This window comes from Pseudoalteromonas shioyasakiensis, assembly GCF_001550135.1.
In the GTDB taxonomy this organism is placed as follows: domain Bacteria; phylum Pseudomonadota; class Gammaproteobacteria; order Enterobacterales; family Alteromonadaceae; genus Pseudoalteromonas; species Pseudoalteromonas shioyasakiensis.
The window spans coordinates 115,343-173,013 of record NZ_LRUE01000024.1 but is presented as its reverse complement, the minus strand read 5'-3'; the positions used below and the strand labels follow the sequence as shown (position 1 = coordinate 173,013).

The window sequence follows — 57,671 nt, the reverse complement described above, 5'->3', positions numbered from 1 at the left end:
GTTTCTGTGAATATTACTGAAGATCAAAACGCGACAAAGAGTGCGTTAAAACCGCTGTTTAAATGGAAAGCTTAAGGAAGGTTTTATAGGTTAAGCTTATTAAATAAGCTTAACCTACATAAATTATAAGTAATCAAATAATGAGAGGTTAGCCAAACGGCCAAATGTTGCCTGTGCAGCTTGCAGTGATGTTTCTTGTTTGGTGAGTTCAGTAATCGCTTCAGCCATATCAAGCTCAACAAGCTCAGCTTTAGCAGCTTTATTGCTAGTATCTAAGTCACTATTAGATTGTTCGATTTTTTTGGCCGTATTTAACCGACCACCCAAACCGGCCTGAACAAGTGAAACCTGATTTTTGGCATTATCGAGTTGTACGATGGCATCAGCTAAAACTTGATCAAACTCTTCTTGGGTTAAATCAGGATTGGTTAGTCCTGCTATCAGATCGTCCAAGGTATTTAACGCATTTTCTTTTTGTGGCGCTTCAAGGTCTACGTCGATTTGGCCGTTTGCAACAGGCGAAACAGAAATTTCCATACCTTGATATTCGATTTTACCGTTTTCAAAGCTGCCGCTGTCAATTGTTACACCTGCTTGCTGCACAACAAATGTATTAGGTGTGCCTGTGGTGGTAATAAAGCTTAGTGTATTGGCATTTGCCGCTGCAGCAGGATCAGCGTTGTAATTTGCCTGATGGAATTTATCGAAATCAGCTTGCTCAGTAACATAAATTTTTGAGCTTGTAATACCGCCCGAAACTGTGCCATCGTTTGAAGCTACATTTAGGCGTGCATTTACTTTTTCGAATGTATCAAAACCATTGTCACTTGATTTGATTTCTACACCTTCAGCTACTTTGATCTTGTGTTGCCCCTGATCGCCACCATATTCATAGCGTCCAGAAGTACTATTGTAACTATAAGATGGGGTATTATCTTGGTAACCCGAAAAGATAAATTTACCGTCTTCGGTCTTTGCATTCATCAAATCAAGTACCGTACTTTGCAATGCTTTAACTTCTTCAGCAATACCTTCACGGTCGATATCACTATAGGCACCGTTACCAGCTTGAATCGATAACGTATACGCGGACTCAAGTGCGCCTTTAATATTTTGCAGCACACTTTCTTCTGTTGTTAGGCGGCTATTCAGCATAGTAATGTTTTTTGTGAACTGCTCATTACCCTGAATGCGATCTGTATAAAGTAACGCGCGAGCCGTTGCGGAAGGATCGTCAGCAGCAGTCAATACACGCTTTTGAGTATTAACCTGCTCTTGCGCTTTGTTTACATTTTGTTGTGAGTTAAGAATAGAGTTAAGGTTATTCTTATACATCATGTTATTTGAAATACGCATAATTACCTCGCCGCACTTAATAAGGTGTCAAAAATAGTACGTGCTGTTGAAAGTACCTGTGCCGATGCAGCATATGATTGTTGAAAGCGCAGTAAGTTTGCCGCTTCTTCATCAAGGTTTACACCTGATAGTGATTCATACCAAGCTTCTGACTGATCAGCTAGTGCTGTAAAGGCCGCACCATTCGTTTGGGCTTGACTAGTCACTACACCAATATCAGTGACAATGCCTGAATAGGCCTGATTAAACGTTTTATGATTATCGGCTGTACTACTTGCTTCAACATTTTGACGTACTAGCTCACCATTTTGTAAATCGGCCAATAGCAAACCATTACGGTTATCATCAAAACCACCAGTGTTAAACTCTACTGTGAAGGTGTCACCTGTTGCAGGTGATCCTTCAATATTAAAGTCAAAACCGTAGGTATCGTAAGGCGCCCCTGCTTGAGCAAGAATATTCTCAGCAGGCGGTGTTATGGTAAACGTCGATGTACCGTTACCATCTGTAATTTGATACTCGTTAGCATTCGCCGTTTTCACGAGTGTGATATCGCCATTCGCCAAACTCGGTGGAGGACCCACGGTAATACCCGTTGAGTTGTCAATATCGGACACTGTGCCAGCAGAAATACTTGCATCACTGGTATTATTGATATCGTTCGCAGTTCGAATAGGTGATGCTAACGCTAAATCTTCAGGACGTTCAGTTGCAAGCTCTAAGCTAGTTGCAGCCTGAGAGTTCAACTTAACCATAAATTGGTCACCAGTATTTGCAGCACCTGATACGTTGAGTTGTAAACCAAACGCTTCACCACCTGTAATAGTTGATGAGTCAATCACACCGGCAGTCACATTTGCTGTAGATGCGGTGCCAATGGGTTCACCTTTATTATCGATTGCCTGAATCTCAACAGTGGTGGCACTGGTATAAGTAACGATAAAGTCACTTGCTGGCAATTCGCTGCCTTTACCAGGTTCAAGGGTTGCCGTCATTGTTGATGTGCCCGTATTGGCTTGATAACCAAACGCATCTACCGTTGGAATAGCAAAAATATCGCCGCCAATTTCACCATTAGCGTCCATACCTAAGCTATTTTGTTGGTTAAAGGCATCGGCTAATGCTAAGCCCATTTGACCAAGTTGGTTTTGCGCTGGCACTAAAATATCGTCACGAAATGCCAGTAAGCCACCAATTTTGCCTTTCAATTTACTCACATCAACTTCAAGCGGCACGGCTTTGCCACCGTTTACATCAAGTTTTAATTCTTTAAAGTTCGGATCTGGATCGCCACTGAATGAAAACAGGTTAAATGTGCCACTTTGCATTACAAGTGCTTGACCAGAGCCTAAATACACTTGTTTCTCGCCGTTATTACCATCGAGTGTTTCAATATCAATCAGCTCAGATAGATCACGAATTGCTTTATCACGTTCATTATATAAACCACTTGATACTGACTCACGATCAGTACCATGAACCGAAGCAATCTTGGTATTTAAATCACTGATATTTTGGATCAGGTTATTTGCTTCATCTGAAAAGATTTCTAGCTGCTCATTTACTACTGCTTTTTGGTCAACCACAATGCTCGATAATCTGTCCATTTGATCAATCAAATTTTGTGCATCCGTCATGACCAGTGAACGAGCTACTGTTGATGACGGTTGGTTTAAGCTTTCTTGTACATTGTTAAAAAACGAATTTACGCTCGTTGATAAGCTGTTTGACTCTTCTGAAAACAAGCTATCTACACGGCTTGCTTCAGTTACAAACTGATCAAAGAACGCTTTATTAGAGGTATCTCTATTTAATTGCTTTTGTGCAAATTCATTTAGTAAGCGATACGTTTCACCACGGCCGACTTGGTTATCGATCATGGTTGTGAACTCAGTACGCTCACGTACATAGCCCTCGGTATTAACGTTGGCGATGTTTTTACTGGTGGTTTGTAAAAGCTCAGAGTTAGCTCTTACACCGGCATTTGCTATGTCATATAAGCTAAATGACATGAGGGTCTACTCCTTAACGTACCAATGAAGCAGCGACGCTTTGAAGCTCAACGCGCTTCAATACCTGCTTAATTTTATCGGCATAATTTGGATCTGTTGCATAGCCTGCTTTTTGTAACGAATCTAAAAAGGCTGCAGGTTCTGCGGTATTATTAAGTGCTTCTTGATAACGTGGGTTTTCATTTAAAAAATCCACAAAGTCGTTCACACTATCTTTAATCGATTGATAAGAGCGAAAACTTGCTTGCTTTTTAACTGGCACACCTTGTTCAAACTCAAGCGTGACTTTGCTTGCTTTATCACCTTGCCAGCTCCTATCCGATTTAATATTGAATAAGTTGTTACTACTTGTGCCATCAGCTTTACTGATGATGTGTTTACCCCACCCCGTCTCAAGTGCTGCTTGAGCAACCATCACAGCTGGGTTTAAGCCAATTTTCTCAGCCGCATTTTTAGCGTGCTCCCAAACAGAGCTAATGAAAGACTCAGCATCTTCAAAGCGGTTTTCTGATTGCTCGTTCGCTGATGTATCCTCGACAGCTTGTGGTTTAGCCTTAGCCTCAGTAGTGCTATCAACAACACCGCTTGCGCGTTTATCACTATCAAAGTCAGCCGTCGTTCTTAGTACAGAACCTGGTGTAAACTCTTTACCGTCTGGCGAGAGTTGCTGAACAATCAAGTCAGCTAGACCCAACGAGCCATTTGATGAAAGCTCAATCGACATTTGTTGGTCATGCATCTCTTCAAAAAATTTAACGCCGCTTGAATTAAATGGGCTGTCTTTGTCTTCAAACGCTTCATTTGCTTTACGCATACTTTTAAGCAGCATCTGAGTGAAGATAGATTCAAATTGTGCCGCCGCTTTTTTCAGCGCCTCTTTTGACGCATCGCTAGAGGCATCACTTTTTAAGGCATTTTGACGTAATGAGTCTAAGTTGCCTAAATCAAAAAAGTTTTGCTTGTCGAGATGATTAGTATCCATCAGCTTTTTGACACAATAGTTAATAATGAAAATTAAAATGCAAAAATTGCGCCAATAAAAAACTTTATAAATGAATGGCTAATAACTTATACAGGAATGGAGTAACTTCAGAGCCAAGATTTTGGCTGATGTTTATACACTGAACGATTTAAGAATTACTAAAACAAAAAACGCGCTCGAAAGCGCGTTTTAATTTAAATGATAACCAGTTGCCCGTTTATCGCCCCCGCTTCTTTTAAAGCTTCAAGGATTGCCATTAAATCACCCGGTGCGGCCCCAACTTCATTGATTGCACGCACGAGATCATCAAGATTAACACCTGGATTAAATACAAAAGCACGTGAATCATCTTCGTTCACATCAATAATACTTTGATTGGTAACCGTGGTTTCACCATCACTTAAAGCATTTGGCTGTGACACATTTTGCTGCTCAGCAATGGTGACCGTTAAACCACCATGTGTAATCGCCGCTGGCTGTAGCTTCACGTTTTTGCCAATCACTATTGTGCCTGTGCGAGAGTTCACAATAATTTTTGCTGCTGTGTCTGCTGGCTTAAACTCTAAGTTTTCAAGTGTCGACAAATAAGCAACACGTTGAGAAGCATCACGCGGTGCTAACACTCGTACTGAAGCTGCATCGATTGCCTGAGCGCTATCAGGGCCCACTAAATCATTAATCGTTTGCTCTAAGCGTTTAGCCGTTGTGAAATCAGGACGATTTAAATTAAAGGTAATGTAGTCACCTTGCATAAACGGGCTCTTAATAGCACGCTCTACAATGGCACCGTTTGGAATACGGCCCACTGTGGGTGTGTTAATAATTACACGGCTACCGTCTGCTCCTTCGGCACCTAGGCCACCAACGACTAAGCTGCCTTGTGCAATCGCATAGGTATTACCATCAACCCCTTTTAGGAAGGTTTGTAATAAAGTACCGCCACGTAAACTACCGGCACTACCGATAGACGAAACCGTAATATCAATGGTTTGACCGGGTTTTCTAAATGCCGGTAACTCTGCATGCACAGCCACAGCTGCAACATTTTTAATCTTAGGTTTTAAGCTATCAGGTAAGGTAATACCAAAACCATTCAGCATGGCTTTAAAGCTTTGTTGAGTAAATCGGCTTTGTTCACCTGTGCCAGGCAAACCGACAACCAAACCATAACCCACTAATTGATTTGCGCGCACGCCCTCAACCATAGATACATCTTTGACTCGCTCAGCCTGTGCAGAAAACTGCAGGCTAATTAAGCAAAGAGCGATGATGTATTTAAACCCATTCATGACTTTATTCCTCTAAAATGGGAAAAGCGAACTACTAAAGAAACGAGACAGCCAACCTGCACTTTGCGTTTCTTGAATTTGCCCTTTACCTGAGTATTGAATTCGCGCATTAGCAATACGGTTTGATGTGACCGTGTTATCTGCTTGCACATCTTCAGGACGAACTAAGCCTTCAAGGCGAATAAATTCTTCACCGGTATTCAAAGTAAGCCATTTTTCACCACGAATAACCAAGTTTCCATTAGGTAAAACACGCATCACATTGACAGAAATATCACCAAATAAGCTATTTGATTGGTTAGACTTTGAATCACCTTTAAACGATGCCCCAGAACCAATACCAAACTGAATGCTATCACCACCAATATTCACAGGATTGCCACCAAGCCCAATAACAGGGTCTAAACTAGCGTCCGTTTCTTTATCGGTTTCGGTTTTAGCGGCTTTGGTGGCTTGCGTTGATTCTTGCAATTTAACCGTGATGATATCACCAGCGCGCAATGCCTTTTTATCTGAGTACAAGTCATCTGCTGAATAACTATCAAACAACGAACCCGTTGGTACCATTGGCTCTGTTGTTGGCTCCGGATACATAGGCGCATAGTAAGGGTCATCCTGAACCACATGATGATTTTGCGTTGTCATACAACCACCCAGCATTAATGCTGCCGATGTGACTAAGATAATATTACGCATGCTGCCTCCTACCCATTAAAGCTGTTGATTGATGTAACTAAGCATTTCATCAACCGCTGAAATCACTTTTGAATTCATTTCATAAATTCGTTGCGTTTCGATCAAGTTAACGAGTTCTTCTGTTACATTCACATTAGACGTTTCTAGAGAACCTTGAACCACAGTACCTAAACCATCGATACCTGGGTTCCCTTGCACAGGTGCACCACTCACAGCGGTTTCGGTGTACAAGTTTTGCCCCATTGGCTCAAGACCTGATGGATTAATAAAGTCACTAATTGTTAGCTGACCAATTACCACGTTCTCTGCTTGTCCTGAAATACGTACCGACACTTCACCGTCTTGCGAAACAGTAATTGATTGTGCATCGTCTGGTACGTTCATTTCTGGCTGTAATGGAAAACCCGCACCAGAAGTTACAATGCGACCATCTTCGTCAGTGGTGAATTGACCATTACGTGAGTATGCAATGTTGCCATCTGGTAATTGCACTTCAAAGAAACCCGGGCCTGAAATCATCCAGTCCAATGAATTTTCTGTGGTAAGCATGTTACCTTGTGAAAAGTTCTTTTGGTTAGCAACCACTTTGGCACCGGCACCAAGCATTAAACCCGATGGCATTTCAGTGTCTTGAGATGAACGACCACCTGGTTGATTGATGTTTTGATATAGTAAATCTTCAAATACGGCGCGGCTTTTTTTATAGCCGACCGTGCTGGCATTCGCGAGATTATTTGAGATCACCGAAATATCGGTTTGTTGGGCGTCAAGCCCGGTTTTACTGATCCATAATGCAGGATTCATAACTCTACCCTCTCAGTCATCTTAAACAATGCGTAACAGCTGATCTTGACGCTCGTCGAGCTCTTCGGCTGTTTTCATTAATTTAACTTGTAATTCAAATTGGCGTTGATTGCTGATCATGTCGACCATTTCATGCACTGGGTTTACGTTCGACATTTCAAGCGTACCCGACAGTACTTTTACGTTTGGTGAAATATCACAAAAACCACAAAGGTCATTGACCAACATGTCTTCTTTTGGTCGAAATAAACCGTCATTACCTTTTTCAAGCTGAGTGTTATCAGCCTCAATCACTTTTAAGCGATCAACCACTTCCAAAAAGTTTGCTGGCGCTCCTTGTGGGCGAACCTGAATAGCACCGTCTTCACTAAACTCAACTTTCTCGATAGGTAATGGCAAAATGATTGGACCACCTTCGCCAATTACTTGACGGCCATGGCTAGTGATCAACGCGCCATCTGGAGTAATGTTTAATGTGCCAGTTTTGGTGTACGCCTCATTGCCTGATGCATCTTGTACACTCAACCAACCACGGTCACTCATCGCGATATCAAGCTCGCGGCCAGTTTCAACAAAACCACCCGATTCCATATTAGATCCAGGGCGTTCTTGCATTGCAAACACCCTAGATGGCAGACCTTCACCGAAGGCTTGCATAGAGCGAGCTTGTGCAAAATCAGCTTTAAAGCCAGTGGTGTTAGCATTAGCAAGGTTGTTGGCCTTGAGTTCAAGACCTCGCAAACTTTGCTTAGCACCCGACATGGCAATGTAGACCATTTTGTCCATAACATTGACTCACTAAAAATACGATAACTAAGAAATGCAATAAAAGTGCCAAAGTAAAATTGACACTAAAATAGAAGAGAAAAATGAATAATTAGAATGAAAAAAGGCTGCCAATAGAGGGAGCAGCCTTCGTGTCGGATTAAGCTTAGAGCCGTTAAAATTAACGGATCTGTAGGATGTTTTGCTGTAGTGTTGAGTTAACCTCAAGCGCACGTGAATTTGCTTGGAAGTTACGCTGCGCACTAATCAAGTCAACAAGTTCGTTAGTTAGGTTTACGTTTGATTGTTCAAGCGCAGATGAGTTAATTGAACCCAAGGTACCTGAACCTGGTTCGCCAGCAATAGGCTCACCTGACGTTAAACTCTTCTTCCAAGAAGTATCACCCACTTGTTGTAAACCCTGTGAGTTCGAAAAGCGTACCATGGCAACTTGACCTAAGAATGAAGTGTCACCATTACTGTATGAAGCAACAATTTTACCGTCAGAACCGATATCGATACCCGATAGACGACCTACAGTCGCACCATCTTGTTCCAGTGCTTTTACTTCAAAGTTACTAGCATATTGAGTAGGTACTTTATTCGCTGTTGCCGCTTCATCACGCCAGTTCATCGTTACATCATCAGGGAAACTAGCACCATTAGATAGTAAGTCAGATAAACCTGTCGCAGCGCCTGCGCCATTTGGTAAAGTTAATGGGTTAAATGATGCATCAGTATTAGCAACACCATCCGTGTTAAGTGGTAAACCACTTGAATCAAATTGGAATGTAGTTAGTGGTGTATAAGGCGTTGTTGTTTGCTCTACACCACTTGCATCAAATGGTTTTTCATCCAGTGTGGCGTATACTTGCCACTCATTGTCATTACCTGTCACAGCTGCATCAGTTTTAACGAAGAAGAACTGTAAAATATGTGGCTCACCTAATGAATCATACACAGTTGTTGATGTTGAACTATTATATGTAGCACTTGATTCAGGATCAAACGGTGTCACTGTTGGCGCAGAGGCACGTGAATCAAGGTTAAATGATGAATAAACATTCGTGGTTGCACGAGGTGAACCTGATGCATCAGGAATTTGTAACGCTGAAGATGTACTTAAGCTAACAGAAGTGGTATCACCAGTTGCTTCATCAACAGGGAAACCTTGTAAGTAGTTACCGCTTGCATCAACAATAAAGTTATCCTGATTTAATTTAAACGCACCTGCACGAGTATATGTGAAGTCTTGCGCACCTAGGTCATTCGCCATTGCGAAATAACCTTCACCAGTGATCGCTAAGTCAAGAGAGTTATTTGTGAAAGATAACGAACCTTGGTGGAATTGCTGTGCCACCATTGTCGTTCTTACACCGTCACCATTTTTTGTTTTACCAGAACTAAATACTGATGATGCGTATACATCAGCGAACTCTGCACGAGACTCTTTAAAGCCTGTAGTGTTCACGTTAGCAATATTATTTGCTGTAACGTCTAAATCTTTTTGCGCGGCTGCTAAGCCTGTTAATGCAATATTGAAGCTCATAACTCACCTCTAACCTATCTCTTAGCCTAAGCTAACCCAAACCTTTTTTACTTATGCGATTTCAGCTATATCAGTTAGCCTAACCGCACCCTCTTTTGTATTTACGATAATGCCGCTTGCGCCATTAATATTGACACTTTCAATATTCTTAAAGGTCGCCATTGGCATACTGCTGTAGTCTCCATTTACAAAGCCTTCAGCACTGATGTCATATTCACCTTCAGGTAGCACATTGCCATCATTGTCTTTACCATCCCATTCAAAACGAAGTGCACCCGCTGACTGAGAACCTAATTCAATGGTACGCACTAACTGGCCTGATGAATCCGTTATTCTTAGCGTTAAAGATTCAACAGCGGTTTCTGCAACCACAGAACCTTTAGCGAGATTTTCGCCATCAAAATCAATGGTGTCAGACTCAAGTAACGCTTGCTTACCAACAAGCGTTGAAGCCTGTAAGGCAGAGTTAGATGTCATTGATGCAGTGAGTGATTCAAACTTCTCATTTAAGTTTGAAATACCCTCAGCCATAGTGAAATTCGTCATCTGCGCAATCATTTGATCGTTGTCAGCTGGCTTGCTTGGGTCTTGAAACGACAACTGTTGTGTTAAAAGTGAGAAGAAGTCTTCTTGCGTTAAAGTATCATCTTTCTCTTCTGTTTTATTTTGATTGTCTTGCCAACGTAAATTATCTAAATACGTTGATGACGCACTGCTGATGTCGTTACTCATAACTTATCCTCGGTTACCGCTGCCCAAGCAACAGTGTTTTACTTAACATTTGCTTAGCTGCATCAGCAACTTGCACATTTGTTTGGTAAGAGCGAGAGGCTGAAATCATATTTGCCATTTCTTCTACAACATTAACGTTAGGTTTGTAGATATAACCATTTTCATCCGCACTTGGGTGGTTCGGGTTATATTCAATTTGCAGAGGTTTATCGCTCTCTACAACACCTAATACTTTAACGCCAACAGAAGAGCCCTGAGGATTGCTTTGTGATGATGACGCTTTAGTCAGCTCTGCAGCAAAAACAGGATGGCGCGCTCGGTATGTCTGATCTTGGCTGGAACTAATCGTATTCGCATTCGAGATATTACTGGCTGTGGTATTTAAGCGAACATTTTGTGCACTCATACCGGTTGCTGAAATATCAAAAACATTATACAAACTCATGATTAAGCTCCTTGACTACCGAGGGCTTTTTTAAGGCCTTTAATTTTACTACTCATAAATTGCAGGCTTGCCTGATACTCTAATGAGTTCTGTACATACAAGTTTCGTTCCACTTGTATATCGACTGAGTTACCATCACCTGTATCTGCTTGATTTGGCGTACGAAACATTTCTGCACTGCCAACAAAACGACTGCCCCCGGCAATATGTTTAGCATCGGTTCTTACCATGCTATTGCCGCCTTGCTGGTTGCTTTTTGCCGCTTTTAATGCCGAGGCAAAATCGATATCTTTCGCTTTATAGCCCGGCGTATCAGCATTAGCGATATTTGTCGCTAATAACTCAGCGCGTTGTGAACGGATCAACATCGCATGAGGATGAACACCAAATGCTTTATCAAAACTGATAGCCATAACCATCTCCAAAAAATTGACTCTGTAGTGGTTAATGCAAAAGCTAAGCCAAAAATTTAGGAGTGATTTAATTTATATAAGAGACTGAAAAATAGGTAAATTTAGCAACCTAAGGGCTAGGTTGCTAAGGAGAGTTTACTTTTTCTGATAGATGATACCGGGGTTACAACGAACCATATCAAAGCTATCACTTAAGCCCGCCATTGATTCTGACGCACCTAAAAACAGGTAACCTTTCGGGTTTAAAGCTTGAGCAAATTGCGAAATGATTTTAGCTTTTACTTCTGGTGAAAAGTAAATTAACACATTACGGCAAAATATGATGTCAAACTTGCCCATTAGGGCATATGAATCGAGTAAGTTTAAATGTCTAAAGCTGACCATTTTACGTATAGGGTCAACTACCTGAGCCATTCCATTACCGCTGTCCTTGAAGAACTTTTGACGACGCTCCATCGACAAGCCACGAGCAAGGGCTAGCGAGTCATACTCAGCATTCTTGCACATATCAAGCATGGTATTAGAGATATCAGTGCCAATAATTTGCGCACCCATCTTTAATACGCCTGGGTTTTTAGATTGGAACTCGGCAACCGACATGGCAATTGAGTACGGCTCTTGTCCTGATGAACTTGCCGCTGACCATATCTTTAGTGGCCTACGCACATCTTTAAGCTCAGGAAATAGTTTTGTTTTCAATAACTCAAACGGATATTGGTCACGAAACCAAAGCGTTTCATTGGTTGTCATCGCATCAACGACAGCGGCACGAAGCTGCCTCTCATGAGGGCTTAGTGTTTTACTTACCAACTGTGATAAAGACTCAACATTAAAACGCGCCATAAGCGGCGCAAGGCGGCTTTTAACTAAATAAAGTTTATTATCGCCAAGCACAATGCCACATTGTTGCTCTAAAAAAGAGCGGAATTGATCGTATTCGCTTTGTTGTAAATGCTTATTTTCCAAAGTAATACCACCTATAAATAATTAATCACAATGAACCCACTTCTTCACAGCTGTCGCTAATTCATCTGGGTTAAATTTTGCAATAAAATCATCAGCACCCACTTTTTCGATCATTGCTTGGTTAAACACCCCACTTAAAGAGGTATGCAAGATCACATGCAAAGGTGATAATTTTGGATCAGCCTTAATTTCAGCGGTTAAGGTATAACCGTCCATTTCTGGCATTTCTACATCAGATATTAATAGACCAACACGTTCAGTAATATCATTTTGACAATCGAGCTGAGCAATCTCTCTTAAACGTAAAAGCGCTTCTTTTCCGTTTTTAGCTAGTTCAGTTTGTACACCTAGAGGTTCAAGCGCACGCTTAACTTGGTTTCGAGCTACTGCAGAGTCATCAGCAATAAAGACAATACGCTCACCTAAGTCACGCTGAATCTCACCTTCACCAACTACTTCAGCACTCACTTCAGTGTTAACTGGGCAAATTTCGTTTAATATCTTTTCTACATCGAGAATTTCAACTAATTCGTTTTCAATCTCAGTGACCGCAGTTAGGTAAGAATAACGTCCGGCTCCCGAAGGCGGCGGCATTATTTTTTCCCAGTTCATATTCACGATGCGTTCAACACCACCAACTAAAAACCCTTGCACTGAACGGTTGTACTCAGCAATGATGATAAAACTGTCTTTGATATTTTCAATTGCAGGGCCACCTACAGCCATCGATAAATCAATAACAGAGATAGTTTGACCACGGATATGCGCAACACCGCGAATGTACGCATTTGATTTAGGCATGTTAGTAAGTGGTGGACATTGCAGAACCTCTCTTACTTTAAACACGTTTATACCAAAGCGTTGTCGCCCTCTGAGTTTGAATAATAGTAATTCAAGGCGGTTTTGCCCAACCAACTGAGTACGCTGGTTAACTGAGTCTAAAATGCCTGCCATTTCAATCTCCTAAAGATAAACAATCAGAGCTGGAACAATAATTGCATTCTTTGTGTTAAAGCTACATAAGGTTACAAAGCGTCTGTTTTTTGACGCAAAATATTTATACCTTGTTTTCAACCATAAGCATAGTCGAAACAATATGAGTTTGTTAAAAAAAAGCCGAAGATACAGTGTTTTTTATTTTCTTACTAGCCTGTTGTTTACAACACAACTACAGGCAGAAGTTTATAATACCGAGCAACTTCAACAAATCGCCATCGATTTTGTTAGCGAGCAGCTCCCTGATCTGGACACCACACCTCAAATTAGTGCTTTACCATTAGATAGTCGCATTCCTGAGAGGTTATGTGAGTCACCAATTAACAAAGAGTTACCAACAGAGCCTCCTTTTAATCGGCAGGTAACTGTACAACTTAAGTGCCAAGATTTAAATAGTTGGACCCAATACGTTCACGTGCGCATTATTGAGCTAGAACCTGTGGTTGTTGTTACCACTAATTTAGCCCGTGGAGAGGTCATTCGCCCTGAACATTTACGCCTCGAAATGAAGCCAAAGCAATTTGTTAGAACGCAATATGTTCAAGATGAGGCTATACTTATTGGCAGTCGCAGTAAGCGTAACTTGCGTGATGGTAGTCCGATTGTAATGAGCCAGGTTTGTATGGTTTGTAAAGGCGATAATGTAACTATCTATGCTTCATTACGCGGCTTAAGAATTAAAACCACCGGAATTGCTCTAGAAGATGGCACGTTAGACGAATTAGTACGTGTAAAAAACAAAAAATCAGGTAAAGTATTAAATGCACGTGTGGATGGGGTCGAGTCTGTACAAGTAAATATTTAATTTTTTATATTTATGCTAAAGTATCCGCTGTGCCCGCCGATATATAGGCATATGTTGGGTAATGTATAGGTCAAAATTATGGTAAGCAATGTCAATAATGGTCAACAACAGCCTTCTGTGTTGACAAATACCAAGCAAAAAAAGCTTGATTTACAAAAAGATAATGCTAATGCAGCCGCTGCAAAATCGGCCGCACCAAAAGCAAGTGCAGATTCTGTGAGCTTAACTCCTCAAGCTAAGCAGCTAAAATCTTTGCAAGAAAAAGCAGAGCAATCATCTGGCTTTGATAGCAATAAAGTGGCTGAGCTGAAAAAGGCAATCAGTGAAGGTAAATACCAAATTGATGCTGAAAAGCTAGCAAAGAACATCGCTGCATTCGAGTTTGATGTCTATGGCTGATCATAATCATTTAATAGCTAGCAAATTAACACAACAAGTTTCTTGCTTGGAGTCTATTGCTGCGCTGTTAGATGATGAGTTGACAGCCATTGCTGCAAAGCGTGGTGACGGATTAAAGAGTATTGCCCAACAAAAAATCTCTTTGCTCCAACAAATTCAAACCATTGATAAAGAAGTGCAAAAGCTTGTTGCGCACAACGAATCGCAAGATGACGAAGTAAGTGCACTCATTAAGCAAGTAAATACTCTCCTAGCAAGCTGCAAGAAGAAAAATGATGTAAACGCTCACGCGGCCCATCAAGCACAGTTGAGTGTTAAGCAACTTAAAGATATTTTAATCGGTGCACCATCATCGATGACCTACGACCAAGGCGGCAGCGTGATTCAAGGCGATAAGAAAATCGTTCACAACTTGAAAGCCTAAATACTATTTCATTAAAAAAGCGCGATAACTAAGTTATCGCGCTTTTTTAATGCTTGCAGAATTTGCTGGACTTATGCGGCAAGCCAATAGGTTACAACTAGACTAAGTTGCACCTAATAATATGTTACTTTTTTCACTTGGCGCGGTTTTACTTCGCCGATGTATAAATCGTGCACTCGCTTCATATCAAGCTGTAATTCAGTTGCGTAGGTATCCCCTACCGCATAGGTTTTAATAACCTGTGCGCCTTTAATCACACCTTGTACTTGGCTTTGTAATTGATCGTTATGAGCAATACTATTTTGCACTGTGGTGCCTGCGGAAATTCTTTGCCCGTAAACTTGCTCAGCAAGCTCGCGGTAAGCTTCAAGCTTTGAGGCTTTAATCGCAAGTAGAGTACGCTGCGATTCATTGTTACCTGGTTGAGCACTAATTGGCGCATAACCCACGGCTTTTAGCACTGGGTAGCTATCTGGCTCAATGTAAGTGTATTCTACATGTTTATCAAAAATACTACTGCAGCCGGTTAATGCTGCGCAGGCAACCAGCCCACCGAATAGAAGTGCTCGCATAATTTGCTTCCGCTTAAAACTCTTTGGCTACAAATATGCACGTTTAATGCCACTGTGGTACAGTCCTTGCTCATTTAGGTTATTCATTGGTTTTAATGCTAGGTGTCAGCATGAAAAATAAAACAATAGCCAGCTTAAAAGGCCTTGGCTTAGCCTTTACAATTTTGTTTTCTAACAATAGCTTAGCTCAGTGGTTTGAATCTACAGGCCATGCAGTTGTAAAAAATGGCGATACGAGCCAAGCCAAATCTGCCGCCATTAAAGACGCCATAACTCAGGCTTTAGTGTTTTCTGGCGCTCGAGTAACCTCTGTACAGACCTTAGTTGACGGGGTTTTGACGCAAGATCAGCTGAAAATAAGCAGCCATGGTGAAATCCAGAAAATAGAATTGATCAGCGAAGACCGCCATAACGACACCTATGCCATCACGCTTCGCCTCGATATTTTTGCTCAAGCAGAAGAATGCCCTGCAAACCAATACACAAAATTTATTGCTGTGACACAAAGCCAACTCGCCAATCGCGAGCAAGCGCGTATGGGCCAAATTTTTGACGTAAACAAAGCCATTAGTGAACACTTATATGCCAGCTTAAGTAATACGCAAATGGCAGCTAAACCGACAGCCTATTACAATATGCCTTTGCGAGTAGATCATTTTTTCACTCAGCAATACGATTACAGTAATGCGCTACTTGAAGAGATCACTAGCCGCAGTAACTCGCAATATGTATTACTGAGCCGTATTCGTGATTTATCAGTTAACCATAAGATCAACAACGATTATGCATTTTGGCAAGATGATAGTTTCAAGCGTGCATACAAAGTAGATTACGTCTTATTTGATGGCACCACTTACGAAAAGCTCTGGCAAAAAAGCTACCAAACAGAAGGTATTTGGCCGTATAAAAAGACTGAGATCATCGATGTATATAGCGACCGATTTTGGGCAACTGACTATGGCCAAGCTATTAGCGATATAAACCAAACCCTAACCTATGACTTACAAGCAGCTATGGCCTGCTTACCCACGCAAGGTAAAATACTGCATATAGAAAACGGCAGGCTAATCATCAACTTGGGTAAGGCGCATGGGCTTGAGCAAGGGCAAATTTTAAATATTGCCCATCATAATTACCTAACGGATGCACAGGGTAATAAGCTCCCGCACAAAATCACTACACTTAATCAGGTAAAAGTGACTCAGCTTTATCAGCAATCAGCGGTTGCCATGAGTATAGATAAGCAACCACTGCCTAACATTCAAATTAACGATATTGTTGAATTAGCTGCTAGTGAGTAAATGAGCTTGTAGGCCTTCATGAGCATTTAGCCAACTAGCTAATTGCTCAACGCCTGCTATATGTGGGTAGTGTTTACGAGTTGCAATGACAACTTGGCGTTGCTGATTTGGTGTTATAGCTAAATACTTCACTCCTTCACGTGGTGTACATGCAAGCTTAGGAACAAAGGTTACCCCATCATCCATTGCCACCAACGCGAGTAAGGTTTCAATACTGTTACCTTTATATTGGTTCGAGACTTCAACCCCAGCTGAAAAACAAAATTGCTCTGCTTGCTCTTTAAAGCAATGCCCTTCGTTTAACATTAATAAGTCACATTCATGTAATTGAGCCAACGCAACTTCAGTATGTTTTGCTAAAGCGTGTTGCTCAGAAACTGCAACTAAGAAGTCTTCTTTATAAAGCGGTGACACATGATAAGGCGCTAAATCAGCCACATCAGCAACAATTGCAATATCAATCTCACCATTATCAAGAGCCACCAGCGTTTGCGCTGTTTGCATTTCTATAAATGAAAACTGGGTTTCACTAAAGGCCTGCTTCATAGAAGTTAAGAGTGTTGGCAGTAAATAAGGTGCAATGGTAGGAATAATACCTACATTGATTTTACCCTTTAGTGGGTCATGTGAGCTGGCGGCTATTTCTTTAAGCACTTGGGTTTGATCTAGGATCAGTGTGATCTGCTTAAGAAGTTGTTCACCTTGCACAGTCAACGTGACCTGCTTTGTTGAACGGTCAAAAATAACAACCCCCAGCTCTTGTTCAAGCTTTTTAACTTGCCCGCTTAATGTCGGTTGGCTGACATAGCAAGCATCAGCTGCTTTTCTGAAGTGCTTGTATTGTGCAACCGCTTTTACGTATTCAAAGTCTTTTAAATTCATATCACACCCCCAATAGCTTTTACCTATCATACTAATACAAACAAACGATTGGAGCTATCGAAAATTTAATCGCATAATGGCACTCAACAAATCAAGAGGAATCAAAACAATGTTAAACAATATTGAAGGCCAAAAAGTACCAAACGTTACATTCGCAACACGTGTAGACGAGCAGTGGAAATCAATGACCACTGACGAAATTTTTAAAGGTAAAACAGTTGTGCTATTTGCATTACCAGGTGCATTTACACCAACATGTTCATCAACTCACTTGCCACGTTATAACGAGCTTGCGGCTGTATTTAAACAAAACGGTGTTGATGACATTGTCTGTATTTCTGTAAACGATACCTTCGTAATGAATGCATGGGCACAAAACCAAGAAGCGCAAAATATCACTTTATTGCCAGACGGCAACGGCGAATTTACCGACGGCATGGGTATGCTAGTCGATAAAAACGACTTAGGTTTTGGTAAGCGTAGCTGGCGTTATTCTATGCTAGTTAAAGACGGCGTTATCGAAAAAATGTTCATCGAGCCACAAAAGCCTGGCGACCCGTTTGAAGTGTCTGATGCAGATACCATGCTCGAATACATTAACCCAGCACAGGTAAAACCAGAATCTGTGAGCATTATTACTAAGCCTAATTGTCCGTTCTGTACAAAAGCTAAAGCGTTACTAGAGGCCAAAGGTTATGTGTACGAAGAAATTGTATTAGGTCAACACGCTTCACTAACTAGTTTAAAAGCGATTTCTGGTCGTGAAACAGTTCCGCAAGTATTCATAGGCGGTGAGCACATTGGTGGCTCTGACGATTTAGAAAAACACTTTGCATAATTTTCAAGTTAGGGCTGCTAATTGCAGCCCTTTATTATTTTAAAACCACAACACATTGATTAAATAATAAATTATATAACTGGTCTGCTCTCGCCATCACCCGTATTTATATTCAAAATACCAACATCTTAGTTACCAATTTGTTACATAAAGCAAAGAATGAATCTAAAATGTCTGCAGCTACATTTACTTAAACCGTAACGAAATTAAGATGATTTAATTGGAATATACAATGAAAAAACTAACACAAGGATTGCTCCTTTCCTTGCTATGTTTCGGTGGCCAAGCTCATGCTGCGTCAACTGGTACTATCGATTTACTTACCCACCCTGTTGGCATTATCTGCCTTGTTATTTTTATCTTTGCTTATGTGCTCGTCATACTCGAAGAAAAAATTCACTTACGCAAATCAAAACCCGTATTGGTTGCAGCCGGGATTATTTGGACCCTTATTGCTTGGCAGTACAGTGCACAAAACTTATCTGATCTTAGCACCGACGCATTTCGTCACGCCTTGTTAGAATTTTCGGAGTTAATGCTATTTTTGCTCGTTGCGATGACCTACATCAACGCACTAGAAGAGCGTCGTTTATTTGATGGTCTAAGAAGTTGGTTGGTTGCGAGGGGCTTTAGCTACAAACAATTATTTTGGATAAGCGGTGTACTGGCATTTTGTATTTCACCTGTAGCCGATAACTTAACTACTGCCCTACTTTTATGCGCAGTGGTAATGAAGGTAGCAGCAAATGATAACCGCTTCATTGCTATGTCGTGCGTCAATATTGTAATAGCCGCAAATGCCGGTGGCGCATTCAGCCCATTTGGTGACATCACGACACTGATGGTTTGGCAAGCCGATGTTGTTGCCTTTACCGAGTTCTTTGTTTTATTCCTACCAGCTTTAGTCAGCTATATTATTCCTGCATTTGTTATGTCTTTATTTATCAATAACCGTCACCCGGATACGGCCGATGAAGATATTGAACTTAAACGGGGTGCGCTTCGCATATTGTGCTTATTCTTACTGACAATACTCACCGCGGTGGTGCTAAAAACCGCCTTTGGTTTACCACCGGTTGTGGGCATGATGATGGGCCTTGGCTATTTACAATTTTTTGGTTACTTCTTACGCGTGACACTCCCCGGCTCTCTTGCTAGAAAGCGTGCGATGGCAGAGCGCGAAGGTGATAAAGAACGCTTATCTCGCTTAGGTAACGTTGTTCCTTTTGATGTATTTAGCCGTGTATCGAGAGCCGAGTGGGACACGCTCTTGTTCTTCTATGGCATCGTTATTTGTGTTGGAGGCTTAGGGTTTATCGGCTACTTAGCGCTGCTTTCTGACTTACTTTATAACAACTGGTCTGCTACCGGTGCGAACATTATTCTTGGTTTAATGTCAGCGGTAGTCGATAACATTCCAGTGATGTTTGCAGTGTTACAAATGATGCCTGATATGTCGCACGGTCAATGGCTGCTTATTACGCTAACAGCAGGAATTGGTGGCAGCCTGTTATCAATTGGCTCTGCGGCAGGAGTTGCACTAATGGGTCAAGCGCGAGGGATATACACCTTTAATAGCCACTTAAAATGGTCGCCGGTCATTTTACTAGGTTACTTTGCTGGAGTATTAACTCATTTATACCTCAATACAGCCTACTTCGGCTAAACCTTAATAAAGTAAAAACCCTTATCACTTTGAGGGTTTTTACTTTAAATATTCCACAATGAGCAGTTTATAAACAGCAGTGTCGTAATAAGCTGTGTTTTTGTCGCAAAAAGTCAAGATTAAGACAGGCGCTTTACTTTAGTCTAATAATTCACAAATAAGGTGAATTGAGGACACACATATGAGCCAAATGAATTCTGTTGCCATGCAAAATGGCAAGCTGCATGTAAAACAAATTGATATCCCTACACCTGGACCCGGCCAAGTACTGGTAAAAAGCCTAGCTTGCGGCATTTGCGGTTCTGATATTCATATAACCCGCCACACCAGCGATGTATTCGATATCTATAAAAACCTTGGCATCATGGCTAAAGATGCAGGCGATGACCAAGAAGTATTATTAGGCCATGAATATGCGGCTGAAATCGTTAGCTACGGCCCAAATACTAAAGGCGAATTAGCGAAAGGCACCCGTGTCACCTCAGTACCAATTTTACTTTCTGCGGGCGGCGCTGGCGTAGGTGTAACCCCAGGGCTATATGGTGCCTATTCTGAATACTTTATTGTTGATGAAGCCTTAATATTACCTATTCCTGATGCTGTTCCATCAGAAGCGGCAGCCATTACAGAACCACTTGCTGTTGGCCTGCACGCAGTGAACCGCGCACAAATGAATAATGATGATGTTGCCATTGTGGTTGGTTGTGGCCCAATTGGCCTTGCCGCGATTGCCGCGTTAAAGCTTCAAGGCGTAAAACACATCATTGCCTCTGATCCACAAGAGAGCAAAAAACAAATTGCCCTTGAATTTGGCGCCACAGAATATGTTAACCCTATGGAAGGTGATGAAGTTGCTAAAGCCGCAGAACTTGCGGGTAACAATAAGGTGGTTATTTTTGAATGTGCCGGTGTAAGCCGCTTATTGAACGACTACATTTTACGTGCACCAGCAAAAGCAAAAATCATTGTAACGGGTGTACATACCGCGCCACTCAACGTTAACTTTGCCTATGCCACAGTGAAAGAGTTAGACCTTATTTTCTCTTATTACTACCAGCCAGAAGAGTTTGCACAATCACTTGAGAACATCGCGTCAGGCAAAATTGCATGGCAAAAAATGCGTACTGGTAAAGTCGGCATAGACGGCGTACAAGGTGCGTTTGATACCTTATTTAAACCAAACGACCATATCAAAATCATCATTGAACCATGGCGCACAGGCGAGCTTGAAAAAGTAACGGGTTAATTTAATTGGGGCTGCTGAAGAAACTTGGTAGCCCCTACAGGAATCGAACCTGTAACTGCCCCTTAGGAGGGGGCCGTTATATCCATTTAACTAAGAGGCCACTCAAAAGCTGAGGTAAAGCTTACAGCTTACAGCTTACAGCTTACAGCTTACAGCTTACAGCTTACAGCTTACGGAAAATTATAACGGTCTAAGGCTTTGGTAATCAAGAGAATAAACCAATCGACTTGTGAGTAAGTCGATTGGCAAAATAATGAGGCTAGTTAACGCTAGCCGTTGCTGATTTGATTGACTCATTTTTTAACACAAAATATGGGATCACTTTTTGTGCGCTGGCAATAACCAGCTTTGAGTTTAAATTAATTACTCGAGCATTCACTTCAACACCATTTGGGCGGTATATCAGCGTGCCTGTAAGTACATGGCTCGCGATGCGACGCTCGGCTAACTCTTCTACATCTCGCGACATCACAAAATCACCACGTGATGTCACACTAATGATATCCATCGCTTTAAAATCAACAACGCCAAAGCCAAATTTTTGCAGCTGATGCATCATTGTTTCAGAGAGTTGATTACCAAGTTGAGAGCTATTTTTTAGGCTCGCATCTAAATCAACAAAGCTAGTTATGGCTATTCCTAACTCGCTTTCTTGTTGCATGGTATCCACTAACTCAAGGGCCATTTGCTCGACATAATTAACAACGGTTTTATGATGTTGATAAGGCACAAATAAACGATGGTTAGCGTTATCCTGCTGCATATCATTTTGTTCAAGCGCTTGTAGCATAGCAACGTAATCGACTTGAGTATTTGCTGATGCAGGTACATTTTGAGCTGTATTTTGCGGCTCTGCTGATTGCTCCGGCAGCAATTGGCAGCCAGATAGTGCGAGCGTTAACGATGCTAAGATAAAACCTTTCATAGCTTACTCACTTGCTTGTTTTAGTGTAATACCATCACTGCGGTTGGTACTATCAAGGGCATCAACCACTGATTGCGGGATAAAACCTTGCGCTGACCCTACAACTGCTTTGCTTGCTAAACCAACAATACGTGCATTCACGAGCACACCACTTTGATGATTAACCAAAGTACCTGCCAATACATAATTGAAGTTTTGGTCTTGGCTAAGCTCTAAATAATCACGACTGAAAACATAATCACCACTTGGCGTAACACGCATATAATCCGTGGTTTTAAAATCAATGACAGGCACACCAAACGCATGAAGTTCATGAATGAAGCTTTCGGCAATTTGATTACCTAGCAGATTCGTTGAGTTGTAATCTGCATCAAGGTATATGAAGCTTGAAACAGCAACCGGCGTGCTATCACTAACATATTGCAAGTTTTCAACAAGATCCTGCATGATGCCACGCACATAGTGATTAATATTTTTACGCGTTGGTGCTGCTGTAAAGGTGCTATTATTCATCACCGCCTGATTGGTTTGAAACACACTGTCGTTACTATGTGGCGCGGCGACTTCTCTTTGCGCAGCTAACTGAGGATCATTTTCGTGTTGTGTTGCATCACCAGTTAACATTGACGAGCAACCAAAGCCAAACGGCAAACATAAAGTTAAAATTAAACGTTTCATTAAATGAGTTCCTCTTAATATTCGCTTCGATACAACTGGCCATCACGTTGCTGAACTTTTTCAGCGCCCCACATTACATTGATAGGGATCTCAGTGCTTGCTGCTGATACTATTCGCAGATCTTTGGTATTTACCAATCGGGCGTTAACTATGTAGGCATGTTGTTGCCGCGTCAGTGTGCCGGTAATAACAAAGTCAATATTCTGACGTTGACGTAAGGTATTTACATCACGACTAAGTACACTATCGGCCGATTGCTGCAAATTTAAAGTATTTTCTAATCGATACTCAATGGTATGAAAACCAAGCTGAGTAAATTGCGTTAATAAACTTTCTTGAATTTGCTGACTCAAGCCACTGCCCTGATCTTCAGCTAAATCAGTACCTAAGCCATCAGCCATATAAAAACTGGTCACAGCAATACGTGCATTGCCTTTGTAAGGGCCTTGAATACGGCTCAGCTGACTACTTAAATCAGCAACGTATTGATGCACCGTATAAGGTGCCATCGGCGATTTTGGGGTTTCTCTAGGGGGCGTTTTTTGTGGCTCTTCAGTTAAGCTACAACCCACCAACACTAAAAAAACTGAATAAAATAACAGGCGCATAATTGCCATCCTCACTAAACTTAGTAAGTACAAAGCAATAATTATGCCTAAGTATTATTGTTGATGGGATAAATCAAGCGGATTCTGTACATAATGTGATACCAAGCATGCCACCCCGAATGATGCTAACTTTTTACAATCATTAGCTGCTTGCTGCTTTTGTTGATATGCACCAATTTTCAAACGATGAAAAGTGCTGCCATTCACTGTTACTGACTCTACATTAGCAATAAACTGGCCATTAAATAGCGCCGGCGCTTGTTTTTTAATTTCAGCAAGGCGAGCTGTTAGTCGAGGTAATTCTGTTACGGAAGCAAGTTGTAGTGCAAATTTGGCTGTAGGCTCAGCTATAAACTGAGGTGCGGTTACGGATGACTTTTTAGTCTTTTCAGGCTCAGTTTGCTGCGCATTTAGCAAAGTAAGTTGTTCAGTGAGTAAGGTTAATTCACTTTCTATTGTCAGCAAGCGCTCAAGCTCTGGCTTCATCGCTTGGAATTGTTGATGCGACTGCCTCAGCTCTATAAGCTCTTGCTGGCTAATTTTTACTAAGTTTTCTTCACTCACTTGTGGCTCTGACATGCTTTGGCAACCAATGATAGGAGTAACCAGTAAGACTAACCATACTTTCTTCAGATTTTGAAAAGTAGTAAAAACCATAATTTGCTCCTTGCTAGTGTTGAACATGCTGTTCTGTTACATGGCATTTAATTGCTTGTGATATTAGCCGCACACATTGATGCTCAAGCTCGTTTGCAGACTGTGGGTCAAAGCCTATCGCAAGCGTGTAGTGTGCATTTGCTTTATCGTGTATATAAAAAGCGTTATGTAACCCTTGCTGTAACAAACGCTGTTTCACCAATGAGTAATACACCTTTAAAATTTTCAGTGAATTAAACTTGCCAATACTCGCTATATATCCTTGGCGCTTTTCGAGTGGTCGCAAAGTAATATCAACCCCCACCAGCACATCACCTTTAGGCGATAATTGTATTTTGTGTGTTTGAGCACTGGTCAGTGATTTTTGCTCTTGGTATTGCTTATCAACAACCGCTTTATACTTACCGGGTTTAATATCAGTAAACAAGTAATAGCCATCATAAGCCGCTTGCGTAGTAGCTACATCATTACCTTGTTCATCCACTAAAGTAATTTGGGCATAAGGTTGAACATTAGAGCCTTGCTCTGTTTGCTGATAAACAGTACCTTCTATTTCGCTGGCATTATTTACTGGGTAATCCATGTACTCAACAAAACCTGCTCGTGGTGTTATGGAGAAACCATCGTGGGCGGGGATCATAAAAGGGTCAGAAAAACTGTCACGATCTAGCACTATATCTGTTGTGCGATTAGCTGGCATAGCTGAAAGAATCGCAATACCTTGTTCATCGGTAATAGCTTGGCGATAATTTTGTAAGCCTTTTACTTTAACACCCGCCAAGCCTTTTTCATTGTAGTCTTTAAGGCCATTATCATTTTCATCTAAAAACACATTAACCATCAAACTACCAGTATTGGTCAATGTTCGATTACTCATAAATGGCTGATTATATTGACTATCAAAGCCAAAACTAAATCGACTATTTAAGCGAATCTGCCATTGATCATTGCTGTCGTAATTAACATTACTGCTTAAGTTAATCCTGTCATTTTGCCACGTTAATCCTAATTCGGCAGACTGAACATCGTAATCTAGAGAATCCCTTAAAGTTAGTTCTGTTTGTAAGCTTGGGCCTAAACTTCTGCTAAACTCAGCTTCATAACTCACTATTTCACTAACCGGAGAGAGTCGATAATTAACCCCAAATCGACTATACACTCTACCTAGGCGTGTTTGTAAACGCGTCGTACCATCAACACTTTCTTGCCCAACACTTAAGTCTTGCCACTGCAATAAATTATTTATAGAGACGTTTGCATAGCTGTAATTTAAACGGTTATAAATTTGCTTTAAATCACCACTTTGTGCATGTTGAATCAGAAAGTTGTTCTGATAATTAAGCCGCCCAAAATCATTTTTCATCAGCTCACCAGACATATCAAACTGATAGCTTTTCAGCGTTATATCTCGACCATTCTGATTATCAGTACGGTTCGTTGCGCTGAATAGCAAAGACTGATCAGCCAATTTAGTTCTTGTTGTTAATTCAAATTCTCTTTGTTGTTGATTGTTTTCTTCATATTCCAGATTAACCAAAAACCTGTCTAACAAGCTAAGGTTCGTTCCTAGAGCAACATGATATAGCTCATCTTGCTCTCGTTTTTGCGCCATGAAGCCTGAATACATGGCAATGTTATCACTCACACCATATTGGTATCGCCCTGCAGCAACCCAGCCCTTGTTGGCACTGTAGTTACTGCTGCCAAGTAACTGCTCACCTTGCTCTGAAACAGATAGCTCATAAACAGCTTCCCCTTGCTCAAGCTGCGTGCCATCAATGTAGTAATATTCAGTTTTTCGCTCTACTTGTCCTTGTGGGCCATAAAAGATCAACTCAAAGCTGTTTTCACCAAACAGTAAATCAATATCAGCAAAAACATAGCGACCATCAGTCAAGCTCAGCTGCTGATCAATTAAAATGCCATTACGATATAATTCAACATCCCAACCTGGCTGTACTGCACCAGTTAGATTCACCCGATTATTATCAATAGCTTGCCCTAGTTGATAATTCGAAATTTTAACCCCGCGACCGTATTGGTTGTTATAACGGCTGCCAACTTGCGTAGCTGTGACATCACCTACTTCAATAAGACTTGCAGCAAGTGGACCTAACAATTGATTATTCACATCTTGCTTGGAGAAAGTTAGCCTTGAGTTATTCAATAAATCACTTTCACGACCCGATAAAAAGTATTCCATCGTTAAATATGCAAAATCTTGCGAGCCAAGTAATGAGTAACTTGCCTGACTGCCATCATTATCTTGGGTGTAATTCAATTGTAAGTCAGCCACAGGGACAGATAAGGCCTGATATGGGCTTGGTTTCCAAGGTAAGGTTGCTTGTTTTTGAGTACTATAGCTTTGCAGTTGTTTTTTATGACGCTGCGCTTGGGCGACAACCGGATAAACAGACTCAGTTTCAATATGTAGCTCTAAGCTTGCGTAGTCAGAGCGGTGCTTAAATTCTAAAGCCTCTGCAAGTACTGCTGCCTCAATATAAATATCATCGTCAACACTAATTTGTTGCTCAGTAAGCTGCCACTTTTTGTTATCTGTAATCAGCTCTTTTTGAGCTGTTAATTGAAAGGTTTTATTAGCGTTGATGAACCAACCTTCTGCACTCTCGGCTGATAAATCGACATTGATTGCTAATTGTAAGATATCAACTAGCCCTGAAAGCCCCAGCAATATGTCTTGATCAGACTTAAGGGCAAAAATCTCACCGAGGTAATTTTCATTTAAATAAATTGAAAATAGCAAAAACTCCCCAGTCGCAATTCGCTGCTGGGTGTCTAAGGTGTCTGCAGAATGATTGACAGCAGGTGTATGCTTTGATTGTGGAGCATGAAGCTGTTCGCCATTTAGCTTAGCCTTTATGGCATTGAGTCTAGCTAGTACACCCTCTGTACTCACAGTCGAATTAGCAAAGCTAATAGGGCTTAATAGCATAAGCCCTAACGCAAATAAGCGATTCATAAGTTTTTTCGCATTAATCCCTAATGTCGAATAGCAAATGAATATGAGTCAAAAACTATACCTTCATACTCATCAGCACCTTCATATTTAATCTCAATAGGCCCTTTCTTCGGTAGTTTTTTATCGGTAAATAGAGCTAGGTAAGCTGTTGTTTCATTGACTTCAGGGTACAAACTCAAGTTACCAATTTCAGCGATTTTCTCTTGTTTACCCGCTGTATTAGTTGCATACGCACTGAGCCTCCCATAACTACTAAAGCCTTGGCTTTCGGTTAACTTAACTGCAAGACTAAGTTTTTTATTAATAGAGTCTTCAACCAGCTTAACGTCCCTAATTTTAACATTCGGTTGTTCGCCTTGCTCACGATATACAACTGGAATACTAAAACTCATTATCATGTTCACTTTAATACCTGGTTTAGTGCTTTTCACTTCATTGGGTAATGCTTGAAACAATAAGTGAGAACGATACTCCCCTTTAGCCAAATTCTTAGGCTTTCTAATTGCTATTTTAATCGTTTGCCTTTCGCCCGGTGCTAAGCGAATTTGCTTTGGGGATAAACGCGTCATTGGTGAAAGGCTCCTTGCTACAGGCTCACTCAATGTTTGGTAACCACCTGCGGGGAGCGCTAATTTTTCGCTCCATACCACGCGATATGTTCTATATTCATCTGAGCTATTAATGACGGTGACTTTTGCGCTACGTTGGCGCTCATCAAATGAAACCCGCGTTGGTGAAATAAGTAAATTTGCTGTTGCATATTGACTGAATAAAACAAAAAAGAGTCCACATAAAAGACGTTTTGCGAACATATCTATCCTTAGTAATCGACCGATATTTCTAAATAAGTTGAAGAAGAGTAATGACCATCTGCGTATGCTTTAGCGCTACGATCTGTTGTTAAAATACCGCCAATAAATACTTTTGCCTCACCAAACTCATTGGTGATCACATATTTAGGAAAACCATTAAGGCGCACAGAAAACTCAGCACTCGTGTTGCCATCTACATCATGTATTAAGTCAACTGGAGCAACTAGATTCATAGTTAGTTGGGTTCTGGCAGGAAAGTCAGTAAGTAATAATTCTGCTGGGTGGCCATTTTCAAGTACATAAACTGAGCCCTGAGTATTGATACTGCCATCATCTTTGACAATTACAGAGCTGGTATTTGTATTAGCTAAAATAACAAGAGTGCCAAAATCAAGCGCTTGTTGCTCTGTGCTCGCTGCTTGTAGAGGCAAAGAGAAAACAGAAAATAGCACAGTGGCCAATAGCAAAAAGCGCATAAAAATTACCTAAAATAATTAATAAGCGACTTCGATTTGAAAAGTCCCCGCATAAACACCATCAGCATATGGCTTTGTGGTAGTACGATCTGATGTATCTAAGCTTGCGCCAATATTGAATGACACAGTACCGTCTTGCGCAACCTGTAAGTTAGGTGTACCAGAATTGTAGTTCGCATTTGCGTTTGGCCCGCTAGTAATAACGAATAACCAATTACCAATTTCAAAGTCAGGACGGTCAGTATCTTGTCCATCTTCAAATTCTAACTGAGTCTGAGTAGGCTCAGTAATCGATAAAATAGCATTTGGAACAGCTTCAGACACAGTAAACGCCGCAGGCTCGCCATCTTCAATGACAGCAAATAAAGCGTTTTCTGTATTATTGCTACTTACTGAAATTGGACTAGCATTTGGAGTCGCATTAACTGTAAGCCTTGCTCGATCGGTTCCAGATGGGTCTGCAACAGCACGAATAGTCCCAAAATTAAGGTCACTATCTTTGGTCAAAACAACAGTGTTTTGAACTGTAACTTCAGCACGAAAAGTTTCAGTAGCAGAAAAGGCAGTTGATGAGGCGAAAATAACACTAAGAGAAAGTAAAGAAAGAGGTAATTTCATATTAAGTCCTTATAATTAAATGGCTAAGCCATTTTTCTGTATCTTAAGCTTTATCGACCTCTAGAACAAATACTTTAAGATTAATTACCTAATTTTTAAGAGGAAAGATGCTTAAAGCATCTCTCCAATAAATGGTGCCGTCACACAGGTTTGCCCCATTCTTTTGGCTATCTCACAAAATGCAGTAGCCTGAGTATAATTTGCAAATGGACCGGCCCTTAACCCATACACGGTTACGCCTTTTTGCTCTCGTGTTTTAAAACGAAAATCAAGGCCATTTAAAACAGCAGGATAATCACGTTTGAGCTTTAAGACCTGATAACTAACTTTTTTCGGCGTTAAATATAAACCTAATTGCACACCCGCTTCAGCCGCTTTGTTTGCTGCAATAATCGCCTCAAGTGAGTCTGTGGATGATGTTTGCTGTACTTGCGTTTGTTCGCTTTGATGAATAATCACATCATTTTGTGGCTCAAATTGTGATGGTTGTGCGGTTAAATCGCTATTGGCTGAAAGCACTTCGATTAACAACGCAAGGTCTTTTTCCATCAACGCAAGACGTTCAATACTAGGTTGTTTATTTTGCCACTCGGCAGCAAATTGCTGTACTTGCTGCTCAGTGTAAGCTGGCTGGGCTTGCTCTTGGCTCATCATACATGCTGTTAGAGCAGTTAAGCTGATGGTTATCAGTAGATATTTAGAAAAAATAGAAAAATGCATGGTGACGTCAATTCTAAAAAACAGACTTAAATCTTAGCAATAAAAATGCCACCTTTAGAGTGAACATTTGACGCTAAAAATAAATTCGGTTGTCAGTGTAGTTACTTACCCAGCAATCAATGCCTTGTCGTTTAATCGCTTCACAATCAGCTTTCGCGTTTTTCAAATACTTATAGCCACCAAACTTAAGTCGATAGTAGGTATGCTCATTTACATCAGCGACTTCAACATTAAGTATCGGCTTTCCTTGAAAAATACTGGGTGCTCGTTTAGCCATTTTCTTTAATGTATAAGCAAGACCTTGTTCCGTATTAACAGACGCTAATTGCAAAGCAAATGCATAGTCAGGTTTAACAGAGTCTTTAGAGTCGCTTGATAGTGCTTGAGAAGTATCAGCCTGTTCTAGCACTGTACTGACAGGTTCACTTTGGGTTTGCGCCAACAAAAATGAGTTTTGCATTAGCGTTACATCACTAAGGTACTGAACAACATTGAAAACAGGAAGCTTGTTAAAAGAGATATCAGGAAATGCCTTATTACTGCAACCAGACACAGTCAATAACACCAACAGGTATATACTGTAACGCAAAGGTTTTGAGCAATATTTCATAAGTAGGATTCTTAAACGTACCATTAAAAATTTGCTTCTTTTTAAAGAAGTCTATCTGTTAGCACTTACCTATACAAAAACCATAAAAGTGATTTACGACATTGCATAAGAAAACTCTAACACATTATTTGTTATTATAATATTTTCAGTACAGTGCTTAACTAACTGCAATAAAAACTTAATGACACCCTAATACTTAAGTTTTCATATTAGACAACCTAAAGCAATAAAAATCCGTCTTTACATAGGTATTTTTATAAGTATAGCTGAGTTTAACTATCCTACAGGGGTAAATAAGCATCTCACTGATCTTTAATCTTAACAATGCGTTAAGACTTAGGTATATCAGAAAAATCCTTTATTGGGTAATAATCGACAATTGGGAGGAACATGTAAATAACAAAAAAGTGCCATATAGACACTTTTTTTACATAATTTTCAACTAAGTAATTTGAATTGCTTATTTAACCAGCGACTTTATGAAGTCTGTAAGCTCACCTTTGAATTCATCACGACGCAGTGCAAACTCAACTATGGCTTTTAAATAACCAATTTTGCTACCGCAGTCATGGCTTTTACCTTTCATTGAGTAAGCATCAACAATCTCTTTTTCCATGAGCATGGCAATGGCATCTGTTAATTGGATTTCATCGCCTGCACCGGCTGGGGTTTTTGCAAGTAATGGCCAAATATTTTTGCTCAATACATAGCGACCCACAACAGCAAGATTTGATGGAGCTTGATCAACTGGAGGCTTTTCAACCATATTTAAAATAGCTGCGCTTTCACCTTGATTGATTTTTACATCACCTAAGTCGACAACACCGAACTTGTCTACTTCGTTTTGCGGCACAGGCTCAACCATAATTTGGCTCTCGCCGGTGGTTTCAAAACGCTGGATCATTTCAGCTAAGTTATCTTTTTTAAGGTCGCTTGCTACATCATCGATGATCACATCCGGTAAGATAACAACAAACGGTTCATCACCTATGATAGGTGCAGCACAGTTAATCGCATGACCAAGGCCTTTCGCTTCACCTTGGCGAACATGAATAATTGTTACATCTTTCGGGCAGATTGATTGTACTTCTGCGAGTAACTGACGTTTAACACGCTTTTCAAGCGTTGCTTCTAACTCAAAACTGGTATCAAAGTGGTTTTCAATTGAGTTTTTACTTGAATGCGTTACTAAAACAATTTCTTTAATTCCTGCTGAAATTGCTTCATTCACAACGTACTGAATCAACGGGCGGTCAACAATAGGAAGCATTTCTTTAGGGATTGCTTTTGTTGCAGGTAACATACGCGTGCCAAGACCAGCAACTGGGATCACTGCTTTCATTGATTTCTCCTTAAATTTTATTGTTCTTAAACTGAAAACGGATACTTAATTGCATCGTGACACTGATAACCTACTACTTCAAAATCGTCTTTTGTAACCCAGGTTTCAATGTCTTCTAATGATTTAATATTTGGGTTTATTTTTAATTCTGGCGACGCGAATGGCTCACGCTTAAGCTGCACATCACGCATCAACTCAAGTTGGTTTTCATAAATATGCGCATTCGCTATTTTATGATACGCCTTACCCGGTTTGTGGCCGGTGATTTGTGCAACTAAAGCAAGTAACACAAAACATTGAATTTGATTAAAGTTCAAACCCAGAGGCACATCGCAGCTACGTTGGTATGATGTTAAGTATAGAGTATCGCCCAACAAAGAAAAGGTGTGCGTGTGCATACAAGGGCGTAAACAGCCTAACTCAAACTCACCTGGGTTATAAAATGTGACGATTTCACCGCGATCATCAATCCCTTTTGATAAGTTATCGATAACTTTTTTAAGTTGATCAAGGTGGCTGCCATCCGGACGTTGCCAACTGCGGCCTTGCACACCATACACTCGACCCATATCATCTTCACCACGGCGATGTGGGTTTTCTAGCCAAGCTTTGTTTTCGTTTGCGTTAGCATTCCAAGTCATACAGCCGATATCACGAAACTGTGCAGCGCTGTCGTAACCACGTAAATAACCAAGTAACTCCGCTATCGCCGCTTTGTAAAAGCTCTTGCGCGTTGTTATTAGCGGAAACTTATTATTTGCCACATCATATTCAAGATCGGCATTAATAACGGTTAAACACTTGGTACCTGTGCGTTTGTTCTCAACCCACACACCTTCGTCAACAATACGCTGACATAAATCTAAATACTGTTTCATTGATTTGCTCTTGTTATGCTTTGCTTGCCACGCTGTGTTGCGGCTTTTTATAGGCCCATATTAACAAACCAAGGCCACCAATTACCATCGGCAATGACAGTATTTGCCCCATCGAGATAAAGCCTGCGAATAAACCTAAATGAGCATCTGGTTCACGGAAATATTCAACAATAAATCTAAACACGCCATAGCCAAGTAAGAACACCCCAGCAACACTTCCCGCTGGGCGAGGCTTTTTGATAAACCATTGTAATATTAAGAACAGCACCAAACCTTCTAAAAAGGCTTCGTATAATTGTGATGGATGACGAGGCTCTGGGCCACCTGATGGGAAAATAAACGCCCAAGGTACATCAGTCACTCGGCCCCATAACTCGCCATTAATAAAGTTACCAATACGCCCTGCTAACAAACCAAGCGGCACCAGTGGCACCACAAAATCGCCCACTTCAAATAATGATTTTTTACGTGTCCAGGCAAATATAGCTATTGCTGTAATAACACCTAGCGTACCACCATGGAAAGACATGCCGCCTTGGTCAATTCTGAATAAATAAAGCGGGTTTTCAATAAAATAACTAAACTGATAAAACAATACATAGCCAATACGACCACCGAGTATTACCCCGAGCATGCCGTAAAATAATAAGTCACTAACTTGTTCTTTTGTCCAACCTGAGTTTGGTTTTTCTGCTTGACGATTAGCAAGCCACATCGCCAAAGCAAAACCAATTAAATACATTAAACCGTACCAACGTACGCTGAGCGGGCCTACCGAAAAAATAACCGGATCGATATCTGGAAATTGAAGAGCCATAAAAATAAAAACCTTTAACTAAACACCATTTTAAGCGCAATTATGACAAGTAATAGCGCGAATACTTTTTTTATTGTTGCCACAGGCAAGTAATGCGTGGCTTTGGCACCTATTGGCGCAATAAGCGACGAGGTAACCACAATCCCGACTAACGCAGGTAAATACACAAATCCGGCAAATCCATCACTGAAAGATGTTAATTGCCACCCGGCAGATACGTAACCCACCGAGCCGAACAGGGCAATGACAATACCACATGCAGCAGCACAACCAATGGCCTTTTTAATATCAACAGAAAAATAATGCAGTAGCGGCACAATAAGCGCCCCGCCGCCAATACCAATTAGTCCTGACAGCGCCCCCATTATGGCACATAAAAAGCCAAGAATAGGCCCTGATGGAAGCGGCTTTTCACTGGCTGCTTTTTTTCGTGTCGATAACACCATTCTGATCGCGATAAACACCACGCTACCGGCAAAAACAAAGCGCAGTAGCTGCTCTGGGATAAAGCTTGCAGCAAAGCCACTGATCAATGCGCCTAGGCCAACACCAGTCATAACCCATGGGGCAATTTCCCAAGGCACGTTAGCATTACGATGATGAGCAAGGGCTGAAGAAGTCGAGGTAAAAATAATGGATGCTAACGAGGTTGCTATCGCGATGACTAATACATGGCTTGGGTCGGCAACATTGAACGATACTAATAACGCACTAAGTACCGGCACGATAATCAGACCGCCACCAATACCTAATAACCCAGCTAAAAATCCAACCACGCTGCCCAAAATTGCGCAGTACACCATTAAAAGTATCACGTCATGCATAGCACACTCATATATTCAATTTGTTATATACATATACTAAACTAATATATATACCCAAACCACCTCAAGATGCGAGTTTCAGTTGGAATTAAAAGCGATTTAGGCAAGGCATTGATTGCAAGTAATAGTGGTTCTATTGTTAAAATCAATAACGCAGTATAAATCGCTTTTAAACCAACCCTTTGGGCGTTTCACAGGCACTTACTCTCATCGTTGTTAATTCTTAAAAGGGATGGCCATTCTTGCAAAGTAACGCCTTGATATTAAGCACCTGTGAAACGCTGAATTCTACATCTTGAGGTGGCTTGGGTATAAGTGCTTCACAACACAATTTTCCCTCATGATTGACCTTGGCTTGGGGTGTAAAATAGCTCACCGAGTTGATGTTCAATCATAAAGTTACGCGTTAACCTAAGTACATGTTTTGCAGTGGGTTGTAATAAACACTCTGCAAGTAACTTTTCCATATCACTGACATTTAATCGCCTAAGCACGAACTTAATTTTACTAATCGAAGCGTAGTTCATGCTCAAGCTTCGATACCCCATCGCAATAAGCAGTAACGCTCCTTCGGGGTCGCCCCCTAACTCACCACACAAGCTAAATGGCAACTCATGTTGCTGACACTCTTGTGCTATTTTTAACAGCACTCTAAGTACACTTGGGTGATAAGGGTTAAATAGCTCAGCAACACGGGCATTAGAGCGATCAACTGCCAGCATATACTGGGTTAAATCGTTGCTACCTACAGAGCAAAAATCGACTTTTTGCGACCACTCTTCAAGCATAAATACACTTGAAGGTACTTCTAACATCACACCAATTTCAGGGCGCTCAATGGCTTGTTCAGGGTATTGCTCACTTAACTCAAAATAGGCTTGTTCGAGCAATTTTAACGATTCATCCACTTCTTCTGAGCCGCTGATCATCGGCAGCATGATTTTTAAATTACCCAAACCAATATTGGCTTTTAACATTGCCTTGAGCTGATCTAAAAATAGCTCTGGGTGATCTAAGGTCACGCGAATACCACGCCAACCTAAAAATGGATTTTCTTCTGTTATATTGAAGTAATCTAAAACTTTATCGCCACCAATATCGAGTGTACGCATCACCACAGGATTAGGATGGTAACTAGTAAGCACTTCGCGATACCAGCTTTCTTGTTCTGACTGTGAAGGAAATTGGCCTTTTTGCATAAACCAGGCTTCGGTGCGATAAAGACCTACCCCATCGCAAAATGGCTTATTGTCATGCTCGGTATTTAATTCAAGACCCGCGTTAAGTAATAAGCTAATGTGTTCGCCATCTTTAGTGATGGCATCTAGGTTTTGCTCTGCTACAAAACGGTCGTTCAATAAGGCTTCTTGATATTTGAGCTGACTGTATTCCTCTTGCAGCATTTGTGAAGGAGAAATATATAAACGCCCTGCATAGGCGTCTAAAATCATTTGCTTGCCTTCAAACTGCAATAACGGCACATCTTCAATGCCCCAAATTGCAGGGATCCCCATAGCACGAGTTAAAATTGAAGCATGGCTATTTGCTGCACCATTAACACTCACAACCCCAGCAAGATGCCCTTTAGGTACTTCAGCAAGCATTGCGGGAGTTAATGTACCGGCAATTAAAATAGTGTCTTTAGGGTAAGGTTTTGCCGCATGCTCAGTATTAACTAAGTGATGTAAAACCCGTAAACCAATATCTTTAACATCAACAGCACGCTCTTTAATGTAAGGATCTTGCATGGCATTGAATTGAGTCACCAATTTCTCAATTACAATTTTCAGGGCGCTTTTAGCATTCCAGCCTTGTTGTAATTGCGCTTCAACATTTTGACCAAGACTTTTGGCATCAAGTAACTGCTGATAAACATCAAATACAGCCAGTGCCTCTTGCGGAATAGAGTCGCTCAGAGTCATAGATAAGGTATTAAACTCGTTACGCGTCGCAGCCACAGCTTGGGTAAATAGCTTACGCTGGGTGCTCACATCGTCGTCTTTTTGCAGTTCAATAGAACTAAAGTCAAGTTTAGGGATCACCACAAAGGCTTCACCTATGGCAATACCTGGTGCACTTGATACCCCTTTTAGTACTGAGGTTTGGTGTGAAAACTCATCGACGCGTAATATTTCTTTTATTTCTGCATGAGCTAACTGAGAAGCTAGCTGGGCCGAGAGCGTAATTAAGAATGATTCCTCGTCAGGGCTAAAAACACGGGCTAGTTTTTGTTGAACAACAATAACGCCTAAAACCTTTTTCTGGTGCACGACTGGCACTGACAAAAATGCGTTATAGCCTTCTTCATTAACTTCAGGTGAGAGTTTAAAACGAGGGTGAGACTTAGCAAAAGCAATATTGATAGGCTCTTCACGCTGAGCAACAAGACCCACGAGGCCTTCGGTAAAACCTATACGAAACTTACCCACTGCATCTGGGTTGAGGCCTTGGGTGGCCATCAATACAAAGTTATCTTGGCTATAATCTGCAAAATAAATCGAGCAGCACTGTGTTTGCATGGCATCTTTTACCATTTGCACAAAACACCCCAGCGCACTATTCAAGTCCGCCTGTTGCGACACTGCCTCAGCAATTGATCTGAGCGTGGCTAACATGATGCTGCTCCTTTGATTTAAATAAGGTTGCCCTTATCGTTTATGTCGCCAATGATCTTTGTGTTGCTCTCGTTTATTAAACGGCATTGCAAACGGAGCAAACTCTTTCATTACTCGACGATATACATCGCGCTTAAACGAAACAACTTGCCTAACCGGATACCAATAACTCACCCATCGCCAATCATCAAACTCGGGGTGATGAGTTTTAAGTAAATCTACATCTTCATCTTTACAACGAAGTTTCAGTAAAAACCATTTTTGTTTTTGCCCAATACACACAGGACTTGAGTCTCTGCGAATTAAACGTTTGGGTAATTTATAGCGTAACCAATGTTTAGAACTTGCGACGATCTCAACGTCTTCAGGAAGCAAGCCCACTTCTTCGTGTAATTCTCTGTACATGGTTTGCTCTGCTGTTTCGCCGTCATCAACACCACCTTGGGGAAATTGCCAAGAGTGCTGACCATAGCGACGAGCCCAAAATACTTGTCCCTGATTATTGCAAATTACAATTCCGACATTGGCACGAAAACCTTCGGCATCAATCACCTTAGTGCCTCATTTGTAAGTCGATTTTTATTGATTGTTCCACATAACCTGCGATACAGCAAACACTTTACACCTAAGCCTAAATTAGATTGAAAAATTATTTTTTAACAAACATGTTTAATCAAGGTGTTACGAAGTAATTATTATAAAAATGTGCTGTTTGATTAAAATAACTATTTACAACCGTATTTTTATCACCTTACCCACAGCTTGTGCATAACTTTTATAAATCATGCCTAAATCGCAAACAAATCCACAATCCACAGTTGAAACATCCACTTTCTCCACAGAAACTGTGGATAAACATGTTTATATATCTGTATTTATACAAACAACTGTTTAATTAATGAAATAGAAACAACATAAAAAAACAGTAAAACAATTAAATATCAGTTGGTTAGACTAAAACATCGAAAAGTAAAACTGATTATTTTTAGCCCACCCTTAACGTGCGCAAAAAACACCCAAACACAAAGATATCCACTAAGGCACGCATTTGCTATCATGATACGGTTAATTAGACAATCAAATAAACGCCTTATGCGACCAATAAAACCCGCTTCTATAAACGAATTAATGCAACGTGTTGATGCTATTGCTGGCCTAACCCTAGGGCAGCTAGCCGAGCAATGTAAGTTTAAAACCCCTGACGATTTACTACGTGAAAAAGGCTGGACCGGGCAACTTATCGAATATGTACTTGGTGCAACAGCGGGTTCAAAACCAACACCTGATTTTGAAGAGTTAGGCATTGAGCTAAAAACCTTACCTATCTCATTTAAAGGGAAACCTCTCGAAACAACCTTTGTTTCGGTAACACCACTATTAAATGTAACCGGAATGACTTGGCAGCAAAGTACGGTTCGTAAAAAGTTGAATCATGTTTTGTGGTTACCTATTTTAGGCGAACGCGAGATACTGCCTTTTCACCGTACCATAGGCAGTGGCTTTTTATGGCAACCAAGCGCAGAGCAAGATGCCCTTTTACAGCGTGATTGGGAAGAACAAATGGAGCTAATCGCCCTTGGTCGCGTAGATGAAATTTCGGGTCATTTAGGTGATGTAATGCAAATAAGGCCAAAAGCTGCCAATAGCAAAGCGCTGACTGATGCAATTGGCCCGAATGGCCAGATAGTACAAACTTTACCTCGCGGCTTTTATCTTAAAACCAGCTTCACCGGCGAAATCCTAAAACAACAATTTCAGCTATAAAAAAACCTCCCGAAGGAGGTTTTTTAAAGTCTTGATGAGCTAAGCCAGATTACTGACCTTTAACCTCTTTAAGACCGTTGTAAGGTGCTTTCTCACCTAATACTTCTTCAATGCGAAGTAATTGGTTGTACTTAGCAATACGGTCAGAACGGCTTAATGAACCCGTTTTGATTTGACCAGCTGCAGTACCTACTGCTAAATCAGCAATTGTCGCATCTTCAGTTTCACCTGAACGGTGTGAGATAACAGCAGTGAAGCCAGCGTCTTTAGCCATTTTGATAGCAGCAAGCGTTTCAGTTAATGAACCGATTTGGTTGAATTTGATTAGGATTGAGTTAGCAATACCGTTATCAATACCACGCTTTAAGATCTTCGTGTTAGTTACGAACAGATCGTCACCTACTAATTGTACTTTGTCGCCAATTAGTTGTGTTTGGTGTGCGAAACCATCCCAATCCGACTCATCTAAGCCGTCTTCAATTGAAACAATTGGGTATTGCTCAGTAAGGCCTTTAAGGAAGTGGTTGAATTCTTCAGAAGTGAATTTTTTACCTTCGCCTTTAAGGTCGTAGATATTCGCTTCTTTGTCGTAGAACTCAGATGCAGCACAGTCTAGAGCTAGAGTGATATCTTTACCAAGCTCATAACCTGCATTTGCTACAGCAACCTTGATTGCAGCAAGTGCCGCTTCGTTTGATTCAAGGTTAGGAGCAAAACCACCTTCATCACCTACTGATGTAGAGTGACCTTCAGCTTTAAGTACTTTTGCTAAGCTGTGGAATACTTCAGCGCCCATACGTAACGCTTCACGGAAGTTTGTAGCACCAACTGGCTGGATCATGAACTCTTGAATATCAACAGAGTTATCAGCGTGCTCACCACCATTGATGATGTTCATCATAGGTAATGGCATTGAGTAAACACCTGGTGTGCCGTTTAGGTCTGCAATGTGCTCATAAAGCTCAACGCCTTTAGAGTTAGCAGCCGCTTTAGCCGTTGCTAAAGATACAGCTAAGATAGCGTTAGCACCTAGTTTTTCTTTGTTTTCAGTACCATCTAAGTCAAGCATTACTTGGTCAACCGCTTTTTGGTCAACTGCGTTTTGGCCTTTAAGCGCTTCAGCGATTTCGTTATTGATATAGCCTACTGCTTTTAAAACACCTTTACCTAGGTAACGTGCTTTATCACCATCACGTAATTCAAGCGCTTCGCGAGTACCTGTTGATGCACCAGATGGTGCTGCAGCACGGCCCCATGAACCATCAGCTAAATGTACATCAGCTTCAACAGTTGGGTTACCACGCGAGTCCATGATTTCGCGACCAATCACTTTTACGATTTCTGACATCTTGATTCCTCTTTTCCCGAAAATGGTGAGTTAGTGCCAATTTTATTAATTATCCTTAATGCCATTGGCTTATTAAAACAAATAAGCCGTGCATAAAGCACGGCCTATTTAAATTACGATGACGCTTTTTGGTGAGTATGTGCAGCTGCAACAAACCCTTCAAATAGCGGGTGACCATCACGTGGTGTTGACGTGAATTCCGGGTGGAATTGCGCGGCAATAAACCAAGGGTGATCTTTATTCTCAATAATTTCGACTAGTTTCTTATCTTCAGATAAACCAGTGAAACTTAAGCCTGCTTTTTCAAGCTGCTCTACGTAGTGATTATTCACTTCGTAACGGTGACGGTGACGCTCAACAATCTCGTCACTACCGTACACTTCGCTTACTTTAGAACCAGGTGTTAAATGACACTTTTGTGCACCTAAACGCATAGTACCACCTAGGTCAGATTGCTCATCACGGATTTCAACGTTACCGTCAGCATCTTGCCATTCAGTGATTAAACCAACAACTGGGTGTGCTGATTTAGCGTTAAACTCTGTTGAGTTTGCATCTTCAAGGCCTGCAACGTTACGCGCATATTCAATAAGCGCTACTTGCATACCTAAACAAATGCCTAAGTAAGGAACTTTATTTTCACGTGCATATTTAGCCGCTAAGATCTTACCTTCAACACCACGGCCGCCGAAGCCACCTGGAACTAAGATAGCATCAAGATGAGAGAGTAACTCAGTACCTTTGCTTTCTAAGTCTTGTGAATCAACGTATTCGATGTTCACAGTTAAACGGTTTTTCAAACCTGCATGCTTTAATGCTTCGTTTACTGATTTATATGCATCTGGTAGTTCGATGTACTTACCAACCATACCAATTGTCACTTCACCTGTTGGGTTAGACTCTTGGTATAACACTTGTTCCCACTCAGATAAATCTGCTTCTGGGCACTCAAGATAGAAACGACGACAGACGAAGTTATCTAATTCTTGTGACTTAAGTAACGCAGGGATCTTATAGATGCTTTCTACGTCTGGTAATGAAATAACAGCTTTCTCTTCAACGTTAGTGAAAAGTGCGATCTTCGCGCGCTCGTTATTTGGTAATTTACGATCAGAACGACAGATCAAGATATCTGGTTGGATACCAATCGAACGTAATTCTTTTACAGAATGTTGTGTTGGCTTAGTTTTAACTTCACCTGCAGGGCCTAAGAATGGCACTAGCGTTAGGTGGATAAACAATGCGCGCTCACGGCCAATTTCAGTGCCAAGCTGACGAATTGCTTCTAAGAAAGGTTGTGACTCGATGTCACCAACTGTACCGCCAATTTCAACGATTGCTACATCGCGACCTTCAGCACCGTCGTATACACGTTGCTTAATGTCGTTTGTGATGTGTGGAATAACCTGAATTGTTGCACCAAGGTACTCACCACGACGCTCACGTCGTAATACATCTTCATAAACACGACCTTGTGTGAAGTTGTTGCGGCTAGTCATCTTGGTACGGATGAAACGCTCATAGTGACCTAAGTCAAGGTCAGTCTCTGCACCGTCTTCAGTTACAAATACTTCACCGTGCTGAATTGGGCTCATAGTGCCTGGGTCAACGTTAATGTAAGGATCCAGCTTTAAAATAGTCACGTTAAGACCACGTGCTTCTAAAATAGCGGCTAATGACGCTGCTGCAATACCCTTACCCAACGAAGAAACAACCCCGCCAGTTACGAAGATAAATTTTGTACTCATGCGAACCCTAGAATATCAGGAATTAAAAGGAATAATATAGAATCAAGACGGGGCGATATTATAGCAAAGGGGCTGCTATCAATCCAGATAAAATTAGCAAATAAGTGCACAAAAAACGAGCTTGGTTACACTGTACCCAAACTGCTCTACAATGCACTTACCTGGCTTGTTTTTTTATGGCTTCCCATGCGTTGTCCATTTCTTCAAGGCTAGCCGTTTCTAAACTCTGGCCACGTTCATCTAAGTAAGCAGCCACTTTTTCAAAGCGTGACGCGAACTTAGCATTGGCACTTCGTAATAATTGCTCAGGATCGCGCTTAATATGACGGGCAACATTCACTGTTGCAAACAGTAAATCACCAAGCTCTTCTGCACTGTGCTCTGAATAAGGGTCGTGAGCCAGCGCTTCTTTTACTTCGTCTACTTCTTCAGCAACTTTATCGAGCGCACCATGATAACTTGGCCAATCAAACCCTAAGCTTGCTACACGCTGTTGAATCTTCTTCGCTTTTGATAACCCCGGCATAGCATCAGGAATGTCTTGCCACAGGCTCATTTGTGGTGAAGCTGCTTTTTCTGCTCGCTCTTGTGCTTTAATAGCCTGCCACTGCTCAGAAAGCTCAGCGTCAGTCAGCTCACTTTGTTCTGCAAAGACATGGGGATGACGACGAACTAACTTATCATTAAGCGTATTAGCCACATCGGTAAAATCAAATAATCCTTGCTCTTTGGCAAGTTGAGCATAAAAGATGACTTGAAACAGTAAATCGCCAAGCTCACTTTTAAGCTCAGTAAGCTCACCTTTTTCAATGCAATCTGCTACTTCGTAAGCTTCTTCAAGTGTATGCGGCACTATTGACTTAAAGTCTTGTTTTAAATCCCACGGGCACCCAGATTCTGGGTCCCGTAGTTTGGCCATAATAGCAAGCGACTGCTCAATTGCCTGTTTATCACACATTACGAATGACCACGCTTTGCATCATGTACACCTTCTATTTGGTGTAACTTAGACAATAAGCGGTTGGTGCTTGATAAGTCATGTACTTCAACCTGCATTGAAAACAGCGCAAGCTGCTTATCTTCAACCGTGTTGACGTTCATGTTCAGCACATTCACTTTTTCGTTTGCAAGCACTGAGCTGATATCTCGAATAAGGCCTGAGCGATCGGTCGCTTCAACTTTAATCGTTAATGAGTAAGAGCCATTGACATCGTCTGACCAACTTACTGATATCACCCGCTCAGGATGCTTCTCGCGAAGTTTCTCAAACGAATCGCAATCTTCACGGTGAACTGCAATCCCTCGGCCTTGCGTAATGTAGCCAATAATTTCATCGCCCGGCACAGGTCGGCAGCATTTAGCAACATGGCTCATTAAGCTACCTACCCCATCAACAACAATACCGTTCTTATCGCCGGTGACACTTTTTGGCTTTTTAAACTTAATTTGTGGTTCGTCATGCTCACGGTCACTAATGAAGTTTAATAACTGGTTTAAGCGAACATCTCCAGCACCTACCGCAACCATAAGGTCGTCAAGGCCTTTAAGGTTAAAGCGCTCGATTGCTGGCGCTAGATCTTTGGTTGTTAAATCTAGTTTTTGCAGCTCGGTCTCAAGTATTTCTTTACCGGCACTTAAGTTTTTATCGCGATCAAGCTGCTTAAACCAATGATGGATTTTAGAGCGTGCTCGTGAAGACTTAATATAACCTAGCGATGGGTTTAACCAATCACGGCTTGGGTTAGGTTGCTTTTGAGTTAAAATTTCAACCTGATCGCCGGTGCTTAATTGGTGAGTAAATGGCACAATTTTGCCAAACACTTTTGCGCCAATACAACGATGCCCTACATTTGAGTGAATGTAATAAGCAAAATCAAGTGGTGTTGCACCCAGCGGCAAATCGAAAATATCCCCTTTTGGCGTAAACACATAAACACGGTCTTCTACTACTTGGTTTTTAAGCTCTTCCGCTAGGTCACTGCCATCAACAACTTCTTCTTGCCATTGCAGTAACTTACGTAACCAGCTAATTTTTTGCTCGTAGCCTGAACCACGTCCTGGCAATGCACCTTCTTTGTACATCCAGTGCGCAGCAACACCTAGCTCAGCATCTTGGTGCATTTCGCTCGTACGAATTTGAATTTCAACGGTTTTACCTTCTGGGCCAAATACCACGGTATGAATTGACTGATAACCGTTTTGCTTAGGTGTTGCGATGTAATCATCAAACTCTTTATTTAAATGGCGCCAGTTAGTATGCACGATACCTAATGCCGCGTAACAATCTTGCAGACGCTCTACCACAATGCGCATAGCGCGAATATCAAAAAGCTGGTCGAACTCGTAGTTCTTCTGTGCCATTTTTTTGTAGATGCTGTAGATATGCTTAGGGCGGCCATACACCTCACCTTCAATACCTGCTTCAGTCAAGCGTGTTTTGACTAAAGCAACCATGTTCTCCATATAAGCTTCTCGGGCAAGGCGCTTATCATCCAGCTGTTTGGCGATATTTTTATAGGTATCTGGGTGCAAATAACGGAACGAAAGATCTTCAAGTTCCCATTTAAGCTGACCAATCCCTAAACGATTCGCAAGGGGCGCAAAAATGTCGCGTGTTTCTTTAGCGGCGATAACGCGCTCTTCTTCACTGGCATCTTTAACATCACGCAGGTGGCACACTTGCTCTGCAAGTTTAATCACTACAGCGCGCACATCTTCAACCATAGCTAGTAACATGCGGCGGATATTATCAATTTGTACAGTGCCTTTACCTTGGTGGGCTAAGGTACTGATGGTAGCCATTTGGCTTACGCCTGTTAGTAATAACGCAACGTGATTACCTAGCTTTTCGGTGACTGTCTCAATTGAAATTTTTTCGGCTAAAAAATAAGGCGTTAAAAAAGCAGTGGCAAGAGAGTCTGCATCTAAATTTAGCTCAGCTAAAATCTCCACCATTTCAATGGCTGTGTTTTCACGTTTTGCATCATCGCAATGCAGGCACAGTTGGTGAGCCTGCTCTAATAAGGTATGTTTGTCTTCTGTTAGCGCTAACAGCTCGATACGGCTGGCAAAATCACTCGGCTTAGTTAGCTGATGTGACTGTCTAGTGGCTACCATGTGCGCTTTACCTCCTGTGAAATAACGCCATCGTTTCAATATGCCCGGTATGCGGGAACATATTCATAAGCCCAATTTTTTCAATGCTAAAGCCTGCTTGTAAAATAATTGCACTGTCACGGGCTAAAGTAACAGGATCACAAGAGACGTATAAAATCGTTTTAAACTGAGTAAGTGGTAACTGCTCTAAAATAGCCATTGCGCCAGTACGTGATGGATCAAGAACTAACACGTCAAGTTCGGCACTAAACCAAGCAGCTGATTGCATTGATTTTGTTAAATCAAAACAATAAAAATCGGTATTCGACAATGAGTTAGTTTGCGCATTTTGTTTTGCTAATGCAACCGCAGAATCGACCCCTTCAACACCAATAACATATTTAGCATACTTTGCAATCAATAATGAAAAGTTACCAATACCACAAAACAAATCCAATACCTGCTCATGACCTTGTAAATCAAGCCACTGTTTTGCTTGATGTAGCATAGCTTGGTTAACTTGTGGGTTAACTTGAATAAAGTTTTCAAGGCCAAACTCAAAGCGTAAATCATAAGCTGGTATCTGGTAGTACGGCATTGGATGGTCACTGTGATCAATTTCACCACTTTGTGATTGCCACACAACACGCCAGCTATATTCATCACACGCCGCTACGACTATGGCTTTTAACTCTGCATTAATAGCTTTGGTATGCCTAATAACCACAAAGGCCGCATTATCAGCTTCACATAATTGTAAGTGACTAATACTACTAAGACCTGAATGGCTGTTGATAAGAACATCAAAAACTGAAAAAACGTCTTTAAATGTGCCGCTCAGCACATCACAGCTTTCAATACTCACCAATTGTTTAGAGCCTTGAGCTCGATACCCTACACGCATTTTCTTTGCGGCTTTGTCATGCATTACAGCAATACGCGCAGAGCGACGATAATGGTGCTCTTCACTAAGCAGAGGTGCTTGCCAATTTAAGTCATCAGCTTTAGCAAACTTGCTAAACAGCTGGCTAACCGCAGCTTGCTTCTCAACCAATTGTTGCTCTGCATTAAGATGCTGTAGCTGACAACCACCACAAACCTGATAATGCTGACAAAAAGGAGTAACCCTATGCGCTGAGGCTGATAGTACTTTTTTACAATCAGCACTGGCAAAACGTGCCTTATCTTCAATCAATAACGCTTTTACTTCTTCACCCGGCAAAGCACCATTAACAAAACAGACTTTATTTCCCTGCTTAGCAACGCCCCGCCCTTGGTGATCCATAGCAGTGACATTGAGGGTTAGCATTTTTTGCGAAACGGATTTCTTTTTGGCTTTGAAAATCTGTGCCATCGGGCAACACCTTAATTATTGATAAAGCGGGAGTAAGTATATACTCTTAAACAACGATAATAATGATAACAACATTCTTTATGACTAAATTTGGCTTACGTGACTCAGTCTTAACCCTTACACTTATACCGACTGTGATCATAGGCTTGTTGCTGGGCGGTTATTTTACAATAAATCGTTACATTGAGCTCGATGAAATTTTATATCAACAGGGCGTGACTATTATTGAGCCCCTCGCCATTGCTGTTGAGCAACCATTAATAAAGCGTGATAAAGCCTTATTAACTCGCTTAGTTAGTCATACACATAACAAACACTCCCCTGCTATCCAATCAATTGCTATTTTTGATGAAAACAATGAGTTAGTGATTTTTAGTAAATACCAAAGTGAATTCAAAGAAATTGTTAGCAGCAATGCAAACAGCATGGATGGCATTCAAGTACAAAATTCTGAGCACTATCTAACATTCTCTACTGCCATAATTAATCATAGCCGCCAAGACATGATTTGGAATCATCACAGCTACCAAGCATCGCTGGGCACTGTGGTGATCATGCTTAACAAACAACAAGCCATTATTGGCCAGCAACGGGCATTATTAGTCAGTGGCGTGGTAATTTTACTCGCGCTCATACTTGCCACCGTATTAGCGTTCAGATTAACCCGCATGTTTATTCAGCCTCTTAATAAGTTAGTACTAGCTACCGACAAACTCATTGAAGGTAAAGTCGACACTGGGCTCGATCAAAAAATGTTTGGCGAATTTGAGCTATTACGCACAGGTTTAAATACCATTTCAGAAACTATGGTTGTGCAACGTGATGAGATGCAAAAGCACATTGACCAAGCAACCTCTGATTACCGCGAAACACTCGAACAATACGAAACCCAAAATATTCAGTTAAGTATTGCTAAAAAAGATGCACAAGATGCGAACCGAGTAAAATCAGACTTTTTAGCTAAAATGAGTCACGAATTACGTACACCTTTAAACGGTGTAATAGGTTTTACGCGCCAGCTTTATAAAACCCCGCTCAATAAGCATCAAAAAGATTATCTAGATACCATTGAACTGTCGGCCAATAGCTTACTTACAATTATCAGTGATATTTTAGACTTTTCGAAATTAGAAGCCGGTGCCATGGAACTTGAGTCAATGCAATTCCAGCTCCGTGACAATATTAATGAAGTTATGACCTTGTTGGCACCGAGTGCTCACGAAAAGCAACTTGAGCTTTCAATATTTATCCATCCACAAGTACCAGACAATCTAACTGGCGACCCGACCCGCTTTAAACAAATTTTGATAAACCTGTTAAGCAATGCCATTAAATTTACTGAAAAAGGCTCAATCAAGGTTGATGTTGGCTACCGTTTACTGGATGAAGAGCGCGCCTCGATTTTGGTGTCTGTCACCGACACCGGTGTGGGCATCCCAATGGATAAACAAGATGCGTTGTTTACACCATTTGGCCAAGCAGACTCTAGTATCACCCGTAAATTTGGTGGCACAGGTCTTGGCTTAATCATCACTAAACATATTGTTGAAGCGATGAATGGCCGCATTACCCTAAACTCAGCACCTGGTAATGGTACCTGCTTTACGTTCAATGCCGTATTCAGAACGCCAAGTAACTCAATTACCAGTGACTTACCGACTCAATCACTGATCAATAAACGTATTTTGTATCTTGAGCCTCATGAGCATACCCATCAAGCAACGTTATCGCTACTACATGAATGGCAAACTCGCGTTACCGCCTGCATGGATGAAGAAAGCTTCTTAAATGAGATCAACAAAGACTTCAGCTACGATATTTGTATTATTGGCCATACCGCTACTATTGACGATATGCAGCAACTTAAGAGTTATGTAAAAGCAGTCCGCCCTGTCACTGATTATTTATACATAATGCTTAATACGGTTTCGCATAATATGCGTGAAGCCTTTGTCGGTAGCGGTGCAGATGCTTGCTTAAGTAAACCGCTTAACCACCGTAAATTATGTGAGGTACTTGCTGCGCCTTACCGTCTTGACCACCCGGTGCATAACATTGAGCAAGGTGATGAAAAATTATTACCACTTAAAGTACTGGTTGTTGACGATAACGATGCCAACCTAAAACTGATTTGCACCTTGCTTGAAGAACAAATTGAGCTAATTGATACCGCACATAATGGCTCACAAGCTTACAGTTTAAGTAAAAGCCATAAATATGACTTGATCTTTATGGACATCCAAATGCCAATTATGGATGGTATTACCGCATGTAAACTTATTCGCGAGTCATCTCTCAATGAAGATACCCCTATCATTGCAGTGACTGCTCACGCCCTCGCAGGTGAAAAAGAGCAACTGCTTAAAGATGGCTTTAAAGGTTACTTAACTAAGCCTATTGATGAGGACATGCTAAAACAAATAATTAGCGATCATAGCCCGCAATCGCCAATTAATCGTGAACGTAGCAAAACTGCCGCAGTTGACTCAGAACCTCCATTTGAAAGTGCCCGCCTCGATTGGCAACTGGCACTTCAACGCGCAGGCGGTAAAGAAGAACTAGCACTAGAAATGCTCAACATGCTATTACTCAGCGTGCCTGAAACCTTGCGCCTACTCAATGAAGCTATAGAAAAAGAAGATTGTGAACATGTACTTAGCATAGTGCACAAGTTCCATGGAGCATGTTGTTACACAGGCGTACCAAAACTAAAATCACTTGCCGAAACACTCGAGACAGCTTTAAAAGGCGATTGCGATTTAAATTACATTGAGCCTGAACTATTTGAGCTTGTTGATGAGCTGAATAATTTGTTAAGTGATGCAGGTATGGTTGAGCAACAAAGATAAAAGAACACCCAATAAATTATATAAAGGAATATATTAATGAAAAACTCTTTAATACTAGCTGGCAGTTTGTTTGTCTTTGGTTGCGCATCAACCTCAGACAAACCAGTAAAATTAGAGTATGCGGATTTAGCTGTTAGCTATAATGAAATGGAGTCAGCAAAATGGCAACAGCTTGAACGCTTTCCTGCCAGATACCCAAAAAAAGCAGTTATCCAAGCAAAAGAAGGTTGCGCAACTATTGAGTATGTCATTACGCCACAAAATGAGATTAGAGATATTCAGGTAGTTGCCTCAACTAACTCTGTATTTGCCGACGCAGCAAAAGATGTAATCACTAATTGGCACTGGAATGAGCTGGCGAAAAATATTACTGATAAAGCGGTGAAAACCCAAACTCGCTTTGACTTTTGTTTTGACACACCTGAGCAATCTTGCAAAGAGCTAAAACCTAACTATTCATGCCCTAGTTCAGATATTATTTATTCCACGGGTACACGCGTAGTGAAGTATTAAAGGGAGCTTGCTTTGTATTTTATCTTACTTATCGTCTTTAGTGCTATTTCACTCACTTGGTTTTTCCTCCGCTATAAAAAACTAAGTATAGAAGCTAATAATTACGTAAAAACCAATTACACAGAGCAGTGGCAAACATACGAAAGCCAAGCCCGTTTGATGAAGGCAAAACCTAACTCGATGGTTTTTCATTCAATTAAAAAAGGTGAATTGTCGGCCGTAGATGATGATGTTTTAAAAAGCTTTAAGAAAAAACATCAATATTTAGTGGCCCTACTCTGCCTTTCGCCTTGGCTATCTTCATTGCTTGCACAATTTATTGTTTATCTGAGTAAATAAAAACGCGATGGATATTATCTCCACCGCGTTCAGTATTCAAATTTGCTGGCTCTTATTAAAGGCGTCAGCTAAAGTCTTGCTTCAATCATTAAACGTTTCATATCGCTGACTGCTTTTTCTAAACCATCAATCGCTGCACGGGCAATAATCGCATGGCCAATGTTTAACTCATAAATTTCTGGCATTGCCGCAATGGGTTTTACATTGTGATAATGAAGACCATGGCCGGCATTAACGATTAAACCTAAGCTATCAGCATATTGTACGCCGCTACGTATACGCTCAAGCTCAGTGTGAAGCTCTTCGTCATTTTCAGCATCAGCATAAGCACCTGTGTGAATTTCAACGTATGGAGCATTACACGCTTTTGCAGCGTCAAGTTGTGCGTTGTCGGCATCAATGAATAACGAAACCTTAATTCCCGCAGCTGTTAGCTTTTCTGTTGCTGCTTTTACTTTTTCAAAATTACCCACAACATCTAGGCCGCCCTCAGTGGTGAGCTCTTCACGTTTTTCAGGCACTAAACAAACATAAGCAGGTTTCACTTCAAGGGCGATGTCGATCATTTCATCGGTGACTGCAATCTCAAGATTCATACGTGTTTGAATCGTTTTTGCCATCACATATACGTCGCGGTCTTGAATGTGACGACGGTCTTCACGCAAATGAATGGTGATACCATCTGCACCAGCATGCTCTGCAACAGCTGCAGCATGCGCAGGATCTGGGTAACTCGTGCCACGCGCTTGGCGTAAAGTGGCAATGTGATCAACGTTTACACCAAGAAGAATATCTTTCATTTTTTTACCTGTTTAATACAACGATTCAAGGCTGAACATCAGCCTACTTAATAAATAACTCACGGCTTTTTAATGGCTTTTTACCAAGTAAAGGCTTGAGTAGGTATCTACTTAATTGCTTTGCCATATATAACACATCAGGGGCGCTAAAGTCATGAGCTGCTATGGCATTTAATTGCTTTCCTGAAAAGCCACTATTGGGGTCGTCATGCAGCAAGAAACCGTATTCAGCAAAGTACTGGTAATTTGCTGCATCGTTAATTTCATCACCTTCGGCATCAACAGTAAAATCAACGCCATAACCCAGCATCTCTAACAGTTGAAACTCGTAAGAGCGCAGCACAGCTTGTAGGTTTTTAGTGGTTGATAACTCGTCTAGATGCTGTTTATAAAGATGATATACACTTTCCATCGGCTCATTGATAGGTACGATACGATTGGTTAATTCGTTCATATAGAAGCCGCAATAAAGCTCGGTGCCCTGCAACATAGTTTGCCCGCCATGGGGCTCAAAACGATTGATGTATTTTAAATCAGACTTGCCGCTATATTGTACGAGCAGAGATTGGAAAGGTTGTAATTGTGCTTTATGTTTAGTGGCCTGGCGACCACTAACACGGGCCAGCATTCTAAGCTGACCTACGCCTTCTACCAGCATATCGAGCATGACTTGCGAGTCGCTAAATGGACGTCGGTGCAGCAGGTATGCTGTGTAGAATTCGCTATCCATGGCGTGTAAGGCTTTACTTAGTCTTCACCATAGCCAAGGCTACGTAGCGCACGCTCATCGTCAGCCCAGCCAGACTTCACTTTTACCCAAAGTTCTAAAAACACTTTGTTATCAAGCATGTCTTCAAGGTCTTTACGAGCTTCACGGCCAATCACTTTGAGCTTTTCGCCTTTATTGCCGATCACCATACGCTTTTGTGTTTCACGCTCAACGAGGATCAAACCATTAATTTGCCAGACACCGTTTTCTTGCCATTTAAACTGCTCGATCTCTACGGTGACTGAATATGGTAGCTCATCACCCATAAAGCGCATCAGCTTTTCACGGATCACTTCAGCCGCCATAAAGCGCATTGAACGGTCTGTTACGTAGTCTTCAGGGAAGTAAAACTCACAAAGCGGTAAACGCTTTTTCACTTCATCTTTGATTAAATCAATATTTTTACCCTGCTTCGCAGAGACCGGCATAATAGCCACAAAATCAAATTTACCACCTAAAAACTGCATGTGCGGAAGCACTAAATCACGGTCTTTAACTTGGTCAATTTTATTCATCACTAACAATACTGGACGACCACTCTGACGTACTTTATTTAGTACCATCTCATCGTCTTCGTTCCAGTGTGTGCCTTCAACCACAAAGATGATCAGTTCTACATCGCCAATTGAGCTTGATGCAGCACGGTTCATTAAACGGTTAATAGCGCGTTTTTCTTCGACGTGTAAGCCTGGTGTATCAACATAAACAGCTTGGTATTTACCTTCGGTATGAATACCCATGATACGGTGTCGTGTGGTTTGTGGCTTACGTGAGGTAATAGACACCTTTTGCTCAACAATATAGTTAAGTAAGGTTGATTTACCTACATTTGGGCGGCCAACAATGGCAACCATACCGCAGTGCGTATCTAGCTCTGCAGGTTCTTTGCTAATTAAATCATCAAGATTCATTTTTAAGTATCTTTAAGGCTTTTTCAGCGGCTTTTTGCTCAGCTTTACGACGTGAGCTACCTACTGAGATAATGCTATCCATCCCTTCAACAATACATTCAACCGTGAATGTTTGATTGTGCGCTTGGCCTTTTGTATCAATTACAGTGTAGCCAGGTAACGATAATTTGCGCGCTTGTAAGTATTCTTGAAGTAATGTTTTCGGATCTTTTTGATTTAAGCCCGGCGAAATTGCATCAAGACGCGACTCGTACCAACTTAAAATTAACTCACCACATTGTTCAATGTTTGAGTCTAAAAACACCGCACCAATAATCGCCTCTACGGCATCAGCAAGGGTTGATTCACGGCGAAAACCACCGCTTTTAAGCTCACCCGGACCTAAGCGTAAGTAATCGCCTAAGCCAAACTCTAGGCCAAATTCAGCCAACGTTTGACCACGAACTAGGGTCGAACGCATGCGGCTTAAATCACCTTCGCGTGCTTTTGGAAATTTAGTGTAAAGCGCATTCGCAATCACAAAGCTCAAAATAGAATCACCTAAAAACTCTAAGCGCTCGTTATGTTGGCCTTTATGACTGCGGTGCGTCATTGCCTGCTCAAGCAAAGCTTGATCAGTAAATGTATAACCTATTTTGTTGTATAACTCTGTTACGTTTTTTTTCATCGTTACTGAATATTACCTAGGCGTTCAAAACGAACACCAGTTGGAACCCAGCCTGGTAAAAAGTCATCTGGGCCATTCTCAAATTCAAAACTCATCCATATAAAGACGGCTTTACCTACCAAGTTTTCTTTAGGTACAAAGCCCCAAAAGCGACTGTCTTGGCTATTATCACGGTTATCACCCATCATGAAATAATGATCGGCAGGAACAACCCACTCGTCTGAGCGTGTACCTGGTTGTTGATAATAACGGCCTTTCATTTCAGGAGCTTGCGGGTTAATTAAAATATTATGATTCACTGTGCTTAGGTTTTCTTCTAAGCGCACTAAATTCATCGAACCCTGCTTGAACTCGTCACTATTGAGGATTTCCATATCAATTTTGTTGTATTCATTACACAGCAAATCACCTTGCTGTGTTACACCTTCGGCACATTTTGGCTGAATATAAAGGTGCTTATTGCGATATACAATTTTATCGCCCGGTAAACCAATCGTGCGTTTAATGTAATCCACGCGCTCGTCTAATGGGTATTTAAATACCACAATATCACCACGTTCAGGTTCATCAACATCAACTAACTGGCTACGCCAAATTGGGTCTTTGATGCCATATGAGTACTTCTGTACCAAAATGAAGTCACCCACTAATAGGGTTGGCATCATTGAACCTGATGGAATTTGAAACGGTTCAAAAATGAAAGAGCGAAAAATAGTGATCGCTGCAATCATCGGGAAGATTGACTTAGCCGTTTCAGTGATGCTTGGCTCAGGCGCAATTAATGCAGCGGTTTCTTCGTCTAATTCGCCACCTGCTGCATTTTGAGCAAGGGCAATGCGTTGCTGACGCTTTGGCGCAAACATAAAGTGGTCAATTAACCAAATTAATCCTGAGCCTAGCGTTAACAACACTAAGAAAATAGAAAAGTAACCCGCCATGCATTAATTCCTTTATTTACTTCTAATTATTTACCAACTTTAAGGATAGCTAAGAATGCATCTTGAGGTACTTCAACGTTACCTAGTTGCTTCATTCGCTTTTTACCTTCTTTTTGTTTTTGTAGTAGTTTCTTCTTACGACTCACGTCACCACCGTAACATTTCGCGATTACGTTTTTACGTAATTGCTTAACTGTTGTACGGGCAATAACATGCTGACCAATCGCTGCTTGAATCGCAATATCAAACTGCTGACGTGGAATTAAGTCTTTCAGTGCTTCAGCTAACTGACGACCACGTGATTGTGCAATATCGCGGTGTACAATAATCGCTAACGCATCAACACGCTCACCATTAATTAATACGTCAACACGTACCATGTCTGAAGCTTGGAAATGCTTAAAGTTATAATCAAGCGATGCAAAACCACGGCTTGTTGATTTTAACTTATCGAAGAAGTCCATGACTACTTCAGCCATCGGTAATTCGTACGTCACCGCAACTTGCTTACCATGGTAGCTCATTTTAGTTTGCATACCACGCTTTTCAACACAAAGCGTAATTACGTTACCTAAAAACTCTTGCGGAACTAGTATGTTAGCTTCAACAATTGGCTCACGGATTTCAAGAATATTATTCACCGGTGGTAAGTCAGACGGGTTATCTATCTGTTTAGTTCCGTCTTTAGTCTCTACTTCGTAGATTACTGTTGGCGCAGTGGTAATAAGATCAATGTCGTATTCACGCTCAAGACGCTCTTGAATGATTTCCATGTGTAGCATACCTAAGAAGCCACAACGGAAACCAAAGCCTAGTGCTGTTGAGTTTTCTGGCTCGAAGAATAACGACGCATCGTTCAAGCTTAATTTATCTAGCGCATCACGGAATGACTCATAGTCATCTGATGAAATTGGGAACATACCTGCATAAACCTGCGGTTTAATGCGTTGGAAGCCCGGTAAACGCTCTGGAGCAGAATTACGTTGTAAAGTGATGGTATCACCTACAGGTGCACCATGGATTTCTTTAATACCCGCAATAACAAAGCCTACCTCACCGGTTTTTAGGATACCCGTGTTGGTTTGTTTTGGTGTGAAAATACCCACTTTATCTGCGATATGAACTTGATCATTCGACATGATCTTAATTTTATCGCCCGAGCGCAATTCACCATGCTTAATACGCACAAGTGATACAACGCCTTGGTATGGGTCAAACCATGAGTCAATGATAAGCGCCTGTAGTGGCTCATCTTTGTCACCTTCTGGTGGCGGAATATCTTTAACAATGATTTCGAGTACTTCTTCAATACCAATACCAGTTTTAGCACTACATTGCACAGCATCTAGGGCATCGATACCAATGATGTCTTCAATTTCTTCTGCTACACGCAGTGGGTCGGCTTGCGGTAAATCGATTTTATTCAGAACTGGAATAACTTCTAAGTCCATTTCGATTGCTGTGTAGCAGTTAGCTAAAGTTTGAGCTTCCACACCTTGACCCGCATCAACAACTAAAAGCGCACCTTCACAGGCTGCAAGTGAACGCGATACTTCGTATGTGAAGTCAACGTGTCCTGGCGTGTCGATAAAGTTTAACTGATATGTTTCGCCGTCTTTAGCTTTATAATTTAGCGTTACACTTTGCGCTTTGATGGTAATACCACGCTCACGCTCAATGTCCATTGAGTCTAACACCTGCTGCTGCATTTCACGGTCTGTTAAACCACCACAAACTTGGATAAGACGGTCAGAGAGAGTCGATTTACCATGGTCAATATGGGCGATGATCGAAAAATTACGGATATGCTTCATAAACTGGATTCTAAACTTCTATATAAAATGGACTAAGTGTATAAAGCGACAATTTTACATTTAATTGGCTTTAATCACCATCTATTTGAGTGAAAGGAATAGTAATTGGGTGAATTTTTATTACTTTAATATCATGCTTAAGGCTCTTAACCCTTGATTTTGCTATCGCATAGCCCGTTAAGCCACCAATCACGGCGGCTAAAATTTGCCAGCCTTCTGTAAGCGAAAAAGCCGAAAATGCGATTAAAGCAAACCCTAAACTAAACAAAAGGGGTAGCATGTAAACAGCCATAGCGTGTTTAACTAAGTGGCTATCATCGAGTGCTAAAGTTACTTTTTGCCCTACTTGGAGCTCTTTTTCGAAGGTATAAGGAAAGGTTTTTTTAGCTGTTCCAAACAGCTTTGCAAAAACTTGCGAACCACAACGACCATTACAGCCGGCACAGGCTTGCTTTTGTTCTGCTTCTAAATTCGCTGTCGTGCCTTTAACCGACACGACAGTGAGTGTTTGTTCAATCATGATTTAAAGAGGTCGCGCTACCGACTCAGCTATAGCTTTGGCTGTCATAGCAGGAATATTACCAACAACCGATACATCAAAGCTACCACCATTGTGCACATACACAGTCGTTGCACCTGAGGTTAAAGCGCCGCTTGCGCGCTTACCTGGTAAAGGTCTTTGAATAAAAACAGACACTTCAACAAACCCATCTGAATATAAATAATAGTCAGCAAGTTCATTATTTAAATCAAGTTTATGACGATCAGACTTTAATAACTTAAAGCCATCAGGAAGCCAACCAATTTTCCAATCATTCGCTGCGCTGTCTTCATTATTGGCTAAATCGTTAGTCGCAAGCACCGCAGGAAAGTCACGATTTTGCATTTCAACTAACATAGGAGCAGGCTGCTCTGTTACGCTGATATGAGTTAACTGTAACTGCTCAAGCATCTCACCTTTGTGATTCACATAGGCAGATTTAAGTAACAACGAAGACTCAGTATCTAACCAAATCCAGTAGTTATACTTGTATTCATCTTTAGATTCGATACGCACTAACTGTGCTGAGCGCCCTGCAATACGGCCTTTTCCGCCAAGCACAAAATCATAGTGAGCGCTTAGTCGATTTATATCTTTAAAAAGTACCTCAGGAATTGGCCCGGCAATAGAGTCTGTTTTAACTGAATAAGGCTCTGAATGAGGCTCAAAATAGGTCACTTGATCGTCAACGCGCACCATTTCTAGGCCAGCGCCGTTCAGTAAACTTAGATGCTCAAGTTCAATATCACCTTGTTTTGCATGTAACCAGCGATAGGGTTCCATAGCTTGGCCTTTTACAACCACAAATGATGCGTCAAAGTTGCGAGTATGAACGGCCGTAGCCATATCATTTAATAAAGTCTTGGCGGGATTTTCGTCGCTGGCAATGGCTGGAGCCGTTAATACCAGCGACAAAATAAAAGTAAAAACTTTCATTTAATTAGTTTTTTTCCTCGTCTGCATTTTCTGCAGTTTGCGATTTTTCTAGCGAATATGCAACACGTGCTTGACGTTGGTGCTCAAGAACTAATGCGCCAATACGCTGCTGTTGTAACTCACGTAAACCTTGCTCTGCATTTTCTAATGCAGGCTGCTCAGATGAGTAACTTACAGGAGAAGCCATACCTGTTAATGGTACTGTTTGTAATGTTGGAATGTCACTTTGCGGAGACTCGGTGTTTTGTGGCAATGTTTGTACGCCCACAATCGCAAACATAGCAACACTAGCAGCAATGGCCACTTGTGCAAATGGACGACGCCAATTAAATGCTACCACGTTATCAGTGCCTGTTGCCGCCACGATCTCTTCGCTTTTTGGTGCCGTTGTTTTATTCGCGAAATCTGCGTAAACAGGTTCTTGCTCAAGTGATTCTGCCACTGCATCTGCAATGTCAAAATTAAAAGCGTTGTTATTTGCCTCAGCACGCATTACATCACCAATCATTGCGTAACGACCAAATGTAGACACATCGTCGTTTGTGATCGCTTGATCAGTTAACTGCTGCTCGCCGTCAAGTAACGC

At 41.3% G+C, this 57,671-nt stretch carries 56 protein-coding genes and 1 tRNA gene (1 of these 57 cut by a window edge); 11 read left to right on the top strand and 46 right to left on the bottom strand.

Annotated features, from left to right (window positions below):
* Positions 1 to 123 precede the first annotated feature (123 nt).
* The 13 genes from flgL to PASHI_RS19635 all read right to left on the bottom strand — a co-directional run bounded on the left by flgL (position 124) and on the right by PASHI_RS19635 (position 12,963).
* Positions 124 to 1,356, bottom strand: coding sequence for a flagellar hook-associated protein FlgL (gene flgL / locus PASHI_RS19695; RefSeq protein ID WP_062566779.1), 1,233 nt, complete (start codon positions 1,354 to 1,356; stop codon positions 124 to 126).
* 2 nt (positions 1,357 to 1,358) lie between these two features.
* Positions 1,359 to 3,368, bottom strand: a complete 2,010-nt coding sequence (gene flgK, locus PASHI_RS19690; protein WP_058586418.1) for a flagellar hook-associated protein FlgK — start codon at positions 3,366 to 3,368, stop codon at positions 1,359 to 1,361.
* Positions 3,369 to 3,381: 13 nt separating this feature from the next.
* Positions 3,382 to 4,350 (bottom strand): flagellar assembly peptidoglycan hydrolase FlgJ, encoded by a 969-nt coding sequence (gene flgJ, locus PASHI_RS19685; RefSeq protein ID WP_062566778.1) that lies wholly within the window; start codon positions 4,348 to 4,350, stop codon positions 3,382 to 3,384.
* Positions 4,351 to 4,544: 194 nt separating this feature from the next.
* On the bottom strand, positions 4,545 to 5,639 hold the full coding sequence (locus tag PASHI_RS19680; RefSeq protein WP_054562215.1) for a flagellar basal body P-ring protein FlgI: 1,095 nt from the start codon (positions 5,637 to 5,639) through the stop codon (positions 4,545 to 4,547).
* Between the two features lie 12 nt (positions 5,640 to 5,651).
* Positions 5,652 to 6,335, bottom strand: coding sequence for a flagellar basal body L-ring protein FlgH (flgH, locus tag PASHI_RS19675; RefSeq protein WP_054562216.1), 684 nt, complete (start codon positions 6,333 to 6,335; stop codon positions 5,652 to 5,654).
* Positions 6,336 to 6,350: 15 nt separating this feature from the next.
* Complete coding sequence (gene flgG / locus PASHI_RS19670; RefSeq protein ID WP_054553306.1) at positions 6,351 to 7,139, bottom strand: flagellar basal-body rod protein FlgG; 789 nt, start codon at positions 7,137 to 7,139, stop codon at positions 6,351 to 6,353.
* A gap of 21 nt (positions 7,140 to 7,160) precedes the next feature.
* Complete coding sequence (locus PASHI_RS19665; RefSeq protein ID WP_054553307.1) at positions 7,161 to 7,925, bottom strand: flagellar basal body rod protein FlgF; 765 nt, start codon at positions 7,923 to 7,925, stop codon at positions 7,161 to 7,163.
* Between the two features lie 160 nt (positions 7,926 to 8,085).
* Complete coding sequence (gene flgE / locus PASHI_RS19660; RefSeq protein ID WP_058586421.1) at positions 8,086 to 9,453, bottom strand: flagellar hook protein FlgE; 1,368 nt, start codon at positions 9,451 to 9,453, stop codon at positions 8,086 to 8,088.
* Positions 9,454 to 9,504: 51 nt separating this feature from the next.
* Positions 9,505 to 10,185 carry a flagellar hook assembly protein FlgD gene (locus PASHI_RS19655; RefSeq protein ID WP_062566777.1) on the bottom strand — a complete coding sequence of 227 codons (681 nt, stop codon included), beginning with the start codon at positions 10,183 to 10,185 and terminating at the stop codon, positions 9,505 to 9,507.
* A 13-nt stretch (positions 10,186 to 10,198) separates the two neighbouring features.
* Positions 10,199 to 10,630 carry a flagellar basal body rod protein FlgC gene (gene flgC, locus PASHI_RS19650; protein ID WP_058586423.1) on the bottom strand — a complete coding sequence of 144 codons (432 nt, stop codon included), beginning with the start codon at positions 10,628 to 10,630 and terminating at the stop codon, positions 10,199 to 10,201.
* A gap of 2 nt (positions 10,631 to 10,632) precedes the next feature.
* Positions 10,633 to 11,043: a flagellar basal body rod protein FlgB gene (gene flgB, locus PASHI_RS19645; protein WP_054562220.1), complete on the bottom strand. Its 411-nt coding sequence runs from the start codon at positions 11,041 to 11,043 to the stop codon at positions 10,633 to 10,635.
* Between the two features lie 135 nt (positions 11,044 to 11,178).
* Positions 11,179 to 12,009, bottom strand: coding sequence for a CheR family methyltransferase (locus PASHI_RS19640; protein WP_054562221.1), 831 nt, complete (start codon positions 12,007 to 12,009; stop codon positions 11,179 to 11,181).
* 21 nt (positions 12,010 to 12,030) lie between these two features.
* Positions 12,031 to 12,963, bottom strand: coding sequence for a chemotaxis protein (locus tag PASHI_RS19635; RefSeq protein WP_054562222.1), 933 nt, complete (start codon positions 12,961 to 12,963; stop codon positions 12,031 to 12,033).
* 142 nt (positions 12,964 to 13,105) lie between these two features.
* Between PASHI_RS19635 and flgA the strand changes: the two genes are divergently transcribed.
* From flgA to flgN, 3 genes are all read left to right on the top strand, one after another.
* Positions 13,106 to 13,810: a flagellar basal body P-ring formation chaperone FlgA gene (flgA, locus tag PASHI_RS19630; RefSeq protein ID WP_058586425.1), complete on the top strand. Its 705-nt coding sequence runs from the start codon at positions 13,106 to 13,108 to the stop codon at positions 13,808 to 13,810.
* A gap of 78 nt (positions 13,811 to 13,888) precedes the next feature.
* Positions 13,889 to 14,209, top strand: coding sequence for a flagellar biosynthesis anti-sigma factor FlgM (gene flgM / locus PASHI_RS19625; protein ID WP_054553314.1), 321 nt, complete (start codon positions 13,889 to 13,891; stop codon positions 14,207 to 14,209).
* Complete coding sequence (flgN, locus tag PASHI_RS19620) at positions 14,202 to 14,633, top strand: flagellar protein FlgN (RefSeq protein ID WP_054562224.1); 432 nt, start codon at positions 14,202 to 14,204, stop codon at positions 14,631 to 14,633. Before flgM ends, flgN begins: the two co-directional genes overlap by 8 nt.
* A 113-nt stretch (positions 14,634 to 14,746) precedes the next feature.
* Here the strand turns inward: flgN and PASHI_RS19615 are convergent, their stop codons facing one another.
* Positions 14,747 to 15,205 carry an LPP20 family lipoprotein gene (locus tag PASHI_RS19615; protein WP_062566776.1) on the bottom strand — a complete coding sequence of 153 codons (459 nt, stop codon included), beginning with the start codon at positions 15,203 to 15,205 and terminating at the stop codon, positions 14,747 to 14,749.
* Between the two features lie 110 nt (positions 15,206 to 15,315).
* Here PASHI_RS19615 and PASHI_RS19610 point away from each other — a divergent pair, with 110 nt between their 5' ends.
* Positions 15,316 to 16,506: a flagellar assembly protein FlgT gene (locus PASHI_RS19610; protein ID WP_062566775.1), complete on the top strand. Its 1,191-nt coding sequence runs from the start codon at positions 15,316 to 15,318 to the stop codon at positions 16,504 to 16,506.
* On the opposite strand, the gene PASHI_RS19605 is transcribed toward PASHI_RS19610, so the two are convergent.
* Entirely contained in the window at positions 16,489 to 17,388 is a 900-nt protein-coding gene (locus PASHI_RS19605) for a LysR substrate-binding domain-containing protein (protein ID WP_062566774.1), read from the bottom strand. The genes PASHI_RS19610 and PASHI_RS19605 overlap by 18 nt on opposite strands.
* Before the next feature lie 109 nt (positions 17,389 to 17,497).
* On the opposite strand from PASHI_RS19605, the gene PASHI_RS19600 reads away from it, so the two are divergent.
* From PASHI_RS19600 to PASHI_RS19590, 3 genes are all read left to right on the top strand, one after another.
* Positions 17,498 to 18,226 carry a glutathione peroxidase gene (locus tag PASHI_RS19600; protein ID WP_062566773.1) on the top strand — a complete coding sequence of 243 codons (729 nt, stop codon included), beginning with the start codon at positions 17,498 to 17,500 and terminating at the stop codon, positions 18,224 to 18,226.
* 232 nt (positions 18,227 to 18,458) lie between these two features.
* Positions 18,459 to 19,892: a sodium:proton antiporter NhaD gene (nhaD, locus tag PASHI_RS19595; RefSeq protein WP_082422933.1), complete on the top strand. Its 1,434-nt coding sequence runs from the start codon at positions 18,459 to 18,461 to the stop codon at positions 19,890 to 19,892.
* Between the two features lie 181 nt (positions 19,893 to 20,073).
* A complete protein-coding gene (locus tag PASHI_RS19590) occupies positions 20,074 to 21,138 on the top strand; it encodes a zinc-binding dehydrogenase (RefSeq protein ID WP_062566772.1) in 1,065 nt (354 codons plus the stop codon).
* A gap of 25 nt (positions 21,139 to 21,163) precedes the next feature.
* Here the strand turns inward: PASHI_RS19590 and PASHI_RS19585 are convergent.
* The 17 genes from PASHI_RS19585 to rppH form a co-directional block, all read right to left on the bottom strand.
* Positions 21,164 to 21,238: transfer RNA gene (locus tag PASHI_RS19585), tRNA-Arg, on the bottom strand.
* 159 nt (positions 21,239 to 21,397) lie between these two features.
* Positions 21,398 to 22,063 (bottom strand): FlgO family outer membrane protein, encoded by a 666-nt coding sequence (locus PASHI_RS19580; RefSeq protein ID WP_062566771.1) that lies wholly within the window; start codon positions 22,061 to 22,063, stop codon positions 21,398 to 21,400.
* 3 nt (positions 22,064 to 22,066) lie between these two features.
* Positions 22,067 to 22,741: a FlgO family outer membrane protein gene (locus PASHI_RS19575; protein WP_062566770.1), complete on the bottom strand. Its 675-nt coding sequence runs from the start codon at positions 22,739 to 22,741 to the stop codon at positions 22,067 to 22,069.
* A gap of 14 nt (positions 22,742 to 22,755) precedes the next feature.
* Positions 22,756 to 23,349, bottom strand: a complete 594-nt coding sequence (locus PASHI_RS19570; RefSeq protein WP_055020737.1) for a FlgO family outer membrane protein — start codon at positions 23,347 to 23,349, stop codon at positions 22,756 to 22,758.
* Positions 23,350 to 23,403: 54 nt separating this feature from the next.
* Positions 23,404 to 24,006: an SPOR domain-containing protein gene (locus tag PASHI_RS19565; protein WP_062566769.1), complete on the bottom strand. Its 603-nt coding sequence runs from the start codon at positions 24,004 to 24,006 to the stop codon at positions 23,404 to 23,406.
* A gap of 13 nt (positions 24,007 to 24,019) precedes the next feature.
* On the bottom strand, positions 24,020 to 26,986 hold the full coding sequence (locus PASHI_RS19560) for a hypothetical protein (protein WP_062566768.1): 2,967 nt from the start codon (positions 26,984 to 26,986) through the stop codon (positions 24,020 to 24,022).
* Positions 26,987 to 27,006: 20 nt separating this feature from the next.
* Positions 27,007 to 27,798: a fimbrial biogenesis chaperone gene (locus PASHI_RS19555; protein ID WP_062566767.1), complete on the bottom strand. Its 792-nt coding sequence runs from the start codon at positions 27,796 to 27,798 to the stop codon at positions 27,007 to 27,009.
* An 8-nt stretch (positions 27,799 to 27,806) separates the two neighbouring features.
* Entirely contained in the window at positions 27,807 to 28,274 is a 468-nt protein-coding gene (locus PASHI_RS19550; RefSeq protein WP_062566766.1) for a DUF4402 domain-containing protein, read from the bottom strand.
* 18 nt (positions 28,275 to 28,292) lie between these two features.
* Positions 28,293 to 28,892 (bottom strand): DUF4402 domain-containing protein, encoded by a 600-nt coding sequence (locus tag PASHI_RS19545; RefSeq protein WP_062566765.1) that lies wholly within the window; start codon positions 28,890 to 28,892, stop codon positions 28,293 to 28,295.
* Between the two features lie 111 nt (positions 28,893 to 29,003).
* Positions 29,004 to 29,612, bottom strand: coding sequence for an SPOR domain-containing protein (locus tag PASHI_RS19540; RefSeq protein ID WP_130166610.1), 609 nt, complete (start codon positions 29,610 to 29,612; stop codon positions 29,004 to 29,006).
* Positions 29,613 to 29,685: 73 nt separating this feature from the next.
* On the bottom strand, positions 29,686 to 30,222 hold the full coding sequence (locus PASHI_RS19535; RefSeq protein ID WP_062566763.1) for an SPOR domain-containing protein: 537 nt from the start codon (positions 30,220 to 30,222) through the stop codon (positions 29,686 to 29,688).
* A gap of 460 nt (positions 30,223 to 30,682) precedes the next feature.
* Positions 30,683 to 31,564 carry a UTP--glucose-1-phosphate uridylyltransferase GalU gene (gene galU, locus PASHI_RS19530; protein ID WP_054562235.1) on the bottom strand — a complete coding sequence of 294 codons (882 nt, stop codon included), beginning with the start codon at positions 31,562 to 31,564 and terminating at the stop codon, positions 30,683 to 30,685.
* A gap of 26 nt (positions 31,565 to 31,590) precedes the next feature.
* Positions 31,591 to 32,442, bottom strand: coding sequence for a thymidylate synthase (locus PASHI_RS19525; protein ID WP_054562236.1), 852 nt, complete (start codon positions 32,440 to 32,442; stop codon positions 31,591 to 31,593).
* Between the two features lie 13 nt (positions 32,443 to 32,455).
* Positions 32,456 to 33,259, bottom strand: a complete 804-nt coding sequence (gene lgt, locus PASHI_RS19520) for a prolipoprotein diacylglyceryl transferase (protein WP_054562237.1) — start codon at positions 33,257 to 33,259, stop codon at positions 32,456 to 32,458.
* Positions 33,260 to 33,273: 14 nt separating this feature from the next.
* Entirely contained in the window at positions 33,274 to 34,083 is an 810-nt protein-coding gene (locus tag PASHI_RS19515) for a sulfite exporter TauE/SafE family protein (RefSeq protein WP_062566762.1), read from the bottom strand.
* Positions 34,084 to 34,421: 338 nt separating this feature from the next.
* Positions 34,422 to 36,698 carry a phosphoenolpyruvate--protein phosphotransferase gene (gene ptsP, locus PASHI_RS19510; RefSeq protein ID WP_062566761.1) on the bottom strand — a complete coding sequence of 759 codons (2,277 nt, stop codon included), beginning with the start codon at positions 36,696 to 36,698 and terminating at the stop codon, positions 34,422 to 34,424.
* A gap of 33 nt (positions 36,699 to 36,731) precedes the next feature.
* Positions 36,732 to 37,250, bottom strand: a complete 519-nt coding sequence (rppH, locus tag PASHI_RS19505) for an RNA pyrophosphohydrolase (protein WP_054562240.1) — start codon at positions 37,248 to 37,250, stop codon at positions 36,732 to 36,734.
* A gap of 540 nt (positions 37,251 to 37,790) precedes the next feature.
* Between rppH and mutH the strand changes: the two genes are divergently transcribed.
* Positions 37,791 to 38,462, top strand: a complete 672-nt coding sequence (gene mutH / locus PASHI_RS19500) for a DNA mismatch repair endonuclease MutH (RefSeq protein WP_062566974.1) — start codon at positions 37,791 to 37,793, stop codon at positions 38,460 to 38,462.
* 49 nt (positions 38,463 to 38,511) lie between these two features.
* On the opposite strand, the gene eno is transcribed toward mutH, so the two are convergent.
* The 5 genes from eno to rlmD all read right to left on the bottom strand — a co-directional run bounded on the left by eno (position 38,512) and on the right by rlmD (position 46,008).
* The gene (gene eno / locus PASHI_RS19495) at positions 38,512 to 39,810 is read right to left on the bottom strand and encodes a phosphopyruvate hydratase (RefSeq protein WP_062566760.1); all 1,299 of its coding nucleotides are present in this window, start codon (positions 39,808 to 39,810) and stop codon (positions 38,512 to 38,514) included.
* A gap of 113 nt (positions 39,811 to 39,923) precedes the next feature.
* On the bottom strand, positions 39,924 to 41,558 hold the full coding sequence (locus PASHI_RS19490) for a CTP synthase (protein WP_062566759.1): 1,635 nt from the start codon (positions 41,556 to 41,558) through the stop codon (positions 39,924 to 39,926).
* 157 nt (positions 41,559 to 41,715) lie between these two features.
* The gene (gene mazG, locus PASHI_RS19485) at positions 41,716 to 42,516 is read right to left on the bottom strand and encodes a nucleoside triphosphate pyrophosphohydrolase (RefSeq protein ID WP_062566758.1); all 801 of its coding nucleotides are present in this window, start codon (positions 42,514 to 42,516) and stop codon (positions 41,716 to 41,718) included.
* Positions 42,516 to 44,675, bottom strand: coding sequence for a GTP diphosphokinase (relA, locus tag PASHI_RS19480; protein ID WP_062566757.1), 2,160 nt, complete (start codon positions 44,673 to 44,675; stop codon positions 42,516 to 42,518). The genes mazG and relA overlap by 1 nt, the downstream gene beginning before the upstream one ends.
* A gap of 7 nt (positions 44,676 to 44,682) precedes the next feature.
* Positions 44,683 to 46,008, bottom strand: a complete 1,326-nt coding sequence (gene rlmD, locus PASHI_RS19475; RefSeq protein WP_062566756.1) for a 23S rRNA (uracil(1939)-C(5))-methyltransferase RlmD — start codon at positions 46,006 to 46,008, stop codon at positions 44,683 to 44,685.
* 80 nt (positions 46,009 to 46,088) lie between these two features.
* Here rlmD and barA point away from each other — a divergent pair, with 80 nt between their 5' ends.
* From barA to PASHI_RS19460, 3 genes are read left to right on the top strand one after another with little or no spacing between them, the layout of a single operon-like run.
* Positions 46,089 to 48,857, top strand: coding sequence for a two-component sensor histidine kinase BarA (gene barA / locus PASHI_RS19470; protein WP_058586457.1), 2,769 nt, complete (start codon positions 46,089 to 46,091; stop codon positions 48,855 to 48,857).
* A 36-nt stretch (positions 48,858 to 48,893) separates the two neighbouring features.
* The gene (locus PASHI_RS19465) at positions 48,894 to 49,370 is read left to right on the top strand and encodes an energy transducer TonB (RefSeq protein WP_062566755.1); all 477 of its coding nucleotides are present in this window, start codon (positions 48,894 to 48,896) and stop codon (positions 49,368 to 49,370) included.
* Between the two features lie 12 nt (positions 49,371 to 49,382).
* Positions 49,383 to 49,709, top strand: coding sequence for a hypothetical protein (locus PASHI_RS19460; protein ID WP_062566754.1), 327 nt, complete (start codon positions 49,383 to 49,385; stop codon positions 49,707 to 49,709).
* 68 nt (positions 49,710 to 49,777) lie between these two features.
* Here the strand turns inward: PASHI_RS19460 and pdxJ are convergent, their stop codons facing one another.
* The 9 genes from pdxJ to PASHI_RS19415 all read right to left on the bottom strand — a co-directional run.
* Entirely contained in the window at positions 49,778 to 50,509 is a 732-nt protein-coding gene (gene pdxJ, locus PASHI_RS19455) for a pyridoxine 5'-phosphate synthase (protein ID WP_054554340.1), read from the bottom strand.
* A gap of 43 nt (positions 50,510 to 50,552) precedes the next feature.
* Positions 50,553 to 51,239: a DNA repair protein RecO gene (recO, locus tag PASHI_RS19450; RefSeq protein WP_062566753.1), complete on the bottom strand. Its 687-nt coding sequence runs from the start codon at positions 51,237 to 51,239 to the stop codon at positions 50,553 to 50,555.
* A 17-nt stretch (positions 51,240 to 51,256) separates the two neighbouring features.
* A complete protein-coding gene (gene era / locus PASHI_RS19445; protein WP_054554338.1) occupies positions 51,257 to 52,189 on the bottom strand; it encodes a GTPase Era in 933 nt (310 codons plus the stop codon).
* Positions 52,179 to 52,856 (bottom strand): ribonuclease III, encoded by a 678-nt coding sequence (rnc, locus tag PASHI_RS19440; protein WP_054554337.1) that lies wholly within the window; start codon positions 52,854 to 52,856, stop codon positions 52,179 to 52,181. Before rnc ends, era begins: the two co-directional genes overlap by 11 nt.
* Positions 52,857 to 52,858: 2 nt before the next feature.
* A complete protein-coding gene (lepB, locus tag PASHI_RS19435) occupies positions 52,859 to 53,794 on the bottom strand; it encodes a signal peptidase I (protein WP_062566752.1) in 936 nt (311 codons plus the stop codon).
* Between the two features lie 26 nt (positions 53,795 to 53,820).
* A complete protein-coding gene (gene lepA / locus PASHI_RS19430; protein WP_062566751.1) occupies positions 53,821 to 55,608 on the bottom strand; it encodes a translation elongation factor 4 in 1,788 nt (595 codons plus the stop codon).
* A 70-nt stretch (positions 55,609 to 55,678) separates the two neighbouring features.
* A complete protein-coding gene (locus PASHI_RS19425) occupies positions 55,679 to 56,128 on the bottom strand; it encodes a SoxR reducing system RseC family protein (RefSeq protein ID WP_058586462.1) in 450 nt (149 codons plus the stop codon).
* Positions 56,129 to 56,131: 3 nt separating this feature from the next.
* Positions 56,132 to 57,085 (bottom strand): MucB/RseB C-terminal domain-containing protein, encoded by a 954-nt coding sequence (locus tag PASHI_RS19420; RefSeq protein ID WP_054562253.1) that lies wholly within the window; start codon positions 57,083 to 57,085, stop codon positions 56,132 to 56,134.
* A gap of 4 nt (positions 57,086 to 57,089) precedes the next feature.
* On the bottom strand, positions 57,090 to 57,671 hold the 3' portion of the coding sequence (locus PASHI_RS19415) for a sigma-E factor negative regulatory protein (protein WP_054562254.1). The gene runs 45 nt beyond the window's last position; 582 of the gene's 627 nt are visible here — the last part of the coding sequence; its start codon lies off the right edge, out of view; the stop codon is at positions 57,090 to 57,092.

Excerpts from the sequence above, each read along its gene's own strand:
- flgL (WP_062566779.1), bottom strand. The coding sequence starts at position 1,356 with ATGCGTATTTCAAATAACATGATGTATAAGAATAACCTTAACTCTATT.
- flgK (WP_058586418.1), bottom strand. The coding sequence starts at position 3,368 with ATGTCATTTAGCTTATATGACATAGCAAATGCCGGTGTAAGAGCTAAC.
- flgJ (WP_062566778.1), bottom strand. The coding sequence starts at position 4,350 with ATGGATACTAATCATCTCGACAAGCAAAACTTTTTTGATTTAGGCAAC.
- PASHI_RS19680 (WP_054562215.1), bottom strand. The coding sequence starts at position 5,639 with ATGAATGGGTTTAAATACATCATCGCTCTTTGCTTAATTAGCCTGCAG.
- flgH (WP_054562216.1), bottom strand. The coding sequence starts at position 6,335 with ATGCGTAATATTATCTTAGTCACATCGGCAGCATTAATGCTGGGTGGT.
- flgG (WP_054553306.1), bottom strand. The coding sequence starts at position 7,139 with ATGAATCCTGCATTATGGATCAGTAAAACCGGGCTTGACGCCCAACAA.
- PASHI_RS19665 (WP_054553307.1), bottom strand. The coding sequence starts at position 7,925 with ATGGACAAAATGGTCTACATTGCCATGTCGGGTGCTAAGCAAAGTTTG.
- flgE (WP_058586421.1), bottom strand. The coding sequence starts at position 9,453 with ATGAGCTTCAATATTGCATTAACAGGCTTAGCAGCCGCGCAAAAAGAT.
- PASHI_RS19655 (WP_062566777.1), bottom strand. The coding sequence starts at position 10,185 with ATGAGTAACGACATCAGCAGTGCGTCATCAACGTATTTAGATAATTTA.
- flgC (WP_058586423.1), bottom strand. The coding sequence starts at position 10,630 with ATGAGTTTGTATAATGTTTTTGATATTTCAGCAACCGGTATGAGTGCA.
- flgB (WP_054562220.1), bottom strand. The coding sequence starts at position 11,043 with ATGGCTATCAGTTTTGATAAAGCATTTGGTGTTCATCCTCATGCGATG.
- PASHI_RS19635 (WP_054562222.1), bottom strand. The coding sequence starts at position 12,963 with ATGGCAGGCATTTTAGACTCAGTTAACCAGCGTACTCAGTTGGTTGGG.
- flgA (WP_058586425.1), top strand. The coding sequence starts at position 13,106 with ATGAGTTTGTTAAAAAAAAGCCGAAGATACAGTGTTTTTTATTTTCTT.
- flgM (WP_054553314.1), top strand. The coding sequence starts at position 13,889 with ATGGTAAGCAATGTCAATAATGGTCAACAACAGCCTTCTGTGTTGACA.
- flgN (WP_054562224.1), top strand. The coding sequence starts at position 14,202 with ATGGCTGATCATAATCATTTAATAGCTAGCAAATTAACACAACAAGTT.
- PASHI_RS19615 (WP_062566776.1), bottom strand. The coding sequence starts at position 15,205 with ATGCGAGCACTTCTATTCGGTGGGCTGGTTGCCTGCGCAGCATTAACC.
- PASHI_RS19610 (WP_062566775.1), top strand. The coding sequence starts at position 15,316 with ATGAAAAATAAAACAATAGCCAGCTTAAAAGGCCTTGGCTTAGCCTTT.
- PASHI_RS19605 (WP_062566774.1), bottom strand. The coding sequence starts at position 17,388 with ATGAATTTAAAAGACTTTGAATACGTAAAAGCGGTTGCACAATACAAG.
- PASHI_RS19600 (WP_062566773.1), top strand. The coding sequence starts at position 17,498 with ATGTTAAACAATATTGAAGGCCAAAAAGTACCAAACGTTACATTCGCA.
- nhaD (WP_082422933.1), top strand. The coding sequence starts at position 18,459 with ATGAAAAAACTAACACAAGGATTGCTCCTTTCCTTGCTATGTTTCGGT.
- PASHI_RS19590 (WP_062566772.1), top strand. The coding sequence starts at position 20,074 with ATGAGCCAAATGAATTCTGTTGCCATGCAAAATGGCAAGCTGCATGTA.
- PASHI_RS19580 (WP_062566771.1), bottom strand. The coding sequence starts at position 22,063 with ATGAAAGGTTTTATCTTAGCATCGTTAACGCTCGCACTATCTGGCTGC.
- PASHI_RS19575 (WP_062566770.1), bottom strand. The coding sequence starts at position 22,741 with ATGAAACGTTTAATTTTAACTTTATGTTTGCCGTTTGGCTTTGGTTGC.
- PASHI_RS19570 (WP_055020737.1), bottom strand. The coding sequence starts at position 23,349 with ATGCGCCTGTTATTTTATTCAGTTTTTTTAGTGTTGGTGGGTTGTAGC.
- PASHI_RS19565 (WP_062566769.1), bottom strand. The coding sequence starts at position 24,006 with ATGGTTTTTACTACTTTTCAAAATCTGAAGAAAGTATGGTTAGTCTTA.
- PASHI_RS19560 (WP_062566768.1), bottom strand. The coding sequence starts at position 26,986 with ATGAATCGCTTATTTGCGTTAGGGCTTATGCTATTAAGCCCTATTAGC.
- PASHI_RS19555 (WP_062566767.1), bottom strand. The coding sequence starts at position 27,798 with ATGTTCGCAAAACGTCTTTTATGTGGACTCTTTTTTGTTTTATTCAGT.
- PASHI_RS19550 (WP_062566766.1), bottom strand. The coding sequence starts at position 28,274 with ATGCGCTTTTTGCTATTGGCCACTGTGCTATTTTCTGTTTTCTCTTTG.
- PASHI_RS19545 (WP_062566765.1), bottom strand. The coding sequence starts at position 28,892 with ATGAAATTACCTCTTTCTTTACTTTCTCTTAGTGTTATTTTCGCCTCA.
- PASHI_RS19540 (WP_130166610.1), bottom strand. The coding sequence starts at position 29,612 with ATGCATTTTTCTATTTTTTCTAAATATCTACTGATAACCATCAGCTTA.
- PASHI_RS19535 (WP_062566763.1), bottom strand. The coding sequence starts at position 30,222 with ATGAAATATTGCTCAAAACCTTTGCGTTACAGTATATACCTGTTGGTG.
- galU (WP_054562235.1), bottom strand. The coding sequence starts at position 31,564 with ATGAAAGCAGTGATCCCAGTTGCTGGTCTTGGCACGCGTATGTTACCT.
- PASHI_RS19525 (WP_054562236.1), bottom strand. The coding sequence starts at position 32,442 with ATGAAACAGTATTTAGATTTATGTCAGCGTATTGTTGACGAAGGTGTG.
- lgt (WP_054562237.1), bottom strand. The coding sequence starts at position 33,259 with ATGGCTCTTCAATTTCCAGATATCGATCCGGTTATTTTTTCGGTAGGC.
- PASHI_RS19515 (WP_062566762.1), bottom strand. The coding sequence starts at position 34,083 with ATGCATGACGTGATACTTTTAATGGTGTACTGCGCAATTTTGGGCAGC.
- ptsP (WP_062566761.1), bottom strand. The coding sequence starts at position 36,698 with ATGTTAGCCACGCTCAGATCAATTGCTGAGGCAGTGTCGCAACAGGCG.
- mutH (WP_062566974.1), top strand. The coding sequence starts at position 37,791 with ATGCGACCAATAAAACCCGCTTCTATAAACGAATTAATGCAACGTGTT.
- eno (WP_062566760.1), bottom strand. The coding sequence starts at position 39,810 with ATGTCAGAAATCGTAAAAGTGATTGGTCGCGAAATCATGGACTCGCGT.
- PASHI_RS19490 (WP_062566759.1), bottom strand. The coding sequence starts at position 41,558 with ATGAGTACAAAATTTATCTTCGTAACTGGCGGGGTTGTTTCTTCGTTG.
- mazG (WP_062566758.1), bottom strand. The coding sequence starts at position 42,516 with ATGTGTGATAAACAGGCAATTGAGCAGTCGCTTGCTATTATGGCCAAA.
- relA (WP_062566757.1), bottom strand. The coding sequence starts at position 44,675 with ATGGTAGCCACTAGACAGTCACATCAGCTAACTAAGCCGAGTGATTTT.
- rlmD (WP_062566756.1), bottom strand. The coding sequence starts at position 46,008 with ATGGCACAGATTTTCAAAGCCAAAAAGAAATCCGTTTCGCAAAAAATG.
- barA (WP_058586457.1), top strand. The coding sequence starts at position 46,089 with ATGACTAAATTTGGCTTACGTGACTCAGTCTTAACCCTTACACTTATA.
- PASHI_RS19465 (WP_062566755.1), top strand. The coding sequence starts at position 48,894 with ATGAAAAACTCTTTAATACTAGCTGGCAGTTTGTTTGTCTTTGGTTGC.
- pdxJ (WP_054554340.1), bottom strand. The coding sequence starts at position 50,509 with ATGAAAGATATTCTTCTTGGTGTAAACGTTGATCACATTGCCACTTTA.
- recO (WP_062566753.1), bottom strand. The coding sequence starts at position 51,239 with ATGGATAGCGAATTCTACACAGCATACCTGCTGCACCGACGTCCATTT.
- era (WP_054554338.1), bottom strand. The coding sequence starts at position 52,189 with ATGAATCTTGATGATTTAATTAGCAAAGAACCTGCAGAGCTAGATACG.
- rnc (WP_054554337.1), bottom strand. The coding sequence starts at position 52,856 with ATGAAAAAAAACGTAACAGAGTTATACAACAAAATAGGTTATACATTT.
- lepB (WP_062566752.1), bottom strand. The coding sequence starts at position 53,794 with ATGGCGGGTTACTTTTCTATTTTCTTAGTGTTGTTAACGCTAGGCTCA.
- lepA (WP_062566751.1), bottom strand. The coding sequence starts at position 55,608 with ATGAAGCATATCCGTAATTTTTCGATCATCGCCCATATTGACCATGGT.
- PASHI_RS19425 (WP_058586462.1), bottom strand. The coding sequence starts at position 56,128 with ATGATTGAACAAACACTCACTGTCGTGTCGGTTAAAGGCACGACAGCG.
- PASHI_RS19420 (WP_054562253.1), bottom strand. The coding sequence starts at position 57,085 with ATGAAAGTTTTTACTTTTATTTTGTCGCTGGTATTAACGGCTCCAGCC.